The sequence below is a fragment of the Oxynema mangrovii CENA135 genome, from assembly GCF_016632315.1.
GTDB lineage: Bacteria > Cyanobacteriota > Cyanobacteriia > Cyanobacteriales > Laspinemataceae > Oxynema > Oxynema aestuarii.
Genome location: NZ_JAEOXH010000002.1, coordinates 592,895 through 650,565, shown reverse-complemented (window position 1 = coordinate 650,565; position 57,671 = coordinate 592,895). Strand labels below are relative to the sequence as shown.

50 protein-coding genes and 2 riboswitches are annotated in these 57,671 nt (G+C 52.1%); of the genes, 23 read left to right on the top strand and 27 right to left on the bottom strand.

The genetic code is table 11. The features are described 5' to 3' along the window. The first annotated feature begins 235 nt into the window (after window positions 1-235). From JJD41_RS16490 to JJD41_RS16480, 3 genes are all read left to right on the top strand, one after another. Window positions 236-1,240, top strand: coding sequence for a phosphoribulokinase (locus JJD41_RS16490; protein ID WP_200668478.1), 1,005 nt, complete (start codon window positions 236-238; stop codon window positions 1,238-1,240). Between the two features lie 256 nt (window positions 1,241-1,496). Next, a complete protein-coding gene (locus JJD41_RS16485; RefSeq protein ID WP_200668476.1) occupies window positions 1,497-4,232 on the top strand; it encodes a valine--tRNA ligase in 2,736 nt (911 codons plus the stop codon). Window positions 4,233-4,312: 80 nt separating this feature from the next. Further along, window positions 4,313-4,771 carry a hypothetical protein gene (locus JJD41_RS16480; RefSeq protein WP_200668467.1) on the top strand — a complete coding sequence of 153 codons (459 nt, stop codon included), beginning with the start codon at window positions 4,313-4,315 and terminating at the stop codon, window positions 4,769-4,771. Window positions 4,772-5,237: 466 nt separating this feature from the next. On the opposite strand, the gene JJD41_RS16475 is transcribed toward JJD41_RS16480, so the two are convergent. Both JJD41_RS16475 and JJD41_RS16470 read right to left on the bottom strand, forming a co-directional pair. Continuing rightward, window positions 5,238-7,922 carry a sensor histidine kinase gene (locus JJD41_RS16475; protein WP_234488874.1) on the bottom strand — a complete coding sequence of 895 codons (2,685 nt, stop codon included), beginning with the start codon at window positions 7,920-7,922 and terminating at the stop codon, window positions 5,238-5,240. A 106-nt stretch (window positions 7,923-8,028) separates the two neighbouring features. Beyond that, entirely contained in the window at window positions 8,029-9,150 is a 1,122-nt protein-coding gene (locus JJD41_RS16470) for an acyltransferase family protein (protein WP_200668465.1), read from the bottom strand. 1,024 nt (window positions 9,151-10,174) lie between these two features. Between JJD41_RS16470 and rpsU the strand changes: the two genes are divergently transcribed. Next, on the top strand, window positions 10,175-10,357 hold the full coding sequence (gene rpsU, locus JJD41_RS16460) for a 30S ribosomal protein S21 (protein WP_168571063.1): 183 nt from the start codon (window positions 10,175-10,177) through the stop codon (window positions 10,355-10,357). Window positions 10,358-10,481: 124 nt separating this feature from the next. On the opposite strand, the gene smpB is transcribed toward rpsU, so the two are convergent. Genes smpB through JJD41_RS16450 form a run of 3 tightly spaced genes read right to left on the bottom strand, consistent with a single transcriptional unit; the run spans window position 10,482 to window position 11,893 of the window. Next, window positions 10,482-10,949 (bottom strand): SsrA-binding protein SmpB, encoded by a 468-nt coding sequence (gene smpB, locus JJD41_RS16455; RefSeq protein WP_168571062.1) that lies wholly within the window; start codon window positions 10,947-10,949, stop codon window positions 10,482-10,484. A 54-nt stretch (window positions 10,950-11,003) separates the two neighbouring features. Continuing rightward, window positions 11,004-11,129, bottom strand: a complete 126-nt coding sequence (locus tag JJD41_RS25405) for a hypothetical protein (RefSeq protein WP_255547345.1) — start codon at window positions 11,127-11,129, stop codon at window positions 11,004-11,006. After that, complete coding sequence (locus JJD41_RS16450) at window positions 11,126-11,893, bottom strand: hypothetical protein (RefSeq protein ID WP_200668452.1); 768 nt, start codon at window positions 11,891-11,893, stop codon at window positions 11,126-11,128. Before JJD41_RS16450 ends, JJD41_RS25405 begins: the two co-directional genes overlap by 4 nt. 355 nt (window positions 11,894-12,248) lie before the next feature. Next, window positions 12,249-12,344: riboswitch (Glutamine riboswitch) on the top strand. A 39-nt stretch (window positions 12,345-12,383) separates the two neighbouring features. Here JJD41_RS16450 and JJD41_RS16445 point away from each other — a divergent pair. From JJD41_RS16445 to JJD41_RS16415, 7 genes are all read left to right on the top strand, one after another. Next, complete coding sequence (locus tag JJD41_RS16445; protein ID WP_200668442.1) at window positions 12,384-12,698, top strand: DUF4278 domain-containing protein; 315 nt, start codon at window positions 12,384-12,386, stop codon at window positions 12,696-12,698. 343 nt (window positions 12,699-13,041) lie between these two features. Further along, window positions 13,042-14,778: a tetratricopeptide repeat protein gene (locus tag JJD41_RS16440; RefSeq protein ID WP_200668440.1), complete on the top strand. Its 1,737-nt coding sequence runs from the start codon at window positions 13,042-13,044 to the stop codon at window positions 14,776-14,778. 94 nt (window positions 14,779-14,872) lie between these two features. Continuing rightward, window positions 14,873-15,292, top strand: a complete 420-nt coding sequence (locus tag JJD41_RS16435) for a pentapeptide repeat-containing protein (RefSeq protein WP_200668429.1) — start codon at window positions 14,873-14,875, stop codon at window positions 15,290-15,292. Between the two features lie 159 nt (window positions 15,293-15,451). After that, window positions 15,452-16,693, top strand: coding sequence for a cytosine deaminase (gene codA / locus JJD41_RS16430; RefSeq protein ID WP_200668427.1), 1,242 nt, complete (start codon window positions 15,452-15,454; stop codon window positions 16,691-16,693). A gap of 166 nt (window positions 16,694-16,859) precedes the next feature. Further along, window positions 16,860-17,444 (top strand): thioredoxin family protein, encoded by a 585-nt coding sequence (locus JJD41_RS16425; RefSeq protein WP_200668425.1) that lies wholly within the window; start codon window positions 16,860-16,862, stop codon window positions 17,442-17,444. A gap of 248 nt (window positions 17,445-17,692) precedes the next feature. Continuing rightward, window positions 17,693-18,556, top strand: a complete 864-nt coding sequence (locus JJD41_RS16420; protein WP_200668423.1) for an NAD(P)-dependent oxidoreductase — start codon at window positions 17,693-17,695, stop codon at window positions 18,554-18,556. A 1-nt stretch (window position 18,557) separates the two neighbouring features. After that, the gene (locus JJD41_RS16415) at window positions 18,558-19,286 is read left to right on the top strand and encodes a cofactor assembly of complex C subunit B (protein WP_234488873.1); all 729 of its coding nucleotides are present in this window, start codon (window positions 18,558-18,560) and stop codon (window positions 19,284-19,286) included. A 156-nt stretch (window positions 19,287-19,442) separates the two neighbouring features. Here JJD41_RS16415 and JJD41_RS16410 read toward each other — a convergent pair whose 3' ends face one another. Continuing rightward, complete coding sequence (locus JJD41_RS16410) at window positions 19,443-19,763, bottom strand: DUF3155 domain-containing protein (protein ID WP_168571053.1); 321 nt, start codon at window positions 19,761-19,763, stop codon at window positions 19,443-19,445. Window positions 19,764-20,291: 528 nt separating this feature from the next. On the opposite strand from JJD41_RS16410, the gene JJD41_RS16400 reads away from it, so the two are divergent. After that, the gene (locus tag JJD41_RS16400; RefSeq protein ID WP_200668419.1) at window positions 20,292-21,746 is read left to right on the top strand and encodes a sensor histidine kinase; all 1,455 of its coding nucleotides are present in this window, start codon (window positions 20,292-20,294) and stop codon (window positions 21,744-21,746) included. 167 nt (window positions 21,747-21,913) lie between these two features. Here the strand turns inward: JJD41_RS16400 and JJD41_RS16395 are convergent, their stop codons facing one another. From JJD41_RS16395 to recQ, 8 genes are all read right to left on the bottom strand, one after another. Then, window positions 21,914-22,456 carry a cyclic nucleotide-binding domain-containing protein gene (locus JJD41_RS16395; protein ID WP_200668417.1) on the bottom strand — a complete coding sequence of 181 codons (543 nt, stop codon included), beginning with the start codon at window positions 22,454-22,456 and terminating at the stop codon, window positions 21,914-21,916. A 271-nt stretch (window positions 22,457-22,727) separates the two neighbouring features. Beyond that, window positions 22,728-23,990 (bottom strand): cation:proton antiporter domain-containing protein, encoded by a 1,263-nt coding sequence (locus JJD41_RS16390; RefSeq protein ID WP_200668415.1) that lies wholly within the window; start codon window positions 23,988-23,990, stop codon window positions 22,728-22,730. Window positions 23,991-24,269: 279 nt separating this feature from the next. Further along, window positions 24,270-24,482: a hypothetical protein gene (locus JJD41_RS16385; RefSeq protein WP_200668413.1), complete on the bottom strand. Its 213-nt coding sequence runs from the start codon at window positions 24,480-24,482 to the stop codon at window positions 24,270-24,272. 520 nt (window positions 24,483-25,002) lie between these two features. After that, on the bottom strand, window positions 25,003-25,710 hold the full coding sequence (locus tag JJD41_RS16380; RefSeq protein ID WP_200668411.1) for an ROK family protein: 708 nt from the start codon (window positions 25,708-25,710) through the stop codon (window positions 25,003-25,005). 161 nt (window positions 25,711-25,871) lie between these two features. After that, window positions 25,872-27,182, bottom strand: a complete 1,311-nt coding sequence (locus JJD41_RS16375) for a dihydrolipoamide acetyltransferase family protein (protein WP_200668409.1) — start codon at window positions 27,180-27,182, stop codon at window positions 25,872-25,874. Window positions 27,183-27,365: 183 nt separating this feature from the next. Then, window positions 27,366-27,815 carry a YlqD family protein gene (locus JJD41_RS16370; RefSeq protein WP_168571045.1) on the bottom strand — a complete coding sequence of 150 codons (450 nt, stop codon included), beginning with the start codon at window positions 27,813-27,815 and terminating at the stop codon, window positions 27,366-27,368. Window positions 27,816-27,907: 92 nt separating this feature from the next. After that, complete coding sequence (locus JJD41_RS16365) at window positions 27,908-29,908, bottom strand: AMP-dependent synthetase/ligase (protein ID WP_200668407.1); 2,001 nt, start codon at window positions 29,906-29,908, stop codon at window positions 27,908-27,910. 184 nt (window positions 29,909-30,092) lie between these two features. Beyond that, complete coding sequence (gene recQ / locus JJD41_RS16360) at window positions 30,093-32,543, bottom strand: DNA helicase RecQ (protein WP_200668405.1); 2,451 nt, start codon at window positions 32,541-32,543, stop codon at window positions 30,093-30,095. A 372-nt stretch (window positions 32,544-32,915) separates the two neighbouring features. On the opposite strand from recQ, the gene JJD41_RS16355 reads away from it, so the two are divergent. Beyond that, a complete protein-coding gene (locus tag JJD41_RS16355) occupies window positions 32,916-33,128 on the top strand; it encodes a hypothetical protein (protein WP_200668403.1) in 213 nt (70 codons plus the stop codon). A 144-nt stretch (window positions 33,129-33,272) separates the two neighbouring features. Here JJD41_RS16355 and rpe read toward each other — a convergent pair whose 3' ends face one another. After that, window positions 33,273-33,986, bottom strand: a complete 714-nt coding sequence (rpe, locus tag JJD41_RS16350) for a ribulose-phosphate 3-epimerase (RefSeq protein WP_168571042.1) — start codon at window positions 33,984-33,986, stop codon at window positions 33,273-33,275. A gap of 92 nt (window positions 33,987-34,078) precedes the next feature. Here rpe and JJD41_RS16345 point away from each other — a divergent pair, with 92 nt between their 5' ends. The 3 genes from JJD41_RS16345 to JJD41_RS16335 all read left to right on the top strand — a co-directional run bounded on the left by JJD41_RS16345 (window position 34,079) and on the right by JJD41_RS16335 (window position 38,062). Then, window positions 34,079-35,704, top strand: a complete 1,626-nt coding sequence (locus JJD41_RS16345) for a S8 family serine peptidase (protein ID WP_200668401.1) — start codon at window positions 34,079-34,081, stop codon at window positions 35,702-35,704. Window positions 35,705-35,712: 8 nt separating this feature from the next. Further along, window positions 35,713-36,219 carry a hypothetical protein gene (locus tag JJD41_RS16340; protein WP_370583863.1) on the top strand — a complete coding sequence of 169 codons (507 nt, stop codon included), beginning with the start codon at window positions 35,713-35,715 and terminating at the stop codon, window positions 36,217-36,219. A gap of 283 nt (window positions 36,220-36,502) precedes the next feature. Next, the gene (locus tag JJD41_RS16335; protein ID WP_200669238.1) at window positions 36,503-38,062 is read left to right on the top strand and encodes an LCP family protein; all 1,560 of its coding nucleotides are present in this window, start codon (window positions 36,503-36,505) and stop codon (window positions 38,060-38,062) included. An 88-nt stretch (window positions 38,063-38,150) separates the two neighbouring features. Here JJD41_RS16335 and JJD41_RS16330 read toward each other — a convergent pair whose 3' ends face one another. From JJD41_RS16330 to lipB, 7 genes are all read right to left on the bottom strand, one after another. Next, window positions 38,151-38,915, bottom strand: a complete 765-nt coding sequence (locus JJD41_RS16330) for a COP23 domain-containing protein (protein ID WP_200668399.1) — start codon at window positions 38,913-38,915, stop codon at window positions 38,151-38,153. Window positions 38,916-39,355: 440 nt separating this feature from the next. Further along, window positions 39,356-40,945, bottom strand: a complete 1,590-nt coding sequence (locus JJD41_RS16325; RefSeq protein WP_200668397.1) for a B12-binding domain-containing radical SAM protein — start codon at window positions 40,943-40,945, stop codon at window positions 39,356-39,358. Window positions 40,946-41,112: 167 nt separating this feature from the next. Further along, window positions 41,113-41,883, bottom strand: a complete 771-nt coding sequence (locus tag JJD41_RS16320) for an ABC transporter ATP-binding protein (protein ID WP_200668396.1) — start codon at window positions 41,881-41,883, stop codon at window positions 41,113-41,115. Between the two features lie 199 nt (window positions 41,884-42,082). Further along, window positions 42,083-43,030 carry an RNA-guided endonuclease InsQ/TnpB family protein gene (locus tag JJD41_RS16315; RefSeq protein ID WP_200668395.1) on the bottom strand — a complete coding sequence of 316 codons (948 nt, stop codon included), beginning with the start codon at window positions 43,028-43,030 and terminating at the stop codon, window positions 42,083-42,085. Between the two features lie 207 nt (window positions 43,031-43,237). Then, on the bottom strand, window positions 43,238-44,419 hold the full coding sequence (locus JJD41_RS16310; protein ID WP_200668389.1) for an FtsX-like permease family protein: 1,182 nt from the start codon (window positions 44,417-44,419) through the stop codon (window positions 43,238-43,240). Window positions 44,420-44,614: 195 nt separating this feature from the next. Further along, a complete protein-coding gene (locus JJD41_RS16305) occupies window positions 44,615-44,980 on the bottom strand; it encodes a hypothetical protein (RefSeq protein WP_200668387.1) in 366 nt (121 codons plus the stop codon). 404 nt (window positions 44,981-45,384) lie between these two features. Further along, window positions 45,385-46,062, bottom strand: coding sequence for a lipoyl(octanoyl) transferase LipB (gene lipB, locus JJD41_RS16300; RefSeq protein ID WP_200668385.1), 678 nt, complete (start codon window positions 46,060-46,062; stop codon window positions 45,385-45,387). Between the two features lie 941 nt (window positions 46,063-47,003). Here lipB and hpf point away from each other — a divergent pair. Then, window positions 47,004-47,648, top strand: a complete 645-nt coding sequence (gene hpf / locus JJD41_RS16295; RefSeq protein ID WP_200668383.1) for a ribosome hibernation-promoting factor, HPF/YfiA family — start codon at window positions 47,004-47,006, stop codon at window positions 47,646-47,648. Between the two features lie 112 nt (window positions 47,649-47,760). Here the strand turns inward: hpf and JJD41_RS16290 are convergent, their stop codons facing one another. The 4 genes from JJD41_RS16290 to JJD41_RS16275 all read right to left on the bottom strand — a co-directional run bounded on the left by JJD41_RS16290 (window position 47,761) and on the right by JJD41_RS16275 (window position 52,726). After that, window positions 47,761-48,675: a vitamin K epoxide reductase family protein gene (locus JJD41_RS16290; RefSeq protein ID WP_200668371.1), complete on the bottom strand. Its 915-nt coding sequence runs from the start codon at window positions 48,673-48,675 to the stop codon at window positions 47,761-47,763. 143 nt (window positions 48,676-48,818) lie between these two features. Beyond that, complete coding sequence (locus JJD41_RS16285; protein WP_200668369.1) at window positions 48,819-50,765, bottom strand: heavy metal translocating P-type ATPase; 1,947 nt, start codon at window positions 50,763-50,765, stop codon at window positions 48,819-48,821. 192 nt (window positions 50,766-50,957) lie between these two features. After that, complete coding sequence (locus JJD41_RS16280) at window positions 50,958-51,845, bottom strand: metal ABC transporter permease (protein WP_200668367.1); 888 nt, start codon at window positions 51,843-51,845, stop codon at window positions 50,958-50,960. Window positions 51,846-51,919: 74 nt separating this feature from the next. Then, the gene (locus tag JJD41_RS16275) at window positions 51,920-52,726 is read right to left on the bottom strand and encodes a metal ABC transporter ATP-binding protein (protein ID WP_200668365.1); all 807 of its coding nucleotides are present in this window, start codon (window positions 52,724-52,726) and stop codon (window positions 51,920-51,922) included. Window positions 52,727-52,841: 115 nt separating this feature from the next. Between JJD41_RS16275 and JJD41_RS16270 the strand changes: the two genes are divergently transcribed. The 3 genes from JJD41_RS16270 to JJD41_RS16260 all read left to right on the top strand — a co-directional run bounded on the left by JJD41_RS16270 (window position 52,842) and on the right by JJD41_RS16260 (window position 54,623). Then, on the top strand, window positions 52,842-53,822 hold the full coding sequence (locus JJD41_RS16270; RefSeq protein WP_200668363.1) for a metal ABC transporter substrate-binding protein: 981 nt from the start codon (window positions 52,842-52,844) through the stop codon (window positions 53,820-53,822). 11 nt (window positions 53,823-53,833) lie between these two features. Next, window positions 53,834-54,016: a hypothetical protein gene (locus tag JJD41_RS16265; RefSeq protein ID WP_200668361.1), complete on the top strand. Its 183-nt coding sequence runs from the start codon at window positions 53,834-53,836 to the stop codon at window positions 54,014-54,016. 352 nt (window positions 54,017-54,368) lie between these two features. Continuing rightward, window positions 54,369-54,623: a DUF7219 family protein gene (locus JJD41_RS16260; protein WP_168571029.1), complete on the top strand. Its 255-nt coding sequence runs from the start codon at window positions 54,369-54,371 to the stop codon at window positions 54,621-54,623. Window positions 54,624-55,068: 445 nt separating this feature from the next. Beyond that, a riboswitch (cobalamin riboswitch) is annotated at window positions 55,069-55,211 on the top strand. 211 nt (window positions 55,212-55,422) lie between these two features. On the opposite strand, the gene JJD41_RS16255 is transcribed toward JJD41_RS16260, so the two are convergent. Then, the gene (locus JJD41_RS16255) at window positions 55,423-55,578 is read right to left on the bottom strand and encodes a hypothetical protein (protein ID WP_200668359.1); all 156 of its coding nucleotides are present in this window, start codon (window positions 55,576-55,578) and stop codon (window positions 55,423-55,425) included. A gap of 18 nt (window positions 55,579-55,596) precedes the next feature. Here JJD41_RS16255 and JJD41_RS16250 point away from each other — a divergent pair, with 18 nt between their 5' ends. The 3 genes from JJD41_RS16250 to JJD41_RS16240 all read left to right on the top strand — a co-directional run. After that, the gene (locus JJD41_RS16250) at window positions 55,597-56,259 is read left to right on the top strand and encodes a HupE/UreJ family protein (RefSeq protein WP_200668357.1); all 663 of its coding nucleotides are present in this window, start codon (window positions 55,597-55,599) and stop codon (window positions 56,257-56,259) included. A 27-nt stretch (window positions 56,260-56,286) separates the two neighbouring features. Next, complete coding sequence (gene cobW / locus JJD41_RS16245) at window positions 56,287-57,351, top strand: cobalamin biosynthesis protein CobW (protein ID WP_200668355.1); 1,065 nt, start codon at window positions 56,287-56,289, stop codon at window positions 57,349-57,351. 173 nt (window positions 57,352-57,524) lie between these two features. Further along, window positions 57,525-57,671 (top strand): helix-turn-helix domain-containing protein (locus JJD41_RS16240; protein WP_200669237.1); only part of this gene is annotated, 147 nt, incomplete at its 3' end.

Here is a 57,671-nt window from a genome sequence, read left to right as displayed (position 1 = left end):
AGGCGCCTGTCCGAGCGGATTGTAGCGCGACAACCAAGCGCCCCAGACAAACTTACCCCTTGGGAAGCCGGGGGTCTGCCTGTGGAGGCTGAGTCAAACCAAACTAGGCTTGCCTAGCAAGGCATCGGCTGTTGAAGCAGGAAGCTGCTTGTCCGTTGCACAACCATAACAATGACAAGCGGTACTTCACCCTGAGCTGAAGGTACTAAGACGCAATTATCGATAGAGGGAATCTATGACGAGTAAGCCGGATCGCGTGGTTTTAATTGCTGTTGCCGGGGACTCCGGATGCGGAAAATCAACTTTTTTACGCCGCTTGTCCGACCTGTTCGGCGAAGAACTGATGACCGTCATCTGCTTGGACGACTATCACAGTTTAGACCGGAAACAGCGCAAAGAGCAGAAGGTAACCGCGCTCGACCCCAGAGCCAACAACTTCGACCTGATGTACGAGCAAGTCAAAGCTCTGAAAAACGGTCAGGCGATTGACAAACCGATCTACAACCACGAAACCGGAGAGATCGACCCGCCAGAACGGATCGAACCCAATCGCATCATCGTGATTGAAGGACTTCATCCTCTCTACGACGAACGGGTACGCGAATTAGTTGATTTCAGTGTTTACCTCGATATCAGCGACGAGGTCAAAATCGCCTGGAAAATTCAACGGGATATGGCCGAACGCGGTCACCGCTATGAAGATGTCCTCGCCGCCATTAACGCCCGTCGTCCCGATTTTAGCGCCTACATCGAACCCCAACGCGGTCATGCCGATGTCGTCCTGCGGGTTCTGCCGACCCAACTGATCCCCGACGACAAAGAACGCAAAGTCCTGCGGGTTCAGATGATCCAACGCTACGGCGTTCACGGCATGGATCCCGTTTATCTGTTCGACGAAGGCTCCACCATTCACTGGACCCCGTGCGGTCGCAAATTAACCTGTCCGTATCCCGGTATCAAAATGTACTACGGTCCGGACAGCTTTGAAGGACATGAAGTCTCGATCCTCGAAGTAGACGGTCAATTCGACAACCTCGAAGAAATGATCTACATCGAGAGCCATCTGAGCAACACCAACACCAAGTTCTACGGCGAGTTGACCGAACTACTCCTGCAACACCGCGACTATCCCGGATCCATCAACGGAACGGGCTTGTTCCAAGTGTTGACCGGACTCAAAATGCGTGCGACTTACGATCGCCTGACCTCTACGGAAACGAAAGTCGAAGCCAAAGTGTAAACGGCGATCGCTTTCAGTTGAAATCAATTATCGACGCGAGAGATTTGGCTCTCGCGTTTTTTTTAGGTTTTTTTAGGCAATTGCGGGTTCACACGGGCCAAAGGTGATAGACAACAGACAAAACAGCAACCCTCTGTAGGACGCTCCTCTTCTCCCGACTCCCGACTCCCCACTCCCCACCTCCAACCGCCTATGGCAAAATGAGACAAGATTCTCAACAACCAGCCGATTCAATCACCAGCTTGACGTTTACCTGATGACCTCCACCTTTACCAACTTACCCAGTCAATACGATCCATTTACTGCCGAAGCCAAATGGCAGCAGTTCTGGGAAGAACGCCAGACCTTTAAAGCCGATCCCGATCGTCCCGGCGAACCTTACTGCGTGGTCATCCCGCCACCGAACGTCACCGGAAGCCTCCACATGGGTCACGCCTTCGAGAGTGCCTTGATCGATACCCTAGTGCGCTACCATCGCATGAAAGGATGCAATACCCTCTGGCTTCCGGGAACCGACCACGCCAGTATCGCCGTTCAAGCCTTACTCGATAAAGAACTCAAACAACAAGGCAAAACCCGCCACGAGATCGGACGGGAAAAATTTCTCGATCGCGCCTGGCAGTGGAAAGAAGAATCCGGCGGTAAAATTGTCAATCAATTGCGCCGTCTCGGCGTGTCCGTAGACTGGACTCGCGAACGCTTCACCATGGATGAAGGCTTGTGCGACGCCGTTCTCGAAGCCTTCGTCTCCCTTTACAACGAAGGACTGATCTATCGCGGTCAGTACATGGTCAACTGGTGTCCCGGAACGCAATCGGCGGTGTCCGATTTGGAGGTCGAACAAAAAGAAGTCAACGGTCACTTGTGGCATTTTCGCTATCCCCTCAGTGACGGTTCCGGGTTTTTGGAAGTCGCTACGACCCGACCGGAAACCATGCTCGGCGATACTGGGGTGGCAGTCAATCCAGAAGACGATCGCTACACCCATTTAATCGGCAAAACCCTGACCTTGCCCATTATGAATCGCGAAATCCCCATCGTGGCGGATGAATGGGTCGATCGCGAATTCGGAACCGGATGTGTCAAAGTCACCCCCGCCCACGATCCGAATGACTTTGCAATGGGTCGGCGCCATAACTTGCCCTCGATTAATATTATGAATAAGGACGGCACCCTCAACGAAAATGCCGGACCGTTCGAGGGCTTAGACCGTTTTGAGGCACGCAAAGCCGTCGTCAAGCGCTTGGAAAGCGAAGGGGTCTTAGTCAAAGTCGAAGACTACAAGCATACCGTTCCCTACAGCGATCGCGGTAAAGTCCCCGTAGAACCGCTCATCTCTACCCAGTGGTTCGTCAAAATCGAATCCCTCTCCCAACAAGCCCTGAGTGCCTTAGACGATCGCCACGAACCGCACTTTGTTCCCGAACGCTGGACGAAAGTGTATCGCGATTGGCTCGTCAGTCTCAAAGATTGGTGCATCTCCCGCCAACTGTGGTGGGGTCACCAAATCCCGGCGTGGTACGCCATCAGCGAAACCGGGGATGAAATTACCGATAATACCCCCTTCGCCGTCGCCAAAACCGAAGCCGAGGCGATCGCCCAACTCCAAGCCCAATTCGGCGAAAACGTCAAAGTCGCCCAAGACCCGGACGTTCTCGATACCTGGTTCTCCTCCGGACTGTGGCCGTTTTCCACCCTCGGCTGGCCCGACAACACCGCCGACTTCCAAACCTACTATCCCACCACCACCCTCGTCACCGGATTCGATATCATCTTCTTCTGGGTAGCGCGCATGGCGATGATGGCGGGTCACTTCACCGGAAAAATCCCCTTTAAAGATGTCTACATCCACGGGTTAGTCCGGGACGAAAACAATAAAAAAATGTCGAAATCGGCGGGAAATGGCATCGATCCGTTGATTTTAATCGACAAATACGGCACCGACGCCCTCCGTTATACCTTGATCCGGGAAGTCGCGGGCGCCGGACAAGATATCCGTCTGGAGTACAACCGCAAAACGGACGAGTCAGTTTCCGTGGAAGCGTCGCGCAACTTTACCAACAAATTGTGGAATGCGGCCCGCTTCGTGATGATGAACTTGGACGGACAGACCCCGCAACAGTTGGGAACCCCAGCAGCGTCGGCCCTGGAGTTGAGCGATCGCTGGATCCTGTCGCGCTTCAATCAAACCGTGCGGCAGTCTCGGGAACACCTCGATCGCTACGGCTTGGGAGAAGCCGCCAAAGGGCTTTACGAGTTCATTTGGGGCGACTTCTGCGACTGGTATATCGAATTAGTCAAATCCCGCCTGCAAGGGGAACCCGGCCCCTCTCGAACCGTGGCGCAGCAAACCTTAGCCCACGTTTTAGAAGGGATTCTCAAGTTACTGCATCCCTTCATGCCCCATATTACCGAGGAAATTTGGCATACCCTCACCCAAATCGGCGAGGAAGAGACGTTAGCCTTGCAACTTTATCCGGAAACGCAAGGGGAGTTCGTCGATTTAGAATTAGAATCGGATTTCGACTTGCTGATCGCAACCGTGCGCACTTTGCGGAATTTGCGCGCCGAAGCGGATATCAAGCCGAGTGCCAAAATTAAGGCGATTTTACAAAGTGAAAGCGCCAAAGAACGGGAAATTTTAGCCAAAGGCGAAGCCTACTTACACGATTTGGCCAAAGTCGAAGAATCGACGATCGCCGCCACTATAGACGGGGATCTACCGCAAACGATCGCCTCCGTGGTCGGAACCGTACAGGTGTTGGTTCCCCTGGCCGGAGTCGTCGATATCGAGGCGTTAAAGGCCAAATTGGAGAAAAATTTGGCAAAAGTCGAAGGAGAAGTCAAATCCCTCTCCGGACGGCTTGCCAATCGCAAATTTGTCGATAAAGCGCCGGAAGAGGTGGTGCGCGGCGCCCGCGAAAGTCTGGCGGAAGCGGAAAAACAGGCGGAAATTTTGCGCGATCGCCTGCGCCGCTTTAGCGAAAATTAAAACTTAGAGAAGCAACGCGCGATTATAATAGCCTCGATCGCGCATTGCTTCCCAGGGAGGGTTCTTCAGGGCCACCATCTATGCTCTATTTAGCCCAGGTTCAGAAGAAAGGTTTTTTAGGAAAAACGGGTTTGCGCCTGTTGGCGTATCGCAAATCGGCGTATACTTGGCGACTCGTCGGCGAATCTGAGAACATTGTCGCGAACGAGGCGAGTGGGTGGAGTGAAGGGGTATTACTGTTAGTCGAATTGTCGCGAGACCGTCAAGTGCGATCGGTCGAAGAAGCGACCGGATGGATTTTAGAAACGATCGATCGCTGTCTCAGTCAAGGAATCGGCCCGGAGGCGATCGAACGGGAATTAGAAGGGGTGGAAAACTGGCGCCACTCGTTGACGTTGCAAAGTCAAGAGTTATCTCGCCAACGTGTGGAATTAGAGGCGCGACGAGACCAGTTACAAGAGTTAGAAGAAAAGTTAAAAGCAGAACAACGGCGGTTGGAGGCGATCGCCAAACAATTGCGATCGCAGATGGATTCTTGAGAGACTGTCGATAAAAAAATCTAAAAAAATCTAGTAGGGGTTTGGTTACCAAACCCTCGAGAAGTTGGGGTAACCCCCCGTCGCCACGACCGATGCGGTCTCCATGGCCTGTTTGGTTACCAAACCCTCGAGAAGTTGGGGTAACCCTCCGGCGATGGCTTCCTCTCAAACCGGGTTCTTATACCATTTTTCAAAAACGATCGGAGAGATCGAGGGTTTATAAAAATGGCATTAATGCTTATAGCCTTTTCCTCTGCTATGCAAGACATTTAGATCCCCCTAAATCCCCCTCGCCAGGTAGGGGTTTGGTTACCCAACCCCTACTTTCCTCGTTCCCCCCGAAATCCCCCCAACCCCCCTTTGAAAGGGGGGCGAAGAGGGGATAGGGGACTCGACACTGTACCTCATCAGACGCCCGAGTGCTGTATTTTATAAACAGTGTCTAAAATTTTAGATTTTTAGATTTTTAGACTTTAGTCCTTGTCGTTACTTTAGTCAATTTTTGCTGTAAAGGAATCGAGATTGCAAATTCCGTTCCTTCACCCCAAGTGGAATGACAGAACAAATCGCCGCCATGTTGTTCGACGATAATTTGATAGGCAATCGACAAACCCAATCCGGTTCCTTTCCCTACGGGTTTCGTCGTAAAAAACGGATCGAACAAACGCTCTTTTGTTGCTTCTTTCATGCCGATTCCGTTGTCAGAAATATAAATGCCTACACGATTGCCCTCTAATAAGCGCGTCCGAATTTTAATTTTACCGCGATCGCCTGACTGGGTCGAAGATTGATGATTGCCGTGGGCGGATTTTGCCAAAACTAGGCGCTGTTCGATCGCGTCGATCGCGTTGGAAAGAATGTGCAGAAAGACTTGGTTGAGTTGACTGGCGTAACATTCGATTAACGGTAATTTTCCGTAATCTTCGATCAGTTCCACCCCATTTAATCCTAATTTTTGTTTGATGCGACCTTCTAAAATTGTCAGCGCACTGTCGATTCCCGAATGAATATCGATCGGTTTCATTTCCGCTTCGTCCAAACGCGAAAACGTCCGCAGGGAGATAACGATATCGCGAATGCGATCGGCGCCATTTTTCATCGATTTCAGCATTTTAGGAAAATCGGCGATCGAGTACTCTAAATCGATTTCTTCCAGAAACTCATTAATTTCCGGTTCCGCATTGGGATAACATTCCTGATACAGTTCTAACAACTCTAATAATTCTTGAAGATAAGTTTCTGCATGAACTAAGTTGGCGTAAATAAAATTAATCGGGTTATTGATTTCGTGAGCGATACCAGCGACGAGCTGACCCAAACTCGACATTTTCTCGGTTTGAATCAGTTGCGCTTGGGTTTTGCGTAGCTCGCGCAAAGTTTGTTCCATTTCTGCGGCTTGCAGCCGATATTTTTCTTCGGACTTTTGCAAAGCAAATGCCGCTTGTTTGCGTTCGGCAATTTCAGAAATTAATTCTTTATTTGCTCGCGACAGTTCTTCCGTGCGCTCTTTGACGCGATGTTCTAATTTCTCTTTAGCTTTTTGCAGTTCGGTAAATTTTTGTTCTAATGTCGCTTTCATTAATTTAAAATTTTCAATTAATGAATTGATTTCAGTGACTTCACTCGACGGCCAATAGACGGTACGATTTTCGTTGAGTTTTTCGGGTAAATTAGTCGTTACGACCGCTAACTGCGAAAGGGGTTTGACTAAAGAACGAGTTACCGGAACGGCAAAAGCGATCGCCAATACGGAAATTCCAAATAAAATCCCTAGGGTTTTAATATAGCGGCGATGGACACTTTCAATATAAGGGGCGGCTGATGTTTCTAAGATCAGTTTCCACGACAAATTACTCGAAATTTCCAATTCGAGAACGTAAAAAGAGTTGTTCCAACGCTGCATGAGTGGCATTCCCGGATCGGAGGGTTTCCACAGATAACTGTTGTCTCCTAACGTTTCTATGTTGCCCTCTTTTCGTAGGTCTAGGATTGACAAAAGTCGGCGATCGCCCTTACTGCTAATCAACACTTGATTGTTGGCATCCACCACCGTCATTCTTAAGGGAAACGGATAAGAATGAGATCTGATAATATTTTGCAGAGAACTAAAATTGACTTCGGCAATAGTATAACCGAGTTTCTTGTTATTTTCCCGAACGGGAATGCAAAAAGAAATGAGAGGGAATTTGCGATTGTTGACAGTGCGATCGTAAATTTTCGGTCGGGTGCTATCGCAAATATCTGGGAGAACTTGCACGGATTGAATCGCACCGATCGCACGATTTTCACGAGCAATTTCTAGTTGTTGGCGATCGAGAAAATAAAGCCTTTCGAGATCGGGTAAAATTTGGCTGGTGAGCGCCAAACTGCGATCGAAGTCAAAGGAAGAACTGAACTCCCATTCCGTGGCGATTTGACTTAAATCCTCAAGGGTATTCAAATGCTTTTCATGCCACAAGCGCAACTCGGCAGCAATATCTGAGGAAATCATCGATAAATTAGTTTTAATATCGAGTTGGACTTGTTTAAAGGTTTCTTGTCCGTCGAGAACGGTGAGCAGGAATAGAGGGAAGAAAACGAAGGAAATTAATAAATTAAATAAAGTGTGGTAAAAAGAAATCGTTTTACTGACCTTGAGGCGATCGACCCATTCGTAAAGGGGGGTATGGAACACGATCGCGCTGGCAATTAAAGCATTGAAAATCCCGTTAACGGCTTGTTTGAAAACAATTAAAAAAGTAGAAGCGGTTTCGACTTGCATGATACCGCCGTAAGTCATCCAAATAAGCGGTATGCCAATGCAGGACCAGTAAACTGCATCTAAAAGAACCATATTGCCCTTGCGATCGCGCAAAAACCAACTCACAAATAGGGCTTCTGCGGTAAAAATGAGCATGGCGTAGGGATGACCCCAAGCGAAAAATGTCGGGCTTGAGGTCAAAAAAGCGGCTAGGGTTGCGGAAAAACAGCCATACAACCGGGCGATAATTAAAACGGCAATACTTCCAAATAAAAAATCGACGCCGAAAAATAGGGGAAGTTTATAAATATTGCCAAAATAGGCGAGCAAGGTCAGCAATAGCAATCCAATTAATGGTTTGCGTTGCACTTGAAGGAGGGAAGGCGGAGTCAAGGGACGATTAAAATTCATTTTCTGCACGACTGAATTAGAATAACGTGGCGAGATCGCCCTAGAGGAAAGTCAATAATGAGATAACCTATAAATTGACATCGAATTGACGATCGAAATTGATGACTTATTTAATGCAGCGATTCACCCGAGGTTGCCATTTGATTTCTGTCAGGTAAGCCAGGGTAAATAAAACGATCGCATTGATGACATACATGAACCAAGTTTTGGGGGAAAATGAATTCAATCCCCACTGTACCAAAATGGGATAACTTAAGAGGTACAGACTGTATGAAATCGGCGCGATCGCCGCACATTTACCTAGTAATAAATCAAAGCCAACTAAGCGGTAACGATACCAAATAAGCCCCACACCCAGCCCCAAGAAAGCGGCAAAGAAATGACGAAACATTAAAAAAGGATAGTAACCTGGTTTGAGATCTTCAAGCCAGAATAACGGTAAGCTGGTCGCAACTACAGCCAGACCGAGACCGATAAAAATTGGTTGCAAGTTTCTGTAAGTGAAGGTGCGATCGCGCAAAAAGACTTCCGCACATTCGACACCCACCCACCATAAAATAAAATAAGATAAAATGAGAGCAATTTGATTGGGAATGGCTACGTAAATTGCGTAAAAAAGGATTGAAAAGGCAGCGATCGAATAAATTCTTTTATTATTTTTGGGTAAATATTTGTAGGCGGGGTAAAACATCAAATAAAACCACCATTCATAAGACAAAAACCACAAGGGCAAATTCCCTAAAAATGGATAAAACCACGTTCCGGGTTTGACGCTGCCGAAGTCCTGTAACAGTAATAAGTTTCCGGCTAAATCGTACCAAGAAAACTCCTCGATCGCTTTCCCTCGAAGGGCGGCGATCGCCAGGGATACCAAAAAGGTTATTACTAAAGGAAAATAGATCCGACGGAATCTCCGGACAAAAAAAGTTCTAAACAGTGTTTTCGGATGGCGTTCTAAGGATAGCCTCACGACAAAACCACTGAGAATAAAAAAAATGATGACAACTTCTTGACCTGCAGAAAATAAGAGTTTTAGATTCCCCGAAACTAATTCTTTTCCGTAGAGACCGTAAACGAAATTATGGAGTAAAATATATAGACAAGCCGCCCCCCGAATAGCATCTAATTTCTGGATGTAGAATCTCTTGGCCATATTGGGTAATGGTTTTTCGCAAGATAAAATTAGTCCGATTTGAGCGATCGCGCCGGAAATTCCAATCGGATTCAAAACCGGAGTTAACTTAAAATCGAGTCAAAAAGACCCTAATTTCGGGGTTGGGCGAGCAGTCAAGCAACAGTAAGCCCCGGTTGAAATCTAAAATTTTGGGTGACTTTTCTAGCTTAAATTAAGCTACAATTGCCAGGGTTCAAAGAACTAAAATCATCGATAATTTTTGGGGTCAATTGGCGCAATACCCTCATTTTAACGGTCAACAGAGTCATTGCAAGCACTTAAAATTAAAGATTTGAATTTTTCCTCTAAGATTTGATGAAAGCAAAACATCGCGATCGCCGGGACATGTTAACTAAATAAGGGGTTCGGAGGGTTATCGATTCCCCACCCGGCGGGCAGGGCAAAGCCCTAGAATGGGGAGGATGAGATCGGCAACCTGTAGCCATAGCTTGTGGTAAACTAGAGAATAGAGTAGCCCAGAGACTCTGGGGAAAGGAAACCGCCTGTCAAGTCGGTCTGTCTGGGGTCTATGACCTAGATAAGTGGCGTGGGGCAGGAATTGCCTAACTGCGAAGTTGGGAAGCCCGCACCAGATCCGTAGGGTCAGCGTCGGGAAAATGTCACGATCTATGTAACTCATGTTGAGGGCAATCGTTCTCTGAGCTGGAGAGCGATCGGCGGTAAACGGACAGCCGCGAGCTTCAGCGAAGCGATCGCGCCGTGTAGTCCCGGTCGAATCCCAGCGATCGAACGATCGACCCGGTCGGAGTTTTCAGTCATCATTACTATCGATTTCGACTGACTGTAAGGGCGAAACCTTCAAATTTCCTACGTCATTCGCGCCGTGGAATCTGCACGAAGCTGAGTGTACTCGGCGTTAAGTCAAAGAATTTTCGGAAATTTGAGAGGATTGCAGCCCCTTCGTGACGTTGGCGCCAAGTGGGCCAAACGCCCGTTTCGAGCTGACGTTGGAGTGCATCGGTGGGCTGAATCAGCGATTTTAGAGCCGCATCGTCGGTTAACCCGCGGTGGATGCACAGATTTGATGCAAATTGACGCAAATATTTCAGGAGGTCAAATGACACAAGTCGTAGTCGGAAAAGACGAAGCGATCGAATCCGCCTTACGCCGCTTTAAACGCCAAGTTTCGCGAGAAGGTCTGTTTGCGGATATGAAACGTCGGCGGTTTTATGAAACTCCCTTGGAAAAACGCAAGCGGAAAGAAGTGGCGCGTCGCCGCAAGAGTCGCCGCTATCGTTAACGATCGCCGACCCACGGCCACGGCGCCAATCCGCGACAATATATCCTAAAATCGGCAAGGGCTTGGTTTCTAACCAGGCCCTTGCGATCGTTTCGCCTTCGTCCCCTCACTGTTCCAGGGGATCTTAATACGACTTCAACACTCGTTCGATTTCTCGGTTTTGCTGGCGTTTCTTGAGGGTTTCGCGTTTGTCGTGCAGTTGTTTCCCTTTCGCCAAAGCCAAACCGACTTTAACCAAACCGCGCTTGAGATACATCCGCGTCGGAACTAAGGTCAATCCTTTTTGTTCGACTTTACCGATTAATTTGCGAATTTCATACCCGTGTAATAACAATTTGCGCGTCCGACGCGGTTCGTGGTTGAAAAATTCACTCGCGGTTTGATAGGGAGAAATGTGGACGTTGTGCAACCACACTTCGCCATTGCGGATTAATGCATAACCGTCGCGCAGGTTGACTTTCCCTTGACGGATCGATTTAACTTCGGTCCCTTTTAACTCGATTCCCGCTTCGTAGGTGTCGAGAATTTCGTATTGGTGGCGAACTTGCCGATTGTCGCTAACGATTTTAATGCCTTCGCTGGTTTTTGCCATAAAAATTTAGTTGTAAAGATCGATTGAAGAGCCAGACTCTTTCTATTTTAGGTTTTAGATTTTAAATTTTACAGTTTCCCGGAGCGATCGCCCGACCCGGACGAGGCAAAACCCCCGTGACGACGGCAACAGGGGGTTTTCTCTCTCGGTGGCGGCGCGATCGCCGCCACGCCGCGTCAACGGGTGATTTTTTCTTGACCGAAATTGCGAACCCCCCAGACGGCCCAGCGTCCCTCGGCTTCGTCGTCGTCGAGGTCGTATTCTAAAACGGCGAAGTTCTCTCCCGGTCCCCAACCGACGACGAACCAATCCCCCGATCGCAGGCCCACCCCTCGATAGGTCTCGTCATCGACTTCCCAGGTGACCTGGTAGGCGTCGCGATCGGGTTCGATCGTCAAACGACCGTCGTAGGAAGACTCGCTGCGTCCGGGGTCGGTACTGACCGTGCGATATTCCCCTTCCAAGCGTCCGGAACGCCCTCCCGTCGCCTTTTCCGTCCCCACATTGCCATCCGCCGTGGAGAGACTCCAGCGTCCGTCTAAGCGGTTGCCGTCATCTTCGATTTTGTAAAGGGCAACTCCGTAAATTTCCGCTTCCCGTCCGTATCCGACCAGGAGTTTGCCGTCTTCGACAAACCCCAAACCCGTATAGTCGCCTTCTGAAGTTTCCCATTGGAGTCGGTAGAGGCGATCGTCCGGATCGCCGATCGCCTCGATTTCGACGGTTCCGGTGTATTCGTTGCCGTTGGGGGCTTCGCCTTCGCGAATGTTCCAAATGCCTTCGGGATCGATATCGTCGTCGTTATTCCACCAGAAGGCGATCGCCTCCCCTTGGGGAGAGACCCGCGTCTCCATCGGGCCGAGACCTGCGGCGATCGCGCTGGCACTCCCCCCGAGTAGGGCGATCGAAAGCATCGCTAAACTGGCTGTAAGTCGCTGTTGCATGGTAATTTCTCCTCGATCCGAGGTGCGGCATCTAGTTTGCAGGGGCGATCGTCGTACCCGCCCCACCTTTGTTTATTCACAAGCCGCCTCGGACTCTCCCTATGTTTGGACGCGATCGCGAGGGCAAGGGTTGCGATCGGGTTTATTTAAGATTTGCTACGTTACAAAACAACCGATCGAAATCCGCCCGTTTTGGGTCAAAATGTAGGATTTTGCAATATTTTGAGCGAATTAACCGAAATCTCTTCTGTAGTTTTTCAATATTTATATTAGCCAATCTTATCGCTAATATTATTAACTTTTGTAAAAACCTTGACAATTCCCACTCAAACCGTAACAATAGATACAGAAACGAATCGTTCATCTCTCTGAAGCCTCAATAACTGCCGGATATGCAATCTAGAGGTCGCTGGAGAGACGGAAGTAGGGAATTTTCCCGAAGGAACGCGCCTCAAAATTGCTACAGCCAGTTATTTAGGAGGCGACCCTCATGCAATTAACTTATCGCGGAATCACCTACGAATACACTCCCCCCACCGTTCAAGAAACTGAAGGGACTCTGAGTGGTCGTTATCGTGGTTTAGATTGGCAGTTCTGCAACGTTCAAAAGCAACCCGTGCAACAAACGAATGTGGAGCTGAAATATCGCGGAGTTAGCTACAACCCGGCTGAAACGGTAGCGGTCAATGCGCCGGAAGAAAAAGCGCGCTACCGGATGATGAAACGCGATCGCCGCGTCCAAAAACGCCAACGTTCGATGTTGAGCCGCTTGGCGGGCGAAGTCGGTCTCGGATTGGCGTTCTAAGCGCACCGGATAGATAAAGATTGCCAAAATCGAATAGGCTAAACCCAATGAAGGCACGAATTTCGTGCCTTCATTGCTTCTAGAGGATTTTTTAAAATCCCCGCCCTCCTTCGCGAGGGTCTTTTTTTTTGGCCAAAAATCTTTGGGCAAAAATCTAGTGCGGCCAGCGTTCCCGACAATCGACCGATAAGATAAAACCTACATCTAGATTGGCGAAGAAGACTCCAGGGCTGCATTATAGGCGAAGAACAAAGCTCGAAAAGACCCAGTCGAAACCGCTTCGGGCGCATCTACACCGCATCAAAATCTAAAATCGTATAAACAGGTTGCAACAGGTAGGGCTATGTCCGAATTCGAGAAATCAGCAGCAACTCAGGGGTTGACCCCACCGAAGTCGCCTCCCGAGAGTTCGCCGCGACCGAGAGGGGGGTCGCCGCTTTGGTCGTGGGTGACCCGGTTACTCGGACCGTTTTCGGAAACCGATCGCGCCAATCGCCTGTACGAGGCGAAGAATTATCAAGGGGCGATCGCCTTTTACGATCGCGCCCTGGCGAAAAAGCGCAATTTACCGAAAGTTTGGCTCAAACGCGGTATGGCCCTGATGAACTTGCACCGCTACGAAGAGGCGATCGCGTCTTACGACGGGGCGATCGCTTTGCGTCCGGATGACTATTGGGCGTGGACGTTGCGGGGGCGATCGCTGTTTCACTTGCAACATTATCAAGAAGCCCTCGCCTCGTTAGATCAAGGGATCGAGATCGAACGCAAGGGATATGAAGCATGGTACTATCGGGCGCGATCGCTCGACGCCTTGCAAAAGTACACCGACGCCTGGGACGCTTACGATCGCGTGGTGCAACTCAAGCCGAATTTGCCGGGGGGTTGGTACTATCGCGGACTGCTGGCGATCGAACTGCAACGCTACGCCGAGGCGATCGCCGCTTTCGAGAACGTGGTCAAACAACAAGCGGACAACGCCGCCGCCTGGTTTTATCAGGGAATCGCCCTCGAACAGTTGCAACGCTACACCGAGGCGATCGCCGCTTACGACGAAGCCCTCAAGCTGCAACCGGACAACCCCGCCGCCTGGTTCAATCGCGGCGTCGCCCTCGATCGCCTCGGACGCCATACCGATGCGGTGTCCTGCTTCGATCGCGTCTTGCAACAAGTCACCAACAATCCGGTGGTCTGGTTTTATAAAGGGAAAGCCCTGCGTCACCAGTGGGCGCAAGCGGCGATCGCCTGTTTCGACAAGGCGATCGAACTGCGATCGCAGTGGCCCGAAGTCTGGATGAATCGCGGGATTGCCCTGTCTGACTGCGGTCAGTACGAAGACGCCCTGACCGCGTTCGATCGCGCCACGACGATCGACCCGAACTTACCCGCCGCCTGGTTGGGACGGGGGATGGCGCTTTACGGATTGCAGCGTTACAGCGAGGCGATTCTCGCTTACAGCAATGCGTTGCAAATCGAGCCGAATTTGACCGAAGCCTGGTATCACCGGGGGATGGCGTTGGAGAAAATGGAGCAGCATGAGGACGCCCTCGCCGCTTACGAGAAGGTCATCGCCGTGAGTCAGGATGCTACCTTTGTCTATCGCGGTTGGGTGAAATGTAGTGACGTGTTGGAGAAGTTGGGGCGCTACGAAGCGTCCCTCGAAGCCTTCGATCGCGTCATCGAACTCAAACCGAACGACGGGGAAGCGTGGATGAAACGGGGGGATCTACTCTATCAGTTGGAGCGATTTATCGAGGCGATCGCCGCTTACGACCGGGCGATTCAAATTTGGCCGAAATATCTCGAATGCTGGATGAAACGGGGGAAAGCGCTGACCCGCTTATCTCAGTATGCCGCCGCGATCGCCGCTTACGATAACGCGATCGGGATTAAGCCGACCCATGCTTTAGCGTGGATCAAACGGGGTGAAGTGTTCGAGAAACTGCACCGCTATCCCGAAGCGTTGAAATCTTACGGCGTGGCGATCGAAGTCCAACCCGACTCCGCCGAGGCGATCGACAAACGCAATCGCCTCCTCGAAAAAATCCAAGAATCCCCCCTCGATTTACCCGAAACCGAGTGACGGCGCGATCGCCCCTAGAACCCCTCATTCTCGCGCCAGCAAGAGTCTACCCTCTATCTCACATCATTCCCTCAATCTCAACTCTCAACTCCCCATGAACAAAATCCTCGGGGTCACTACCGCCCTTCTTTCCCCACTTTGCCTCGCCGTCGATGCGGGATATGCCGTCAATCCCAACCACCTGCAACAACTCCTCGCTACCAACGAATGCCGCTACTGCGACTTAAGCGGCGCCGACCTCACCGGGGCCGACCTGCGCGAAGCCGACCTCATCGGCGCCAACTTGCGAAAGGCGATCCTCGATGAAGCCGACTTGACCGATGCCAATCTCACGGGCGCCGACCTACAAAGTGCGTCTGCCGTCGCCGCCAATCTGTTTAGCGCTAAACTCATCAACACTAATCTCACGGCGGTCAATTTCCATCAAGCGATTTTAGTCAGTACGGATTTAACCGGGGCGGATTTAACCGGGGCGATTCTGACCGAGGTCACCGGATTGGAAGAATCCCGTTAATCTTGGCAGAGTTCCCGTTGGATTCGAGATGATTTAACGATCCTTTGAAAAACATTATTGGCTTAGATCGTTCAGTTTCAAGATCTAATAGCTTACAATATTTACCGAATTTGCCGATAACAACAATAACGCTTCTAGACCCAAAATAGATAATTTTAAATGCAATATCAATTAATTTTACGACAGGGAAAACAACTCGACGGCGATCGCGCGGATATCGGTATTGTTGACGGTAAAATTGCAACGATCGCGGCGCAAATCGACGGGACGGGCGATCGTGAAATCGACCTCGACGGACGCCTCGTCAGCCCGCCATTTGTCGAGTCCCACATTCATCTCGATTCCGCTTTAACCGCCGGACAACCCCGCCCCAATCAAAGCGGCACCCTTTTTGAAGGCATTGAAATTTGGGGCGATCGCAAAACCGATTTAACCGTCGAAGATGTTAAAAATCGTGCCATTTCCACCCTCAAACAACAAGCCGCCCAAGGCATCCTGTTCGTGCGATCGCACGTCGATGTCAGCGCCCCAGATTTAACCGCCTTACACGCCTTACTCGACGTTCGCGAAACCGTCAAAGATTGGATAACTTTACAAATTGTTGCCTTTCCTCAAGATGGCATCTACTCCCATCCAGACAACGAACAATTAATCGAAAAAGCATTAACTTTAGGCGCCGATGTCGTCGGGGGCATTCCCCACTATGAATTCACCCGAGAAGATGGGGTCAACTCCGTTCGTCGCATCTTTGAATTAGCGCAAAAATACGATCGCCTCATCGATATTCACTGCGATGAAATTGACGACGACCACTCCCGTTTTTTAGAAGTCGTCGCCGCTTGCGCCATTCGCACCGGATGGCATTCTAAAGTCACTGCCAGTCACACCACGGCGTTCGCTGCTTATAATAATGCCTATGCCACCAAATTAATGGGCTTATTGGGGCGATCGCGCATCAACTTTGTCGCCAATCCCTTAATTAATATTACCCTACAAGGTCGCAGCGATACCTATCCCAAACGGCGCGGAATTACCCGAGTTAAAGAACTGTGGCAAAATGGCTTAAATGTTTCCCTCGGACACGATTGTATTCAAGATCCGTGGTACGCCTTGGGAACGGGAAATATGCTCGATGTCGCTTATATGGCCGTTCACGTTTGCCAAATGACCGGATTAGCTGAAATTGACGCTTGTTATGACATGATAACCGCCGGGGGTGCCAAAACCCTGAATTTAAAAAATTATGGAATCAAAGTCGGCAACGATGCCAATTTAATTGTTTTAGACGCAAAAAATCGCTTTGATGCCTTGCGCCGTCGCCCTACCGTTTCTCATGTTATCTCCCGGGGACGGCTAATTTTTGAAACGCGATCGGCGGCAACTTGTTGTTATTTAGAATAAGAAGAATACAGCAATTTTTGCTGTATAAGAATCATCACTGCTCAATTTCGATCGTTCTTACCCGGCGACTCGTAAGGTTGCCCCGCGAACCGTTACCATGAAAACGAGGTGGAACCGTCAAATCGGGTCAACTCACTGCACAATAGAGCGTTCAGGAGGAAATCTCATGGCTTTAACCCCTTCGACGATGTTAGATCTCGGTACGACTGCACCGGATTTTCAACTTCCCGATACGATCTCCGGTCAAATGATTTCCCTCAAGACTTTCAGCGATTGCAAAGGGTTACTGGTGATGTTTATTTGTCGTCACTGTCCCTTTGTCAAACACGTGCAAGAAGAACTCGCCAATCTCGGTAAAGATTATCGAGATAAAAATATCGGGATGGTGGCGATTAGTGCGAATAATGTCGGCACTCATCCCGACGATGCACCGGAAAAGCTCAAGGAAATGGCCCAGGAACTCGGGTTTAATTTTCCATTTTGCTATGACGAAACTCAGGAGGTTGCTAAAGCGTATACGGCAGCTTGTACGCCGGATTTCTTTTTATTTGACGGCGATCGCGCGTTGGTTTATCGCGGTCAACTCGACGATTCCCGTCCCGGTAATAATATCCCAGTCAGTGGGAAAGATTTACGGGCGGCCCTCGATGCGATCGTTGCAGGAAATCCCGTTCCTTCAGAGCAGAAACCGAGTATCGGTTGTAATATTAAGTGGAAACCGGGCAGCGAACCGCCTTATTTTGGGGCTTAAATCGATGAAAGCTCAATCGATGTTTTGAATCATTGCAGGGATTGAAAATTGAGTTATAGCACTTCTGACTTCCATGACGGAGGATCTCCCTAAATCTTGCCGATTCAGGAAGACTTCAGAAGAGGTTTCGTCCCCGATCGGGTTGCAAATTTTGTCATTGTTGATTGAGTTGAGGACGACCCGATCGCATCTTGCCCAAGGGGGAATGAAAGATCGCGAAGATTTGCCAATGGATAAGGATAAAGATCGTGAAAGTAGCATTTCTCGGCACTGGATTAATGGGTCTACCCATGGCCCGACGTTTGTTAACCCATGGCGTCGAAACGATCGCCTACAATCGCACCCCGGAAAAACTCGACCCTTTGCGCGCGGCGGGGGCGACGGTGGTCGAGTCCAGCAGGGAAGCGCTACAAAGATGTGACTGTGCGGTGTTGATGCTGACGGACGCGCGGGCGATTCGCGAGGTGGTCTTGTCGGGGTCGGCGCGCGATACGCTGAAAGGACGGGCGATCGTCCAGATGGGAACGATCGCCCCGGATGAAAGCCGTTCTCTGGCCCGGGAGGTGAGCGATCTCGGCGGCGAATATCTCGAAGCCCCGGTACTCGGTAGCATTCCGGAAGCGAAGGCGGGCAAGTTGTTGGTCATGGTTGGCAGTACGGCGCCGCAGTTCGATCGCTGGCGTCCCCTGTTACAAAATTTTGGGGAAGACCCCCGTTATATCGGCGAGGTCGGTGCGGCGGCGGCGGTGAAATTGGCGCTCAACCAGTTAATTGCGGCGCTGACGGCGGCGTTTTCGCTCAGTTTGGGGTTCGTGCGCCGCCAGGGGGCGGATGTGGATGCTTTTATGGAGATTTTGCGCCAAAGCGCCCTCTACGCGCCGACCTTCGATAAAAAGCTATCGCGGATGAGCGATCGCGATTACGAGAACCCGAATTTTCCGACGAAGCACTTACTCAAAGATACGAAGTTGTTTCTCGGGGAAAGTCAATCCCTGGGTCTCGACGATCGCGCTTTGGACGCGGTACGCGAAATTTTAGAGGCGGCGATCGCCCGTAATTTAGCCGAAATGGATTATTCTGCTTTATTTGAAGTGGTGGATCCGCCTCACTAAAATGCTTGCAGGCTGGGAGTTGTGGCGATCTCTGGCGACGGGGCGATCGCCAAAATCGATCGGAAGTTGCCCCGGTGTCACGTTTTGGGATACACTACACTTCCTGCCACTCCAGCCGACGAGCGATCGCCTCGCTCACTGTCCTCTTATTGTCCGAATCGCGGCAAGGAGATCGATCGCGATGGATCTGCCTGTTATTTCCTCTACCTTCTTGCTGACGCTGTTGTTAGGGGTGGGTTTGTTCTTCTTCATTCGGGCGTCGGTCAAAGACCGTACCGAAGAGATGACCTTCCGGGTCGTCAACTCCGAAGAAGCAACCCTCAAGCAAGTTCAGGATTATTTCGAGCAGCGCGCCTATCGTTTGGCGAAGGTCGATCCGGAAAACAACCGGGTCACTTACGAAGGATTCGTGCGTCCGAGTTGGTTCCTCGCCAGCTTTTTAACCCTCCTGGCGGCGATCGGCTTGTTATGTTTGTCTTTAGTCTGGTGGACTGTTCTCCCGAAAGGGGGCGTCTGGTTTCTCTCCGTGCTGTTGTTGTCTCCTTTGGCGGGGTGGTTCTACTGGAAAAATGCCGCCCGTCCCGAACGAGTCGCCGTGGCGATCGCCTCGGCGCCGAGCGATCGCCACGGCGAAAGCGAGTCCGCAGCGTCGGAACTCGAAATCGTGTTAATCGGTCATCGAGACGAGTTGGCCACCTTCCGTCAGACCCTCCACTGGCCCTTAAAATAGGGCTGGAGACAGGTTCCACAGAAATAAACCCCACTCAAACACGGTTGAATGGGGTCGATATCTGAATTGGCGCAGTTATCCGGTCAAGCCAAGCGCTCGATCGAGGGACAATAGAAATTCCCAATATTCTTATAGAAAGCTTTATTCCAATCTGTCTTAGCGACTGTTAACAGCCACGTTGGCAACCGTTTCCGGACTACCTTCGACAATCTTCAAACTTGGGAACAGGAAGTGATTTTCTTCCACATACTGAGCGCCGAACAACCCTTTTTCGGCCCAAAAGTACCGATCGGTGGTATGCTCGTTACGTTTGACTAACAGCAAAGCGGGCGGGACGATCCCTTCAGCCTTGATGTATTTTCGAGCGGCTGTAACTGGCTTATCTTCACCACTTTCGATACTATACTGAGGCACGTGCTCTAGAATTCTGCGCCCTTCTTGGCGGCGACGGCTCTTGCGCTTACGTCTCCTTGCCAAATTCCTTACCTCCTCTTTCAGCCGACGGTTGTAGTGATAGTTACAAAAGCCGTCGTGATTATATCGTCTTCACTGCAAAAGATCAATGGGGCTTAATTTTTCTGATAGGACGGACGCGATCGCCTCAAAATCAATAAACACGGGGGTTCTTGCCCGACTATACAAAACGAACCCCGATCGCCTGCTTCACAAAAATTAAAAAATTGTAAATTAGGTTTAAGAAGACCGCGATCGCGCCTTGGCGAGCGGCGATCGCGGCTCTCAGTCCGGGCGATCGCCTCGGCAAAGAACAGCTTGGGGACCGTCGGTAATGTAACGCAGTTGACCGGAAGCCCCCCGGAGAAAGTGAAGCGAAATTGTATCCTAGCATTCAATCTGGCCAACTCCCAAAGATTTTTGTAACCATGTTAGGGAAGGGGCGATCGCCACGGGGAAAACTCTTGCGATCGCCTCGAAGCGTAGCGAATCTTACTCAATGGAGTCCGACGCGCGATCGCCTTGCCGAACAGACGCTTTGCCAAGAAATTGATGAGTGCTAGTGCCGAGTTTATTGACCTGTGTAAATCCCAAGTCGCTCTACTCACGAAAGGCTTGGGCGCGTCCCTCAGTGTCGTCTATTTAACCGAAGAACGGGTCGAAGGGAGACTCGTTCCCGTCGTCGCCTATCCCGACACGGCGCTGTTTTGGGAAGAAGGGAGCGAACGCGGCGCCCTCCAACTCGCCGCCGAGTCCGAACCGACCGCCGTGCGATCGCTCGAAGCCGCCGTCGGCGACGATCGCCCCCCCGAGCCCGTCTCCCCCGACGATCGCCCCTCGATTTCGCCCGCCGTTGCCCCTCCTGGTGCCATTTCCGGCGATCGCCCCGCGACGGATCCGTGGATCGAGGCGCTGCCCTACGAGATCGACCCCGATCTCGATGGCAACCTCGCCCAACCGCGCCAAATCGTCTTACCTTTAATTCACGAAAGCGCGGTCATGGGATTGCTCGTTACCACCCGAGACGATCGCCCCTGGAACGATCGCGAACGCAGCCAGATCGAGCGGATCGCCCAGACGATGGCGATCGCCTGCATTTTAGACCGACGCCAGCGCTGGTTGGGGCAGCAACTCGACAGCTTGCAAACCCACACCCGGGAACGGCAACACCTACACGACGAACAACACGACCTGTTCGACAGCCTCTTACACCAAATTCGCAGCCCCCTCACTGCCGTCAAAACCTTCGGTAAATTACTACTCAAACGCCTGCTTCCCGAAGATCCCAACCGGACGATCGCCGAAAACCTGCTGCGGGAAAGCGATCGCGTCCGCGAACTGCTCGAACAAATGGATCGGGTCAACGATTGGGCCGACGAATCCGACAACGGCGACCGACCCCGCGATCGCGCCGCCGCCGTCCCCCGCTTGACTGCCAGCCCCGAATTACTCCTGCCCCCGTCTCGCCTCGAAATCTGCGACGTCCCCACGATTTTAAACCCCTTACTCGCCTCCGCCGAAGCGATCGCGGGCGATCGGGGTTTACACCTACAAGCCCGCTTGGCGCCGCAATTGCCGAAAATCCGCGCCTACCCCAGTGCCTTACGCGAAGTGCTGACTAATTTAATCGACAATGCCTTGAAATATACCCCCGCCGGGGGCCATATCGAGATCGCCAGCTTCTCCACCCGCGATCGCGCCGACCGCCCCGAAGTCGCGATCGCCATCAGCGACACCGGACCGGGCATCCCGCCAGAAGACCTCGAAAATCTATTTCAACGCCACTATCGCGGCGTCCAAGCCCAGGGAAACATCCCCGGAACCGGATTGGGGTTGGCGATCGCCCGCGACCTCATCCGCGACCTCCAAGGCGATATCGAGGTTTACAGTCCCGCCGAACCCGACTGGATCGCCTGCCCCGATCCCGCATTTACTCACAAAACCACTCCCGGCACCACCTTTGTTGTCAAACTCCCGGCCCTCGACGGCGACGATCTCTACGATTGAAATGACCCGACCGAACTGATGGTTTGATGCGGCGATTTCGACGGATCGGGGGAGTGAAATCGGGGGGTAAAATTGCCCCGGAGATCGCTCGATATTTATCCATCAACCCGGGCAATTGTTATCGGACGACGGGCGCCCCTTTCTACCGCCATCGACGGCGATCGCGGCTAGAGAGAACGGGAGATCGTCTCGCGATGTGCTTCCAACCGTTCGATTAAACGATCCACGGATTTTCCCGGTTGATTTCGGGGGCTAGAATTCGCCGATCGCCGATCGCTCGGGGCCTGTTCTTCGTAACCTAAATGAGAAACCGTGAGGCGCAAACGATTCGATAAAAAGACGGCGATCGCCCGATAAAACCGCGCCGCAAATGCGGTATCTCGTTCTAATTTTTGCTCCAGTGCCAATCGCGGGATGGACAAAACGATCGCATCTTCCAAGACTTTGACCGTGGCCGATGGCGGACGTGTATCGAGAAACGACATTTCCCCCAAAACTTCACCAATGCCGATTTTAGCGATTTCTTTTCCTTCTAATGCAGCAACTTCCACCACTAAGGTGCCTTGCAAGACAATATAAACACTGTGAATGGGTTTACCTTCTTCAATAATCGTCGTTCCCGCCTCTAATTCTTCGCTCGTGGCGATCGTCAACATCCATTCCAGGTCTTCTTGACTTAATTCGCTCAGAATAAAAAGTCCTTTTCTCATGAGTTCATAAATATATTTTTATGACTTATTCCCGAGGTTATAGCTTAGCGCTGGACACTCGGATAGGGTCAAGAATCGATCGTCGATCGACCCCCGACAAGTGCCAACGGCGATCGCCTTTATTTTCTATTGTAAGAGCTAAATAAAAGAAGTTATTAGTCTTTAAAATATATCCTTGCGGCGACCCAATTCGCACGCCAGTATCCCGCATCTGGCGCCCGCCAGCCTTGCGCGACCTCTTGCCACCATCAAAAGACCAATTTTTAGCCCCTTATTCTCTCGGGGGTGCCTGGGGTGAGTGGCGTTGACCGTAACGTTTGGCCCCAGGAATGGCACTGATTCCGTGAACGACAATCGACGCGCAAACCACCGCACTGACGATCGCCCAAATCGATTCGGTTTGGGTTTCGCGAATCGCCAACATCGCATAAAAGATTGCCGCCACCCCCATCGGACCGAACCATCCCATAAATAGCAAATCCCCATTGCGTTGCAGGGAGTGCGGGAAACAGGATTTGAGTAAAAATAGAACGGGAAGTCTGCGCAAGAGTAAAAGTGCGGAGATCGCGATCGCCCCGGACCAGCCGAGATCGAACCATTCCCGCCACGGTAACCCCAATCCAAACAACACAAACACGTATAAGGTGAAGAAACGGTCTACCGCTTCTTGGACTCGTTCTTCCTGCGATCGCTCGGAACCGCTTACGACTAAACTAAACGTACTCCCCGCCACGAAAACTGCCAAAATGCCATCGCCGTGCAGCAGTTTGATGCCCCCCAACACCAACAGGGATAAGGCCAGGGTGTAGGCTAAAAACGAGGGTTTATCGATCGTGTGCTGTCGTTCGGCCCGCAACAACAGCCATCCGGCGAGATAACCGCAAACGGCCCCCAAGACGACGGTGGCGCCGACTTCCCAAAGCAGGATTTCGCCAAACCACTGTCCGAGGGCTTCTCCCGGCGATCGCGTCAGGAACAAGATCGGTAAAAACACTAAGGGATAGGCTAAACCGTCATTCGCCGCCGATTCGGCGGAGAGGGTATGACGGAGGCGATCGGGTAAATTGCGTTCCGCGACTTTTCCGGTGACGATCGCCGTCGCTACCACCGGATCCGTCGGCGTGACGATCGCCCCGACCAGCAGGGCGACCCACAACGGCAATCCTAAAATGAAATAGACCAAAACCGCACTCGCCACGCAGCTTAAAGGCATTACGAGTCCGAGTAGCACGGCTTGAGCTTTCCAGTGTCGTAATAGATAACCTTTCGGCAATCGCAGGGCCACCCCCATCAATTGAATGGCGATCGCCAAGCGCGCCCCTTGTTCTAAAATCGATTGCGGATTGCCCCAATGGCTCAAATCCAATAAGTGCAATCCCGACGGACCGAGGAGAATCCCGATACAGACCGCCACCAGTGGATCGGACAAAAAGAGCCGTTCTTTGAGAAAGCCAGAGAGCAAGCCCAAAACTAAAACCAGTCCGCCCAGGGCAGTTAAAGCAATATCTAGCTCGTTTCCACTGAATTCACCCATGAGAATTTTAGATTTTAGATTGTAGATTTTAGATTTTAAACCGATCGCCTGTCGTTGCCGATCGCTGTACTGAAACTGGATTGAATATAGTCCGGCGATGGAAAAAGCAAAAAAAAGGTACTGGAGGGTTTCCGGTACCTTCGTGCTTACAAATAGGAGCGATACTAAACTTTAAAAATAATGCGCGGCGATCGTCATAACAGATTTGAGGTTAATCTCAGCTTGAACCGCTAAGAAGCCCGCACTGTACCTGAAGGGTCGGTGTCGGGAGTAGGTCACTTAATTTTTAGCGCTCAACAACTCGAAGCGATCGCACACCAACGCCAACACGCCGACCAATTGAAATTGCCAAGGGGCAAATGCCAAGGCACATAATAGTAAAACACTGGCAATCGAAATCGCCATCACCCCTACGGTTTCTTCGGCAACTCGTCGCCACGACCACCACGCAGCTAGTGCGACCATTGGGGCAATAATGTAGAGAGCAATCATAGTGGGGGCAGCTCCAAATTAGCGGGAAATAAAAGTATCGTAGGACACAAATTTTTGGATAGCTCCACTGTATCACCGAATACGGTTTTTCGGGGCGTTTCGCTATTGAGATTTGCTGACATCGATCGCGCAAAACTCAGTCAGAAAATAGTGAAAAGCACCGTATAAAAGAGGTTTCAGAGATTTTAAAACCTTAGATGACTTAAGATTATGTGTTCTATTTTACAGAAATCTTGATGAAGAGATTGAGTAAGAATGCTCAACAGGAACGAAAGCCGTCGCGATCGCGTTCGTTCCCGATTTTATCGAGCTTGTAAGCAGGGATTTCTTCAGGTTTGCTTGGATATTTTTCGGTTAAAAAAGTAGCCTATTTATCAGAAAAATAATGATTTCTTTGATAAAGAAAACCCCGTCGGACGGGGTAGAGTTGGCGAAGGCGAGAGAGGGAAGTGCAAAGACTGTGAACGTCAAGATCGAGGGGTTCCCTATAGAGGATTCCCGACGAGGGAGTCAAACTCCCTCAATCTTTCCACAAAGCAATCCCGCCCAACAACCCGGAAATATTGGGAACGATCGCCACGTTCTCGGGTAAATCGATAGAAATCTTTTTGGCTTCGCCGCCACCGATATAGAGGCGATCGTAATTGAAGAGATTTTGCAGGGCATCGATCGCCCGAGCCAAATTTTTATTCCAACGCTTGGGGCCCATTTTCTTGAGAGCGGCCCGTCCGAGTAACTGCTCGTAGGTTTTATCTTTGCGGAAAGGATGGTGTCCGCCTTCCAAATTCGGAACCAATTTGCCATCGACAAATAAAGCGGTTCCGAAACCCGTGCCCAGAGTGACCACCAGTTCGACCCCTTCCGAGGCGATCGCGCCGAGTCCCTGGATGTCCGCATCGTTCGCCACGCGCACGGGTTTATCTAACTGCTGTTGCAGGGAAGTCGCTAAATCGAAACCGACCCAATCCTCGTGCAAATTGACGGCGGTGTAGGTCACCCCGTGACGGACGACCCCGGGAAAGCCGACGGAAACGCGATCGAACGGGGATTGTTCTTTCGCCAAAGTAACGATCGCCGCGATAATCGGTTCGGGTTTGGCGGGTCTGGGAGTTTCCTGGCGGTTGCGATCGGCGATCGCCGTTCCATCTTCGTCTAAAACGAGGGTTTTAACCCCACTACCGCCAATATCCACCGCTAGAGTGCGGATGCTGCCATTGTTCTCGGTCATAACTGTGCGAGTAATCAAGAGTTGAGTCACAATCAAGAGCCTCTAAGAGAAACCGGGTTTCTGTTCGAGAGAACGGCTAGTTTCTCTAGAGAGCTTCGAGAAACCCGGTTTCTGGCTCAACTCCCGAGACGATCGGCAAAGAAACCGGGTTTCCGGTCAACCTACAGGGTTAGGGACTGGGGATCGTTCTCAATTAACGCCGCCAAATCTTGCAAGAACGCTGCCGCATGAGAGCCGTAAATCACCCGGTGGTCGCAAGTAATATTGACCTGCATCTGACGACAGACGCGGATCGAGCCATCATCGCTAGCGACCACTTGAGGACGAGCGGCGGCGATCGCCAAAATCGACCCTTGACCCGGCGGCAAGATCGCGTCAAAACTGCTGACACCGAACATTCCCAAATTCGACAGGCTAAAGGTGCCCGTACTGTACTCGTCCGGTTGCAACTGTTTGACCCGGGCGCGATTGACCAAGTCTTTCCAATTGCGCGACAGAGAATAAATATCCTGACCGTCGGCACTTTTCAACACCGGGGTAATCAACCCGCCATCGGGCATCGCCACCGCCACGGCAACATTAATCGCCGAGGGGTACTCGATCCCCTTCTCTGTATAACGGGCATTGAGAACCGGGTGTTTTTGCAAAGTGACGGCGACCGCTTTCGCCAGCAAGGCGGTCATCGTCACCCCTTTAGACTTAATTTGCTGGTAGAGCCTATCTAAATTATCCGTCGTTATCGTATAACTGACGTGGAAAACAGGCGCTTGCCACCCCGCGAGCATATTGCGAACCACGGCTTGCTGCAAGGTATTGAACGATACCACCTCGCCGAGGGGGGCGGGGGCTGGAGTGGGGGGAGCTGCCGGAGCTGGCGTCGGGGCGATCGCCGCCGGACTTGCCGGGACCGTTGCCGGAGGAGCCACCGGGGGCGCACTCGGTTGGGTCGCTTTGCCCGCCGCCGCTTCCACATCTTCGGCCACGATGCGACCGTGGGGGCCGCTTCCTTGCAAGCCACTCAAATCGACTTGATATTCTTTCGCTAACTTGCGGGCGCGAGGCGAGGCGATCGTGCGTCCGTTACGACGAGAAGGACTCGCTGTCGTCTGGGCAGGGGCTGCACCCTGACTGGCTGACGGGGCGGCAGACGGAGCCGAAGCAGCAGGGGCGGCGTTTTGAGCCGCAGACCCTTGCAGTTGGGCTGCTTTCTGCTTGGCTTGTTCGATTTCGGCTTCTGTTTCCGCCAACAGGGCGATCGCCGCCCCCACCGGAGCTACTTCTCCCGCAGGAACGACGATCTCGGCGAGAATCCCTTCGTAAAAGGATTCTACGTCCATGTCGGCTTTGTCAGACTCGACCACCACCACCGTTTCTCCCTTTTCCACCTTATCTCCCGGGGATTTCTCCCAGGAAACGATCTTTCCTTCAGTCATGGTGGAACTGAGAGCAGGCATAAAAACTTCGTGAATCATGGGGCGATTTCCGACTCGACGATCAATGAAATACGAAAATAAGGCAAGCTTGAATTGTATCGCGATACAGGGTAGCCCGGATAGCCTACGGCCCGCGCCGCTCGATCGGTTTCAACGGTCGGGGTTCGCACGCGAACGCCCGGTGAGTGCTTCCTCGGGCGATCGCCTCAAACCGTTGGGGAATTACAAATCGCCGCGAATCTCTTCGACGACCCCATCGCGTAACAAAATCTCCACCTGCATTTTCTTCACCAGATTATCGCCTCTTTCGACGGAGAAAAAGCTTTCCATCTGTCCGGTATTGACCTCTTGTTCCAGTTCCAGGGTCTGGACTTGCTGTAAATTCTGCAAAATTTGGTTTTTTTGCGCCAGCAGTTCCCGTTGTTTCTGATTGACTTGTCGTTGCACGTTCTCCCGTTGCTGTTGGGCTTGCGGGCTACCAGCTTGCGGGTTTTGTTGTTCCAAATCGGCCATCATCCGTTGTCCCTGCATTTCCAACTGCTGCATTTGGGTGTCGATTTGGTTGATCTGCGCCTGTAACTGCTGTTGGACTTCTTCTTTCCAACGGGGCGTCACGACAGCTTTGACAATAATATTGCGCTTGAGCAGTAATTTCGAGTTAGACAAGTCCATATCCATTCCGGTCGCTGATGGTGCGTAAACGACAAAGACCGGGCGACGATCGCCCCTCGGCAGCACCGGGCTACCCCGAGGCGATCCGCCCTCTAGTTATACATGGCTTCGATCGCCGAACGATAGCGCTCGACAACCACGGGCTTTTTAATTTTAAGGGTTTGCGTCATCATGCCATTTTCAATCGAAAACGGTTCGTCCAGCAGCCAAAACGTACCGATGCGATCGTCACTCCGGTAACTCGGGCGGTTTTTCACTTCCCGATTTAACTCTTGCCGGAATAACCGATGCACCACGTCGCTATTGAGGGCGATCGCCCCTTCTGCTGCCCTTTCCGACGCCATTTCCCCTGTTCCCGTCTCGGGTAAGTGCAACCGCACGTTTTCTCGACTCGCCCACTCCTCTAGGGCCTCAAAATTCGGCACCACTAACGCCCCGAGATATTTTCGATCCTGTCCGACCAACACGATCTGATCGATGTACGCACTTCGCAAACAAGCATCCTCGATCGGCTGCGGTTCGATATTCTCGCCATTGGTCAGGACGATCGTCTCTTTCGCCCGTCCCGTTAAAATTAAATCCCCTTGGGTATTTAACCAGCCCAAATCTCCCGTATCGAACCAACCGTCTCCATCGATCGCCGTCGCCGTCGCTTCAGGATTTTGATAGTACCCTTGCATGATTTGCGGCCCGCGCGCCAAGACCAGACCCCGTTCTCCGGGCTTCAACGTCCGGCGGGTCTCGGGATCGACAATGCGAATCGCCGTTTCCGGAATCGGACGTCCGGCGGAACCGCGCAAGTTATGCCAAAATCGGCGGGCCGTCAACACTGGGGAAGTTTCCGTCAGTCCGTAACCGACGAGGATATCCAAGCCGATCGCTTCAAAAAAGTTTTCTAAGTGCATCGCCAGGGAACCCCCGCCACTGATGACGTAAGCGAGTTGACCCCCGGTGGCTTCGCGGATTTTGGCGTAGACCAACTTCGAGGCGATCGCGTGGACGGGCCACAACAGCGCCAGTTTCACTCCCGCCATCAGGCGATCGCCCCCTCCCGGCGGTTCCAACTCCAAGCGCAACCCCTGCCAGGTTCGCCGCGCTTCGATATACTGCTGGCTAATCCCCATCAAGGTCTTGGCTAATTTTTGCTTGTTTTCCGGTTGCTGGCTTAACTGTTTTTGAATCGCTTCGTAAATCGACTCCCACAAACGAGGCACGCCGATGGTGTATTTGGGTTTGTATTGTTTAAAATCGGTCTTGACGTGGCGGATACTCGTGTAAATTTGCGTGCAACCGCGCGACAGGAAAAAATATTCCCCGATGCGCCCGAAACTGTGCCAGGTCGGCAGCAAGCTGAGGGTGCGATCGCCCGGATGCGCCTGCAATACCGCCCCGATTGTCGAAAGTTGGTGCAGTAAGTTGCCGTGGGTCAACATCACCCCTTTCGGTTTGCCCGTAGTTCCGGAAGTGTAGAGTAAGGTGGCCAGGGTGTCGCGATCGAGGGGGACGCGCTCTAACGGGCGATCGCTCCCTTTTGCCAACACTTCGCTAAAATTCAACCCCTGGACTCCCTCCCGTCCCGGCGCTTCCTCGTCGGAGAGCAAAATCACCCACTTTAACCGTTCGGTTTCTAAATGAGGGTCGAGTCGGTCGTAGAGGTCCCGATTTTCCACGACTAAACCGACACTGCCGCTCTGTTGGAAGATATAAACTAGTTCTTCGATATCCGCATCGCTGCCGCGCACCACGTCGGCGGCCCCGGCATACATTAAACCGCGATCGGCGATCTGCCAGCGCGGGCTGTTGTTGGCAAACAGGGCAATCCGTGGCGGCAAGCCGTTTTCGATCGGCGGCAGTCCCAAGCTTTGGATCCCGGCGGCGAATTGTTCGACCCGATCGCCCAATTGAGCGTAGGTTAATTCGACGGCGGGTTGGCTGTGAGGGTCTTTGAGGGCGACGATGCGGCTGAAGTGCGATCGCTCCATCTCCCACGCTTCGGGCAGCGATCGCGCCCGGTGGTACTCCGGTTGTTCGCTTAAATATTGCCGTTCGCGATCGGTCAGCTTGTAGGCATAATCAGCTTTTGTGAGAGTCATGACGGTCGATCTGAATAGTAGAGAGTAGAGATATCCGCAGGGGAGCCATTTGGCCCGTCCCTCCTTAGCACCCAGGCTAAGGGGATTGCAACTTATCTTAATCTCCTCGGGTTGACCGAGTGACCTGGGGGGACAGTTTGGCGAGTGTGACCCCTCAATGTGCCACTCCGACGTCCAGTTCGGCTCAGCTCTGGTGTACTCGTCGCCTGCGTCCGCGCACGAAGCGGATTTCGTCGTAACTGTAATGCTCTCCTAAATGTTCGCGGATGGTGGTTAACGAGCGATCGCCGAGCAGGTCGAGGGCCTGCCAAATTTCGACTTGTCGGTTGCGGTTGACGAGGCGATCGATTTCGACGCGATCGTCAATTTCGAGTAATTCGGCTAAATGGGTGGCGATCGTGCGGGGGCTGAGTTGGCGGTGTCGGGCGATCTCTTCGATGCTCCAGCCTTCGCAATGCAATCTCAAGGTGAGGGCTTGGGTGTTGGAGAGTGCTTCGTCTTCCGGTTCGTCTTCGGGTTCGTCTTCCGGCTCGAAGGGGGGGGTTTCGCCGCAGTAGGCTTGAATTTCTGCCAGGAAGCTAGGCCCGTATTTTTCCAGTTTTTGGGCGCCGACGCCTTTAATCTTGCGAAATGCGGCCAGGGTTTGGGGTTGGCGTCGCGCCATTTCCTGCAAGGTGCGATCGGGAAAAATCATATAGGCGGGAAGGGCTTCTTCAGCCGCGATTTTTTTGCGTAATGCCCGCAATGTTTGAAACAGATCGTCGTTTGCCCCCGGGGTCGCACTCGGGGCTGCACTCAGCCCTTGTTCCTGACAGTAGGTTTGAATGGCGCTCAAGAAGCGATCGCCGTATTTGACTAATTTATATTCGCCGACTCCGGCCAAATTGCCGAAAGCATCGGGGGTTTGGGGACGTTCGCGGGCCATCAATTTTAAGGTGGAATCGGCAAAGACCATATAAGGGGCCAGGGATTCGGCGTCGGCGATCTCTTTACGCAACGATCGCAGCAGATCGAAGAGCATCTCGACTTCGGCGGCGAGGCGATCGCGCCCGTCCAAGGGGGTGTCTTCGGCTTGGCGGGTGACGGCGAGCTGGACTTGGCGCTGTTTTCGCATTACTTCCCAACTCGCCGCATTCAATTTGAGAACGGAATAACCGTCGTCGGTTTCGTTTAATAAGCCTTGGTGGACGAGCGATCGCGCCAGCATTTTCCACTCGTCTGCGGTTTTATCGGTGCCGATTCCAAAGGTCGATAATTCTTGATGGTTGTAGCGCAAGACTTTGGCTTTTTTCGACCCGCGCAAGACGTCGATAATATGATTGGTTCCGAAACGTTCTTTCGTGCGCGCCACGCAAGAGAGAAACTTCATCGCTTCTACGGTCCAATCCTCGATCGGTTTGGGGTTGCGGCAGTTATCGCAGTTTTCGCAATTCCCGGGAAAGCGTTCGCCAAAATAGCCCAATTGAATCGTGCGGCGACAGTCGGTTCCTTCGACATAATTGAGGATTTGGCGTAATTGTTGGCGGGCGATTAATTGTTCTTGCGGTTCGGGTTTTTGGTCGATTAAATATTCGATCGTTTTTAAATCGCCGTAACTGTAAAAAAGGGCGCAATGGGCGGGTTCGCCGTCCCGTCCCGATCGCCCGGATTCTTGATAGTAACTTTCGAGATTGCGCGGTAAGTCGTAGTGAACCACAAAGCGAACGTCGGGTTTGTTGATGCCCATCCCGAAGGCGATCGTCGCGACAATAACTTGCACGTCATCGCGAATAAATCGCCGTTGGGAGCTCGCCCGCTCTTCGTCGCCCAATCCGGCATGATAGGCTAAAGCTTTGATTTTATCGTTTTGAAGTCGGGCGGCCAGCTCTTCAACCCGGCGGCGACTGAGACAGTAGATAATCCCAGAACCGCCTATTTCGCGAATAATCTGCAATAAATCGCCATAGGACTGCCTGCGTTTTTGACGGACTTCGTAATAGAGATTGGGACGGTTGAAACTGGCAAGGTGGACGCGGGGATTTTGGAGGGCCAGTTGGGAGACGATATCGTGGCGGACGCGATCGGTCGCCGTCGCCGTCAGACCCATGACCGGGACTTGGGGATAGCGATCTCGCAACAGGCGCAGTTGGCGGTATTCCGGGCGAAAATCGTGACCCCATTCGGAAACGCAGTGGGCTTCGTCAATGGCAAAACTACTCAGCCCCACTCGGGCGCGCACCACTTCTAAAAAGGCGAGAAAGCGATCGCCGACCAAGCGTTCCGGAGAGACGTAGAGCAGTTTGACACGACCCGTGACGATCGCCATTTCCCGCGATCGCTGTTCTTCCCAATTGAGGGTACTGTTGAGAAACGTCGCCCCGATCCCATTATTTTGCAGCGCTTCGACTTGATCTTGCATCAGGGCGATCAACGGCGAGACCACCACGGTGACCCCCGCTTTGAGTAAGGCGGGAAGTTGAAAGCACAAGGATTTTCCGCCTCCGGTCGGCATCACGATCAGTTGATCGCGATCGGCTAAGGCGGCTTCGATAATCTCTCGTTGTCCGGGGCGAAAACTGTCGTATCCAAAAAACTGTTTGAGGGACCGTTCTAAGTTTCCCGGGGGTGTCACGGGTCGAGGGCTGCTTAATGACACGATCGGCTCGGTTTCGTCTACACTGCTCTCCCTATTCTAGGGGCTATCGGTCCCCCGGACGCCGTCGGACGATCGCCGCCGTACTTTGGCCCGAGATCGGGTCAATTACCGGAAGCTTTATCGATTCTTCATCATTTTTCGTCGTTTTTTTAACTCGATTTCGTCCGGTCGCTCCTTTATTTCTCTCGAAGGAAATAGTTAGGTGAGCAGCTCAGTGTTGCGTGCGATCGAGCGCCGAGAGCCTCTTTTGCAATTTTGATTAATTTTATTACTGTGAGGACGATTATGGGTACGCCCGTTTTGCGGCATCCCCGTAGCAGCCATCGGCGGTCTTTTATGCGAGTGATTCCAATTCGGAAAACAATTGATTCAGTGGGTAATTCAGTGGGATCGAAGCGGGCTTGTTTGGCGCTCGACGGGATGAAAGTGATTGTTCTACACCGGAAAAGCGAACCGGAAAAGCGCGACCGCGATCGGTTTATCTGTCCGATCGCCGCCGAACGATGGACCGATTCCGCCTGCGCGCGATCGGCGACTAAATTGAGCGATTGTTGTGCTTGGTGTCCCGGCGCCCAGTTCGATTGATGTGGCGATCGACCCCCGGGCTGCGGTCGAATTGTCCGGCGATCCGACCGAGAAAATCGCGACAGTAAAAACCTGTAGAAGTCGAGCGATCGCCTCGATTTCTACAGGCTATTTCGACGAGCTAAATTAACGAAAAGAAAAAACTCAGACGCGCGCCAATTCTTGTTCGGTCGCAGGGCGCTTGCTATTGCGAATCCCTTCAATCGCCTTGGCATAATCGTCAGCTTTAAACACTGCCGAACCCGCAACAATCGCGTTGGCTCCAGCTTCGAGGACTTGCCAGGTATTATTCCCTTTCAAGCCGCCATCGACTTCGATCCACGGATCGAGACCGCGTTCGTCGCACAGTTGGCGCAGCTTCCGGATTTTCGGCACGACCCCGGGGATAAAGCTTTGACCGCCAAAGCCCGGGTTGACGCTCATGATCAAGATTAAATCGCACACGTCCACAACGTATTCGATCAATTCTAACGGCGTGGACGGATTGAGGACGACCCCCGCTTGTTTGCCCAGTTCTTTAATTTGACACAGGGTTCGATGCAGGTGAGGAGAGGCATTGTGTTCCGCGTGAACGGAAATAATATCAGCTCCCGCGTTGGCAAAGTCGGCAACGTATTTTTCCGGTTCGACGATCATCAAGTGAACGTCGAGGGGTTTTTCCGTCACCGGACGGAGGGCTTCCACGATTAACGGTCCGATGGTGATATTCGGTACGAAACGACCGTCCATTACATCGACGTGAATCCAATCGGCTCCCGCTTTATCGACCGCGCGCACTTCGTCGCCCAGACGGCTGAAATCGGCTGATAAGATAGAGGGAGCAATAACAATGGGTTTTTGAGATTGGGTTTGGGTCATCGGTAACGATACTCTCCTGCGTCCTTAAGTATTAAGTTTAACAAAATCTCAAGAAAGTCCCTAAGTCAAGTTGTTGGGGAGCGATTCCAAAATTGAGCGAGCAAAAGCAGATTAATAAACTGGGTTGGACGATCGGTAGTGCGACGGTGGTGTTGTTGGGTTTTCCGGCGATCGCCCTCCAAAGTTCGGTTGGCGAAAACGGGATCGACGCCCGACGACTCCACGAGCCTCCTTATAATCTGATCGGTCGCAAAATCGCGATCGCTCAGGTCGATATCGGTCGTCCGCGACAGTTCGGACTGGATAAATCCGTAGAACGCCATCGCGAAATCCCGGTCAGTCGGGTTTTTTTTCGCGACTCTCCCGCCAAGACCCACACCAGTAACGAACCCCACGAAAAACAAGCCCAACAACACGCGGAAAATGTCGCCGCCGTGATGATTTCTTCGGATAAAGCGCTCCAGGGGGTCGCTCCGGGGGCGAAGTTATATGCGGCGGCGATCGGCTTTTTACAGCGAAGCGGTCAGCCCGAAGAATGTCTCGCGGCCCAACATCTCGCCCAGCAAAATGGGTCTGATGTGAGAGCCATTAATTATAGCTTTGGGGAATCGTTGCGCCAAGATCCGCGACCGAACGCGGTTTTAGACGGCAATGCATTGCTCACTTTGTGTGTCGATTGGCTGGCGAACGTCCAGAATGTGCTGCACGTCGTCGCCGGAAATCAGGGACGCGGCGGCATACCCATTCCCACGGATAATTACAACGGCTTGAACGTGGCGTTTACCACCCGTCAAGACAATGGGGTGTTTTCTAAAGTGGACTTTGCCAATATCGGCAGTTCCTTTACCGGAATCCGCGATCGCCTGCGGGGGTTGGAAGGGAATATCGACGATCGCCGGGCGATCGGCTTGGTCGCCCCCGGGAGCGATCTGGAATTACTCAACTTAGAAGGGGAAGTGGTGCGGACCAGTGGCACCAGTTTCGCGGCGCCCCACGCGACCGCTACCGTCGCCCTCCTGCAAGAGTACGGCGATCGCCAACTGAGCGGACAACAGCCCGGGTGGAGTTTGGACGCGCGCCGTCACGAAGTGATGAAAGCGGTACTGCTCAACTCCGCCGAAAAAATTGCCGATACCGGAGACGGCAAACATTTAAACATGAGCCGGACGATCGTCATCGAAGACAATCGCACCTGGCTCGACTCCGACGCCTACCGCAATCGGGAGATTCCCTTAGATGGGAATATGGGAACGGGACAGCTCAATGCGTTTCGCGCTTACCAGCAGTTTAGCGGCGGACAGTGGAGTCCCGAGGCGCCCGTTCCGGCGATCGGATGGGATTACCGCCGTCTCGAAGCGGATTCCTATCGCGATTACGTGTTAAGTCAGCCCCTCGCGGCCAACAGTTACGTTTCCCTGAGTCTGGTGTGGAACCGACAGGTGGAACTTGAAGATCGCAACGGCAACGAACTTTACGACATTGGCGAGAGTTTCCGCGATCGCGGCTTGAACCAACTCGACCTTTACTTGATGCGCGCCGACGAAACCGATCCCGCCAACAGCATTCAAGCGTCGGTCAGCCTCGTTGACAGCACCGAACATATTTTCTTCCCCGTTCCCGAAAGCGGACGTTATAAAATTCGCGTCCACTTCCGCGATCGTGTCAACACCGACGAGCAAGCTTACGCCCTCGCCTGGTGGACCGTTCCCACTCCCTAATTCAACCGATGGTCAACCCTCCCCGCCCTCCCCAACCGCCGCGCGATCGCGCCACCGCCCGCCAGCGCCAGAAAGCCCTCGAATTACTGCGCGAATTCGAGCAACCCTCGGATAGCAAGGCGCCCGAACCCGCCGCGATCGCCGAAGAAGAAATCGACACGGGCGATCTCGATCGCCCCCCCGCATCCACCTTTTTCTATCTCATTCCCGTTTTCGGGACGATTCCGGCCTTGTGGACCTTGTATCGGCGGGGAGGCACTGCCGAACAACGGCGCATCAGCCGTTTGGCCGTAACCCTTGCTCTTCTGTGGCTGGGGGGGTACATTTTACTAGAAACCGGAGCCAATCATGCGGAATCCCTGCATTTACCCTTGTTATTAACCAGTAGTTTGTTGAGTTCGGGGTACTTTGTGGTAAATATTTGGCTGATGGTTCGCCTGTGGAGGCGGCGGCGAATCGACCTGCCGGGAATCGGTCGGATTGCCGACGGCGCGATCGGCAAACCTCCCGTCTGAACCGTTCATCCCCCCATCCCCTTCTCAACGTCCAGCGCTACGAAGAAGGCGCGCTTCCCTCCAACCAACCTCCCCGGGTCTGGCCTCGCGGGTTGCGCGCAGTGCCATCTAAACCGACGAGTGTCCGGAGTCGATCGCGCCTTCAACTCAACCCCTGCCCCGATCTCGATGGCCGACCGACTGGCCCGTGCGATCGACCAACTGAACAACTCCATTTGTGTGTGTGAGGAAGCCCGTGCCAACGCAGAATCTATCGAACCAAAAATCCCTGACTTCCAAGAAAATGCCATCGGTTCCCAAAGAACCTCCAAAAGGGAATCGCGGGGGGTGGTTGTGGCTGTGTTTTGGCTTGAGTGGCGTGGCGATGCTCTCCGCAACGGCAGGGGCATTGCTCGCCGTGTCCCTGTCGAGTACGCCCTTAATGCAAAGTCAGCTCAGCGCCGAAGATGCGGCGATCTTTTCCCAAAGCGAACTCGCTAAAACCAATCTTCGCCTTCCCGAGTTGACCCGCCCGGTCAATATCCTCGTCCTGGGAACCAGCGTTCTCAGTTCCGATCTCGACGAAGAAGCCGAAACCGATCGCCAATTGGGTTATCACGCCCCAGTCAATTCCCTCGAAGGGCTTTCCGACGTGATGCTCTTGGTCCGCTTCAATCCGGAAACGAACAAACTGGCGATCCTCTCCATTCCCCGCGATACCCGCACCACGGTCGAAGGGTATGGCGTTCGTAAAATCAACGATGCCAACCGTTATGGCGGTCCGGCGTTGAGCGCTAAAGCCGTCAGCGAACTCCTCGGCGGCGTTCGCATCGATCGCTACATCCGCGTCAACGTTCAAGGGGTCGAAAAGTTAGTCGATGCCCTCGGTGGGGTCAATGTCTACGTCCCCATCGATATGAAATATCAAGACGACAGCCAACACCTCTACATCGACCTCAAACAAGGGGAACAACACCTCAACGGCGCCCAAGCGCTACAGTTCTTGCGCTTCCGTTACGACAATTTAGGCGATATCGGTCGCATCCAACGCCAGCAAATCATGATGCGGGCGTTGATGGATCAAACCCTCAATCTCAATACCATCGGTCGTCTGCCTAAAATTCTCTCGGTGATTCAAGACCACATCGATACCAACTTGACCCTCGAAGAAATTGCCGCTTTAGGTGGATTTGCAGCCAAGGTAGACCGTTCGGCGGTGCAGATGTTGATGGTTCCCGGGGATTTCAGCGATCCGGAAGAATATAAAGCCAGCTACTGGATGCCGAATTACGAGCGACTCGATGCGATGGTCGCCGATCATTTCGATTTCGATCTGCACGCCCGGGGGTATCGGTCCGTGGATCCGGCTTACGTGAAAGTGGCGATCCAAGATAGTATCGAGGACTGGGAAGCAGTCGAACGATTGCGCGGGATTCTCGGCGATCGCGGTTATTGGAATGTGTACGCTTCCAACCCCTGGCACGAACCCCTCGCAACGACCCGGATCGTGGCACAAAACGGCGATCTCGACAGCGCCCGTTCGATTCAAGAAGCCCTCGGATTCGGTGAAGTCTTTGTCGAAAGTACCGGAAGTTTGCGATCGGATATTACGATTCAGTTGGGACGCGATTGGTACACGCGCCGCAAAAACACCGCCGCCACGAACGAGGAGGCGATCCCAGAAGAAGACTTCAGCTTCGATCGCGCTTTACCGTCCGAGTCGTCGCAGGTCGAGGATTTCCGTTTTCAGGAGATCCCCGCCGAATCGAGTGCGCCCCTACCGGACTACAGTTGGGACAATGCCTATCCGTCGAGTTACGGATCGGATTACGGCGAAAATGACGGGGCGCAATCGCAGTATTAAACGGCGATTCGCCATGAAGATGTTTCAAAATAAAACAAAAGCTGAGGATTTTTTCCTCAGCTTTTGTTTTAGCTCGATCGCCCAGGGTTTAGCGGAAATTGTCCGGATTCAATTGAGCGTCGGAACTTCCACGATTGAGGCTGTCGAGACGATCGCCCGTCCCGCCATCGGCGCGATCGAGGAACGGTCGCAAATCGATTCCATTGGCGCGTACCGCCGAACCGCCGCCGCTACCGGGTAAAGGAACCCCTAAAACCCCTTCGACTTCGCGCAGGATGCGACCGTCGTCGCCGACAATCGCGTTCACTGCATCGGTTTGTTGACCGCTATCGGCCACCGTGAGATTCTCGAAGATGCGATCGCGGGTCAATTCCGGGTCTTGTCCCGGCGGAACCGTCAGCACGATCCGACAATCCGGGTTGTTCGCCGTGGTCACGCAAATCGTATTGTAATTATTCTCGACCGCCGTTTGCAGTCGTTCCAAACCGTCCGGGCGATAGGCTTCCAGACGGCGCGCGATTTCCTGACAGCGCATTTCCGGCGTCCAACCGCCCCCCATAGCACTCGGTTGGGCCCATTCGTAGGAACCACCCGGTTGACTTTGGGGATGGTACATCACCGTATATTCTCCCTCGACGACCTCGCAGGTGAAACGGGGTTGAGTCGCCGTCGGATTGCCTTCTGCGTCCGCATCCCCGGTTTCCGTCGGCGCATTCTCCGAATCGGGGGGAACTCTAACATTAGACGGACGCGGCGGGTCGAGGGCCATCACCGCAGCACTCGAACTGAAGACGAGCGCCAAACTCGCCGCCATTCCCAAACGCAAAGGATTTTTCAAATTAAGTCGCGACATAGAATAAGTCTCCCTATTGTTTACGATCTCCAACTCCTGAGACGATCGCTCCACACACCCGAGCAATTTCTGGCTACTGTTGCTTGAGTTTTTGCAAAAATTTCCCCGTCCGAGCGTACTTTGGGAGATGGCGATCGCCCCCAAACTCGCCCGGGACAACTGAAATCGGGATATTTTACCCAAATCCCGAATCTCGCGTTGCACCCGAGGGGACTCTATAGAAACAAGACGAAAGTTGTGGCAAAAAGATTCTCAACCCGCGCGATCTATTTTAATCCTTAGATCGGGAAAACTTCAATTGGGCGATCGCCATCGATCGAAAAAGCGAAAAAAGCCAAAAAAAAGCTCAAAAAAAGCTCAAAAAAGCGATCGCCCCCGGAAAGGAGCGATCGCCTCAGTTCGTTCTTGGCTTGATTGCAAGATCTGAATTCTCAGAACTATTAAGCCACTGCCGATTCGTTGTTTTCCGCTTCCCGTTCTAAGGCTTCGATCGCCGCTTCATTAGCTAAAAATTCATTCAATTGCGCTTGAATGCGATCGCGCACCAACTGCCGATATTCGTAGAAATGCTCGAAATAGGCGCAAATCGTCAAATAATGGTCCCAAACCCCGGGATTGTAGCGCAAAATATTCAACAAATTAATCCAGAACTTCCAGCGCGTCTCGCGAACGACTCCCTGACGCCACGCCAAAATCAACAGCGCCCGAATCGCAATCCAATCGACCTTACGCCGCCGCACGGGATTTTTGGGGGCGCCCAAAATCAAGAAATGTCGGTAGACGCGATCGAGAAACTTCTTCGGGTCGTACAATTCCCAAAACGCCTCGATATACTCGCGGGCGATGTCTTCCACAGGTCGGGTGGGAACGAAATTCATCAACGTGGTTTGATTGCCATTGACGAGGGTTTTACTGCGCATCCGCCCTTCTTTCTTCAACCGTTGGGACAGGCCCGTATTTGGCAGCGCTTGCAGCATACTCAACATCGGCATCGGAATCGCCGTTTCTTCGACGAAGCGCACGATGCGATCGCCCGCCCCCGGTTTTTCGCCGTCGAAGCCGATAATAAATCCTGCCATCACCCGCAATCCGGAACGAGTAATTTTTTCTACCGCCGCCGACAGAGGATCGCGGGTATTTTGAAACTTTTTCGTCACGGTCAAACTGGCTTCGTCGGGGGTTTCAATGCCTAAAAAGACCGCATAAAAATTGCAGTCGGCCATCAATTCCATCAGTTCCGGATCTTCGGCCAAATCGACGGAAGCTTCCGTAGTAAATTTAAACGGATAACCCCGTTCTTTCTGCCATTCTTTCAGGGCTCTTAACAACAGTTTGACATTGCGTTTGTTGCCGATAAAATTATCGTCCACCAGGAAAATACTTTGCTGGAAGCCGAGTTCTAAGAGGCGATCGAGTTCGGCGAGCAGTTGTTCCGGGGTTTTGGTGCGGGGTTTGCGACCGTAGAGGATGATAATGTCGCAAAATTCGCACTGGAAGGGGCAACCGCGCGAAAATTGAATCGGTAAGGTATCGTAGGCGTCGCGGTCGAGCAGATCGAACCGGGGAATCGGAGTTTGGGTCACGTCGGGCTTTTCGTGGGCGCGAAAGACCCCGTGGGTGTCGCCGCGTTCGAGGGCTTCGACGAACATCGGCAGGGTAATTTCCCCTTCATCTAGAATCAGGTAATCGGCCCCGGTTTCCTTCGCTTCTTCGGGAACCGAGGTCGGGTACGGACCGCCGACGGCGACGGGTTTACCCCGTCGTTTGGCTTCCCGAATTTGGTCGCAAAAATCTTCTTTCTGGACGATCATGGCCGAAACGACGACCAGATCGGCCCATTCCCAATCTTCCTCGGTCGCATCGCGCACGTTGCGGTCTACCAGTCTAAAGTCCCATTCTTGAGGCAAAATGGCCGCTACGGTAATCAATCCCAGGGGAGGCAGTAAGGCTTTGCGATTGACTAAGGCTAAGGTTTTCTCAAAAGACCAGAAACTTTTAGGAAAAAGGGGGTATAAAAGCAATACTCGCATTCGTTTTACCTAAATGCTGGGAAGTTCTCCCAATATACACGTCAATTCAAGCGTGAATTACATTCACGCTTGCGGATATTCTAATGAAAAAATAAAAAAATACAGATGTGTTCGGACACATCTGTGGAGAATGATGCCAGAAAAAGGCGATCGCGACGGCGCGGTTTCTAAAAACTTTTTTCCGGTTTGAGCATTCCGTCTTCGAGATATAAAACGCGATCGGCCACGTCTAAGATTCGGGGGTCGTGGGTGACCATCAAGACGGTGGAACCGCCTTCTTTGGCGAGTTTGCGTAACAGTTCGATCACGGCGTGTCCGCTATGGGAGTCGAGGGCGGCGGTGGGTTCGTCGGCCATAATGAGTTTGGGATGTCCCGCCAGGGCCCGGGCGATCGCCACGCGCTGTTTTTGACCTCCGGACAGGTTACGGGGTAACTGCTGGGCTTTGTCGTGCAAGCCGACTTCCCCGAGGAGGTGGACCGCTTCTTGGTGGGCTTGTCGTCCTTTAATTCCTTTGAGGTTGAGGGCGACTTCGATGTTTTCGGCGGCGGTCAGAGCCGGGAATAAGTTAAAGCCTTGGAAGATAAAGCCGATATGTTGCTGGCGGAAACGGGAGAGTTGCGATCGCGACATCCAGGTAATTTCTTCGCCCAATAACTGAACCGTTCCCGAAGTCGGCGTCAGCATTCCTGCCAAAATTGAGAGTAAGGTGGTTTTCCCGGACCCGGAAGGCCCCATCAACAGTTGGATATCTCCGGGATTGACGGTCAGGTTGATGCCTTGGAGCGCTTCAAAAAAGCCCGTTCCCGAGGGAAATCTCATTTTAATCCGTCTTGCTTCGATCGCCCCGCGATCGGTCGTGGCCCTGGGGACGGCGCGATCGGCCACGTCGGTAAAGTTGTCGCGGATTGACTCTTGATATTCTATGGAAGCAGTCATTCGTTTCGATAAATTACTTCGATAAGCGATGGGCAATTGACGGTGAGAGCGAAGCAAAGCGTTTTCTAACCGAACATCCCTGGAAAATGGCCTAATCTAGCCCTCGATCGCCATTGTGACCCATATTTTCCAGATCGTCATCGCCCAATAGGGCTGAGTAATTATGCTGAGTGACATCCTCCCGACGCTGAATCAAAGATTACAGCGCGGGCTTCCCAACCTCGCGATTGGGTATTCCTGCCCCGCGCCACTGATCTAGGTCATCGACCCCCGACAGACCGACTTGACAGGCGGTTTCCGTTCCCCAGAGTCCCTGGGATACTACGTTTTCTTGTCCACGATGCAAAACCATCTCTGCTGCGGCACGTTCGCGTAGCGACGCCGAAGGCGTATCGCGATGAGTCCGATACCCACACTCAGGACAATGATGCTCTCTGACTTCCAACCCTTTGCTCACTGTAGCAAGGCAGGATGGACAGGTTTGACTGGTACCGTTGGGGTTGACTTTAGCAAAGTAGACTCCCCGCTTCCAGCACACCCATTCCGTCAGAGACAGGAATTTTCCGAAGGCAGCATCTACACAATCTTTTCGCAACATCCCTCGCGTCAAGCCTTTGACGTTGAGGTCTTCTGCAAAGATGGTTTGTGCCTGGTCACAAAGCTGATGAGCCGTCTTCAGATGGAAGTCTTGACGACGGTTCCCAATTCGATGGTGCATTCTAGCCACTTCGATTTGTGCTTTCTCCCAGTTTTGAGAACCCTTCTGTTTTCGTGCTGCTCTGCGTTGCAGCAATTTCAGCTTGCCTTGCATCGACTTGAAAAACTGGGGTCGTTTTTGGAAAGAGCCATCGGAAGCGGTCAAGAATCGCTCCAATCCCAGGTCAATCCCAATTGCCCGACTGTGAACCGGGGTATCGGGAACCGATACGCTCGACTCAATCGTGATGACGACATACCATTGCGTACCCCGCACCCTCGACAATACCCTCGAACATCGGTCTACCTGACACTTACGAGAAGCAATCCAGTCTTTGAGTTCGCGCAAAGCGTAGTTATATACGCCTCTGCACGTCTCTATCCACTCCAACAGTTCAGCCTGCTGAGTGGCGTCTGGATCGATTCGGTAAGTGTAGTTCATGGTCAGCATGACTATAATTTACTACAGGCTATAGCTGCTGGTAAATGCTGTTCTCATCTCCATCGTAGGGCTTGGCCCTTCCCGTAGGGTGGGGATGAGACCAGCTCGGGGAGTCCATGGATCCCGACGCTGATGCTTCGCATACAGCGCGGGACTTATAGCTCCCCGAATCCCTCAAAAGTTAATTTCTAAAATGGCAAGGGTTCGCCCCGAGATTTAGGCTTTGAAGACGATCGCCGGATCCACCCGATTGACTTTCTGAATGGCAAAAATCGCCGATCCGACACACATGACCACGGTCAAGCCGAACACCCCCACCGCCGTCATCGGATTAATGGCGATCGTCAATCCCTGGGCGGTCATCACCCAAGCTCTCACCCCAAAACAGAGCGCCATTCCCGGCAAATAGCCCAAAACAGCCATCCACAGCGCCTGTTCGATAATCACGCTGTAAATCGTCCAATCTGACGCCCCCATCGCTTTGAGCGTCCCGAACTCTTTGAGGTGATCGGAAACGGAAGAATACAAAATCTGACCGACGACCACCATCCCCACGACGATGCCGACGACCGCCCCCAAGCCGAGAATAAAGCCGATTCCGGTTCGTTCTTCCCAATAGGTGCGGGTTTTTACCGTCATTTCTTCGCGGGTGTAGGCGATCGTATTCGGTAAGGCGTCTTGCAACCGTTGCTTGAGCACGTCTAGATCTTCTCCCGTTGCCGCTTCAATTAATACAAAGCTAATTTTGTCGTCCTCGCCGAGGGCTTCCGGGTCGTCGGGGGATAAATCTGGCGCCCCTTCTCCCGGACGCGAGGTGACGTAAGCGTTCGCATTTTCCAACGAGGTCAGCACTAAGGGACTGTTGATCGAATTTTGCAGCCCTTCGATAAAACCGACAACCCGGGTGCGAAAGGCTCCCACTTCTACTACATCATTCACCCAAGCCACGTTTAAATCTGTAGCGCTTGCTTCGTCTACGAAAACTGCATAGGGGTCGTTTAATTCGTCGATGCGTCCTTTGACGATCTCCCCGGGACTGAATAACTCCCCTTGCGGATCGAAGCCGACAATGCGAACGTGGTTTAAGTTGCCACTGCGATCGCGCCACAAGGTTCCGTTGACGATCAACGCTTCCGCACGGCTGACCCCTTCTACAGTTTGCGCTTCTTCGAGTCGCTCGAAGGGAATTTGTAAGGTCATTTCGACGTTGGCGAGATTTTCCGAACCCAACCAGATATCGGCTTTAGACCGCTCGACCATCAAAGCGGTCGAACGGATGACGCCTTGAAAAATACCCGTCTGAATGGTCACCAGGCTGACGGCAAACATAATTCCCGCTTGAGCGACGAGGAAGCGAGGCAGGTCTTCAAACAGGTTTTTACGAGCAATTGAAGGCATGATAAGTGCGGCAGAAAAGAATAATGTCGTTAATGTCGTGGGAGGGTTTGAGTTGGATCCGGTTCCGTTAGTAAGTGTAGCTAGTGTAGCTTCATATAGATGTTGTAGATGCTGGGCAAGCCAGTCAGGAGCAAAAAGCCCTCGTATTGCCTTCCCCTGTTCTCCCTCTTGCCTCTTGCCTTCTCCCGATCGCTTTCAAATATATCCCGCCAAAAATTCAAAAGTTTCTTCATCCCAACAGGGTTCTGGATACAGGAAGCTCAAATAAAGATCGACGTCGGTTTCGATTTCTGCTAAGTCGTCGCGATCGAATAAGGCAGCTAAGGCGGTGTTATCTCTGGCTTTCAGTGGCGATAAGGGGTCGGCAAAGATAAACTGGGGACCTTCGAGGACGATCGCCACGGGTTCGGCAATTTCTTTATCTTTTTTTAAAACTTGTTGGCGAGATTTGGCACTGAGTAACCGTCGCAGCCGTCTTGGCGGGTTGGAGGCGGCAACTTTCGAGCTAAAACGAATGAGTTCGGCGAGGGCCAGATCCCCGGGATGACTAGATATACTCATGAACGGTACGCACCCTTTTGCAAGGAATGACGGCAAGAGCGTGGGTTCTCCGATCGCCCGTCGGTTGAGAAGTGGGTGCAACGGAGGGCTACCGGGTGTTGAGATCGAGAAACGAGCGAATCGCAATCGCCACGGTCAACACCTGCGATCGTCTTCGCGCTTGAATCTGAAATTCGCGTAAAATTGACAACGGACCCGCGTCCGCTTGCGGGGGTCGCGGGGTAGAGGAAGCTAGAAAACGAATCGAATTGAAAATGGTGGAGGGAGAATGAAGACGATCGCGCCGGGATGGCGATCGATCGGATTCGATCAGTTTTGGGAAAGATCGTTAAAAATCCCTAGAAAAGATGCACCGACTCCCTACCCAATTTGGCGATCGCGATGGCGGAGGATCGCCGGAAACACTAACCATTCGCGAGCTTTTGAGGCCATTCTAACTCAATCACTCGCACTCCAAAGGTATCGGCAAAGGCGGCGATCGTCCTTTGGCGGACGCGATCGCACGAGACGTCCCCGACGAATTGAGCCAAACTGCCTACAGGGCGATCGGCAATCCCACACGGGACGATCGCCTCGAACCCTTTGAGGTCGGGGGACACATTCAAGGCAAAGCCGTGCATGGTAATCCAGCGACTGACTTTAATCCCGACCGCCGCCACTTTGCGTCCTTCGACCCAGACCCCGGTCAATCCCGCGAGGCGATCGCCGCGCAACCCGTAATCGCGCAAAACTCGGATGACCACTTCTTCGAGTTGGCGCAAGTACCAGTGCAAATCTTGGCGATAGTGCTGCAAGTTTAAAATCGGATAGGCGACCAGTTGACCGGGACAGTGGTAGGTCACTTCGCCGCCGCGTTCCACCCGGTAAACCTCGATCTCGCTCGCGTTCGGATCGAACTTGAGAAAGTCCGAGGTCGCCCCTTTTCCGAGGGTGTAGACGGGGGGATGTTCGAGTAAGAGCAAAACGTCGCTTAACTCCGGGTTTTCCCGGCGCGCGCGCACGAGGTCTTGTTGCCACTGCCACGCTTGAGCGTAAGCCAGGCGATCGAATTGGTAGAGACAGACCGGACGCAAAGGGGACATCAATCACACCGGGGCGATCGCCCCGTAGCGGCAAAATAGATTTGCTATTTTAGCGTCCCAACGGCGATCGCCGCGAACCGCGATCGCCCCGTCACCGTCGATCCCCTCGATATGCAACAAATTTTGAAGACAACGAGCAGGTCGCGACTATTTAAAATATACCCATGGTAGGGTGTAAATAAGACTACAAACACGAAGGGGAAAGCTAACGGTGTTAGAACCACCACCAAGCAGAAGCAAAAGGGTCAGCCGACCGTTCCGAAGGGAGACCTCAGCATTAAGATTTTCTGCCAATCCGGTTAAACAAAACTAGGGTTCGTGCTAGAATAAATCCATAAAACCCAGTAATCGACAAAAGCCGTTATAGGGTTGAAATTCAGAGGCAAATTCTCTGAAACCTTCTTTCCACAAGCAACTTGCGGACGATTCAAACTGAAAAGAAAGAGTGAGTAAGTAAACTTATCGCTCGAAAAAAAAAAGATAGATTTCCTTGAAGAAGTCCACCATGAAATCGAGGAAATCCGTAGTCGGATCGGAACGCCGCATCGCTTGGGGAATGCATGTCACCCACCACACACCGGGGACATGAAACCCTCACCCTATAAAGGAACAGACGAATGGGAAATCAAGGAGCGGAAAGAGAGAGTCAGCGTAAGTCCGTCAATGGGAGCGGGTGAATCCATAGCATCAGGAAGCCATCCTCGATTAGAATTGGAAAACACTTCCTGCAAGTTTAGGCACCGTTCTTGACCAAACTATCCCTTCAAAACGGGCAAATAGCCATTATTTCAGGAAAGCGGCAATACCCGCCCCGGTTTCCCCACCTTCAAGAAAGTACGCAACACGCAAACCGTCAGAAAAACTACCGTTTTCAGTCTGACGCTTGAGTGTTTGCCTTTTGTCTTTCTGACTGATGGATATTGTTAGCGGGAAGAGTTCATATGAAGCTTGTTATCCAAGGCAAAAATATTGAAATCACTGACGCGATCCGCGATTACGTCAATCAAAAGATCGAGAAAGCCGTCAATCACTTTCAGAATTTAACGATGGAAGTAGACGTGCATCTGTCGGTGGCGCGCAATCCCCGAATCAACCCGAAGCAGACGGCTGAAGTCACCATTTACGCCAATGGGACGATCATCCGCGCCGAGGAGAGCAGCGAAAATCTGTATGCCAGTATCGATCTGGTCGCCGACAAAATCGCGCGTCAGCTTCGCAAATATAAAGAAAAACGCAATCAGAAGAAAAATCACGGCAAACCGAAAGAGATCGAAGCCGAGGTTCTCAACGAACCGCCTGTGGTGGAGGATCTAATCGGCGATCGCACTCCCGAACTGCCTGCCGAAGTCGTGCGGACGAAATACTTCGCCATGCCGCCGATGACCATTGAAGAAGCCTTGGAACAACTCCAGTTAGTCGATCACGATTTCTACATGTTTTGCAACAGCGAAACGGGAGAAATCAACGTGATTTACGAACGCAACCACGGCGGTTATGGGGTGCTGCAACCGCGCAAGACCAACGGGAATAATGGCAATGGTGCCAGTCGCGAAAGTGGGACTAAATCTCAAGCTGCCAACGCTTAAATCCCCAGGCTACCCCTCTCCTTTTTAATCATTTTTAGCCATCTCAAACCACCGTCATCCTCTATCGGGGGGTGACGGTGGTTTTTTGGCGATCGCCTCCCTCGTGGCGGACTTATTGGCCGATCGTATTTTGAAAGTTGCGCGGCCCCGAGTAATCCGACAGCTTCGCCAGTTCTTCTAGCGATCGCCGACCCGGATATAATTTATCCTTAATTTCCCACGTCGGATAACCAGTAATTCCGACTTGCTGGCACAATTCAACTTGAGGATCGGGCGCGCGATAATCGCATTCAATATATTCGAGTTTCTCCGTCGCTTCTTTCCCAAACAGTTCTTTTTGTTCGTGGCAATGGGGACATAAGAAACCGCCGTACATTTTGGCATCAATTTCGCTCAAATGCTCGGCTAAAGCGATTTCAGCCGGACCGGAACTGTTGACAATATTAAAGGGACTGCTGCTATTGGCATTGGGAGAATTAATACTCGCATACATCCCCAAGGTGCCGACAATGGTCACCATTCCCACGGCCAGACTGGTAAATATTGCTTGGCCGATATCTTCCCAATCTTTACCCATCCAGGCGAGGACGAACAAAGTCAACGAAAATAAAGCCGAAGCCAAACAATAAATGCAAAGCGCTTGAATTTTATAGGCAAGAAGATACATCAAATAGCCGCTAAAAATAGCCATTGACGTACCGCCGACTAAAATCAGCCACCAAGTCCAGTCTTCCAAGCGCGATCGCAATTCTTTATTCTCTGCGGGATTGATGGCGAACGGTCCGACGGCAAAACCCGTCATTCCCACGTAAGCTAGTAGTCCGAATAAGGTCAGGGGAAGACCAAAAACGGTGGCGTAGGGACTGTTGAGAACGTCATCACAACCACTGGTCGGACAAGTGGCAGAATCCCCCATTAATTTAATTACAGTTAAATAGGCCGTCACCACTGCCCCCATCGTCGCGATCGCAGCAATGAGGAAGCGAGACTTCCGATGAATCCAGGGAGTAGAACGTCGGCGTATCATAAGGGTTTTTGACTCTCATTAGCGCAAAAAGGCAAACCGAGAAAAAATTCTCTATAGCAATCGTACATGATTCACGAGAAGGGGCGTTGACCGTCCGGGTCAACCCCTGTTTTTCTCGTGGGATTTCCAGAATAGACCGACGTCTATCGCAACACCCGAGTTGCATTTAAAATTGCGAGTAAGGCGACGCCGACATCGGCAAAAACTGCCGCCCACATACTGGCGAAACCGAAAGCCCCCAAGGCAATAAATACGCCTTTAATCCCTAACGCAAACCCAATATTTTGCCAGACGATCTGTTGCGTTTTCTTACCGACGGCGATCGCTTCGGCCACTTTAGAGGGGGCATCGGTCATAATCACAATATCGGCAGTTTCGATCGCCGCTTCCGAACCTAACGCCCCCATTGCAATGCCCAAATCGGCCCGGGCGATCGCCGGAGAATCGTTAATTCCATCCCCGACAAACGCCACTTTTTCGCCGTCGGGCGATCGCGCCAAAATTTTCTCTAAAATGGTTACTTTATCTTCGGGAAGTAACTCGGCGTAATATTCATCGACCTGTAAAGCCAGGGCAACTTTAGCCGCTACATTTTCTCGATCCCCCGTCAAGACGATCGCCCGTTCGATTTGCTGTTGTTTGAGCAATTCGATCGCCGCGATCGCGTCACTTTTCAATTCGTCGGCGATCGTAATATATCCCGCATAAACCCCGTCAACGGCAAAATGCACCGCCGTCTCCTCAATTTCTTCTACACTGTCGTCAATTCCTTCACGAATTAAAAACCGTTCGTTTCCGGCGATCGCGTCGCGTCCGTCGATCGTCGCTTTGACTCCAAATCCAGCAATTTCTCGATAGTCCGCAATCGTTTCCCGGGCGATCGCACCCGAATATGCCTCGCGAATGGCAACGGCGATCGGATGGTTGGAATAGGATTCTAAATGGGCTGCTAATTTTAATAATCCCTCTCGATTCCACTCTCCGTTCGGGTGAACTTCTCTCACCTCAAACGTTCCTTGCGTCAAAGTTCCCGTTTTATCAAAAATAACGGTTTTAATTTCCGTTAACGCATCTAAAAACATCGAACCTTTTACCAAAATTCCTCGTTTCGCCGCACCACCGACGCCCCCAAAATAACCGAGGGGAATACTGACCACCAAACCGCAAGGACAGGAAATGACCAAGACCACCAACGCCCGATAGACCCATTCTTCTACCGTCGTACTCGGAAATAACAAGGGCGGCAATAAGGCAACTAAAAGAGAGGCTAAAACGACGATCGGCGTGTAAATCCTAGCAAATCTAGTAATAAACTTTTCAGTTTTTGCCTTTTTCGTCCTCGCATTTTCAACTAATTCTAAAATACGGGCGATGGAAGACTCTTCAAATCGTTTCGTGACGCGAATTGAAAGCACCCCCGTTTGATTGATAGTCCCCGCTAAAACTGTTTTACCTGCTTGGATGGTACGCGGAACCGATTCCCCGGTGAGTGGGGAGGTATCCACTTGCGAAATCCCCTCGATCGCCTCTCCATCTAAGGGAATCTTTTCCCCGGGTTTAACCACAATCAGATCGCCAACTTCTACGGTTTCCGGATCGACGGTTTCGAGTTGTCCGTTCCTTTGTAAATGAGCAATTTCTGGGCGTATTTCTAATAAACTTTGAATCGATCGCCGCGATCGTGTAACTGCTTTTTCTTGGAAGAATTCGCCAATTTGATAAAACAGCATGACCCCGACGGCTTCGGGTAAATGATGGATGGCGATCGCCCCCAAAGTCGCGACGGTCATTAAAAAGTTTTCATCAAAAATTCGCCCTCGGGTAATATTTTTCCCCGCATTCGTTAACACTCCCCAACCGCTAATCAGATAAGCGGGGATAAATACGGCATATTCGCCGATCGCGTAAGGGGTTGAATGCAAGGTTTCTTGAAAAATCAATCCCGAAATAAAGAGGGCGATCGCGATGGCGATCGGGATTATTTTTTGGGCGATCGCGGTGGAATCTTCGGTAGAATTATGCTCATTTTTAGAATTGGCTTCTTGAGAACAACTGCAACAGCCTGTAGCGGAAGAATGTAGTTCGCTCATGAAACAAAACTAATATATCAATATTTGAACAGTATTTCATATATTTTAGCAAAAAAAGGGCGGTCTCGTAAACCGCCCGGGAGACCCGAGGAACCCTAAGTGGGAGAATTAGGTAAGAAGGACGCGATCGCCGCGTCAAATTCAAAACAAATTGCAAGAAAATTTTAAATAACTTCTAAAATTGCTAAAAACTTATTGAAACAGGCGTTTAATTTCCTGCCAGAGGGGGGAAGATCCGCGATCGACCTGCGGTTGAGTAAACAGACCGTAACTCGGACTGAACAGAAATGCGAGAGTAAATAAGCCAGAAGCAACTAAGACGATCGCCGGACCCGAGGGAATATTTTGATAGTAGCTCAGATACATGCCGCTAATACTGGAAAGAATACCCGCGATCGCGCCGAGAACCATCATTTGATGTAACCGGGGAACTAATAAATAAGCCGTAGCGGCGGGAGTGACGATTAACGACAACACCAACACCACGCCGACAGCTTTCATACTGGCGACTACGGTAAGTGCAATCAAAACCATCAAGCCGAAGTTGAGTAAATTAACGGGCAACCCCACGGCTTCGGCCCCGAGACTGTCAAAACTGTAAAAGAGCAATTCTTTATAAAATAAAATGACCACGGCAAGAATGACCGTAGCGATCGCGGCAGTTTCCCACACTTCTGCCCCGGTGACGCCGAGAATATTACCGAATAAAAAGTGATTGAGGTCGATTTTGTTATCTTTTTGGATAATTGTAATTAAAGTAATACCGAGGGCGAAGAAGGCGGATAAAACAATTCCCATGGCTGCATCTTCCTTGATCGGCGATCGCCTCTGAATCCAGGCGATAATGACCGTACTGAGAATACCAGCGACGAACGCCCCGACAAATAGATTGACGCCGATGACGAAGGCGATCGCCAATCCAGGTAAAACGGAATGACTGATAGCATCGGCGAGTAAAGCTAACCGTTGAACCATCAGATAACTACCGACAACGGCACAAATCAGACCGATGAGAATGGCGATCGCGAGAGACCGTTGCATGAAACTGTATTGAAGCGGTTCGACAAGCCAATCGAGCATGAGGAAAATGGGGGAATGGGGAGTGGGAAATGATGGCGGTTGGCGAATTATCGAAAATGCGATCGACATTGAGATTAAGCCGCTTCCCCGCTAAAGAAGACGACTTTACCGCCGTAGGCGCGATCGAGGTTATGTTCGTTGAGCACTTGCTGACGGGAACCGGATGCAATTAACTCGCGATTGAGCAAGATCAAATCGTCAAAATTAGTAATTGAGGCGCCGAGGTCGTGATTGACGACTAACACGGTTTTGCCTTCGTCGGCGAGTTCGTGGAAAATCTCGAAAATGATATTTTCTGTTTTTTGGTCGATTCCGACAAACGGTTCGTCAAAGCAGTAAATTTGGGCTTGTTGGGCCAGCGATCGCGCTAGAAAGACGCGCTGTTGTTGACCGCCGGACAGGTCGCCGATGCGGCGATCGCGCAGGTGACTCATTCCCACCCGTTCTAAAGCTTCGCGGGCCAAACGGCGACTGATGGCACTAAAGCGCTTAAACCAGCCCGTTTTTTCAACCCGTCCCATCATCACCACGTCCCACACCGTCGCGGGAAAGGTCCAGTCAATTTGCGATCGCTGGGGAACGTAAGCCACCTGGCGACGCTGTTCGCTGAGGGGTTGACCGTTGTAGAGAATCTGACCACTGGCGATCGGGGTCAATCCCAACATCGCTTTAATTAAGGTACTTTTACCCGCCCCATTCGGTCCGATAATCCCGGTCAGTCTTCCGGGGGCGATCGCGCAGTTGATATCGGTGAGGGCTTCGACTTTGCGATAGCTGACCCCGAGATGGGTGATGCCGATCGGGGCGCCGGGAGTCTGTTTTTGTTCTCTCCAGACTTGGATATTCGCAAGGGAACCGGAGGGAGGTGTCGGGTAATTCATCGGTGGATCTGTGGGGGGTGAGTGGCGTTCTTATTTCAGGATACTGCAAAAGTGAACGAAATATGAGACAAATATGAAATGAAAATGAAAATGCAATTCACCCCAACACAAGCCGATGACTGACGCGATCGCCTCCCAGAACTCTCCGACCCGGTGGTGTGGATGGATAGGGACTGTATTGATAGGATTGTCCCTGGTTAGCTGTACGCCGAGTCCGCCGGAAACGGGGAACGAGAAACCCCGAGTCGTCTCGACCAGTACCGCGATCGCCGACTGGACCGAGATCGTCGGCGGGGATGAAATCGACCACACCGGAATTCTCGAACCCGGCGCCGACCCGCATATTTACGAACCCGTCCCCCAAGATTCGATCGCCTTCGAGGAAGCAGATTTGATTCTCTACAACGGGTACAACTTAGAACCGGGGTTGATTAAATTGATGAATGCGGCGGGGGTCAAGGCGCGCAAACTCGCCGTAGGAGAAGTTATCGAACCGTTGGACATGGATTATGACGGTCAACAAGTCCCGGACCCTCACGTTTGGGGAAACGTCAGCAATGCGATCGTCATGGTCGAAGCGATTCGAGATGTATTGATCGAACTGTCTCCCGAAGATGAAGCGCTGTTTCGCGAAAATACTGCCGCCTTCGTCGGCACCTTAGCCGAGTTGCACGGCTGGATCGAGGCGCAAATCGCGACGATTCCGCCGGAAAATCGCCGTTTGGTGACCACTCACGATGCGTTTCAATATTTTACTCGGGCGTATGGCTTGCAGGTAACCGGGACGTTAATCGGGATGAGTACGGAAGAACAACCCAGCGCCCAAACGGTGACCCAATTGGTCGAACAGATTAAAGCGGCGAAGGTTCCGGCAATTTTTGCAGAAACTACGATTAATCCTAAGTTGATCCAAACGGTCGCCGAGGAAGCTGGGGTGCAATTGTCGCCACGAGAGTTGTATTCGGACTCCCTCGGCGCCCCGGGAAGTGAGGGGGATTCTTACGTCAAGATGATGGTCTCGAATACCCGGGCGATTGTAGAAGCGTTAGGGGGAGAGTATACACCTTTTCCGATGGAGACGGGCGATCGCCCCTAAATGAAAAAACGATGGGTGTGAGATCGGGAGGGTTCCCGACGATGCTGCTCGGGGGAGGAAAATCGCGATCGCTGACGGACACAACGCCGGAATTTCAAGGGCGATCGCGTCAAGTCTGGAACCTGCCGCGTTCGGCGATCGGTCTCACCCTCGCCAGCTTAAATATAGACTCTTTTCAAAGGATTTTAATATAAAAAATGCTATCTAACGCGATCGCCGGATGGAATAGGAGGGCGAGGCGGGCGATCGCACTACAAATCCGATTCAGCTCGCGATTGAGATTTGTATATCTCATGACAAATTATCAATACCACTTTCAGAGATTGGAAATTTTTGTTTAAACTGTAAATAGAGCAACGCAATTGTTTTCTGAAGGATGTGGCCGTCGCAGAAAATCGCAGTTATGCTTTTAAATAATGATTTCTGTCAGTTTAAGTGGGGCGATCGCCCCCTGATTTTTTCGAGCCAAGAACCTTTTAAAAATTCCGGATTTTGAGATAAATTTTTGGTAAGCAAAAAATATAACATCAACAAGGGTGAATATCAATGAATGATAAAGATAAATTTTTACATCCGCGCAGTCGCTATTACGGGCAAGTCACCCCAGAAAACCTCTTATTTAACGCTAATTTACAAGAATTCGCCCAGCGCGTGACCTTTATTAGCTGTTTGGAAACCGGGGGAAAGCTTTCTCCCGAACAAGCTTACCAGGAAATTAGAGCGCTGTGGAAACAACTCAAACGGTCTAAAAAACAACTGAAAATTGGAGAAATTTCGATTTCCGGATCGGGGGAATCCTAGAAGAGATCGCCAGTTGACGGGCGATCGCCGCTTTGTCTGTTTCCAAAGGAAATCGCGACCGTCGAGATCGATGGCGGTGTGACGGCGAGACACAGGGCGATCGCCATCATGACGAATTGGAAAAATCCGCAAGTCGATCCCTCGCGCGATCGGCGCAACTTGCCAATTGTGCTCGTGATTTGATTTTTTATATTAGCGACCGCCATTCCCCTTCACTCAAGCGGTCGTCTGGGCAGAAATAGACAGTGACGATCGCTCAGAAATCGCCGAACTGCCGAACTTAGGATCGCACGGAGCGGTCGAAAGTATCCCGGAGCGCCCCACAAAAACAAAGCTACAGCAATGCCGCAGGCTATACGCGAACGCCGCCACAACGCTGCAGCAGGATTTCCAAGGCGATCGCGCCCTTCGTGGTAGTTTCCCCCGGTCAACAGGTAGGGTAAGATACTAAAATCCAGTCGGTTTTGGCGGGAATCAGCCGTCAAACGTAAGGGGGAAAGTTCGGTGCGAGTCCGACGCTGTCCCGCAACTGTGATGGGGCGATCGCCGCCTCTAAGTCAGAATGCCCGCCGACGCTTCGACCGACCACCAATCGCATCTGCGAGGTACAGATGAAGGGGAATTTACCACTTGCTCGATTTTTCCAACCCAGTCACATCCGTTTGCATCCCCCGCGATCGCCACGCTACGGCGCGAATCGCATTCCCAGGGATGCCGAAATCGCCCTTGTGGGAGTCCCTGTCGGACCGCCAGCGAGACCCGAGGCGGCCCGTAGCCGTCTTTCCCGCTTAGCCCTTTCTTAGCCGCTATTTCGCAAGTTCATATCCCCCGTTCGAGTACGACGTCCGATCGCACCGATCCTCGGAGCCTCTGGGAGATTCGCCTCGGTAGGCGATCGCCGCCGCGACGGCTCCAACCGCGTCGCGATCGCAATTTGCACTCCATTCTTGTTCAAGATCGAAAAAAGGTAAAAATGTCCAAAGACTTGTTTTCCCATGGCTTGCACGCCCTCAAATGGGGCGCATCTGCCGCCGTTTTCGGGGCGATCGCCGTCCTGTTGAGCGCCCCCCCCGCCAGCGCCCATCATCCCTTCGGCGGGACGACCCCCTCCACCTTTTTCGAGGGTTTTCTCTCCGGACTCGGCCACCCAGTTATCGGGTTGGATCACCTGACCTTCGTGGTGGCGATCGGCCTGCTGTCGGCGTTACACGGGCGCGGACTGGTCATTCCCACCGCCTTCGTCATCGCCGCAATGGGAGGCACCGTCATTCACCTGTTCGCCGTCGATTTACCTGCGGTCGAACTAGTAATTTCCGCATCGGTCTTGGGTTTTGGCGTCCTGCTGGCGAGAAAAGCAATGCCGAACCTCGCCTGGGTCGTCGGTTTGGCGGCGATCGCCGGAATTTTCCACGGTTACGCCTACGGCGAGGCGATCGTCGGCGCTGAAATGAATCCGATCGTCGCTTACCTCGCCGGATTTACCCTGGTTCAACTCGGGATCTCCTGGGGAGCCTTCGCGATCGGCAAAATGCTGCTGCAACAGGTCGGCGAACAGCCCTCGCTGTCGTTGCGCTTCGCCGGATTCACGATTTGCGGCATCGGTGCAACCTTCCTCGCCACCTCCATCCTCGGCTAATCCTTCGTTGTTTTCTCAGGTTCCTCCATGCATAAAATTCCCGTTACCGTCGTCACCGGATTTCTCGGTGCTGGCAAAACTACCCTCATCCGCCACTTACTGCAAAATAACCGAGGTCGTCGCATCGCCGTTCTCGTCAATGAATTTGGCGAAGTCGGAATTGACGGGGAGTTTCTCAAAGCCTGTCAAGTTTGCGACGACGACGAAACCGCCGAACGAGCGGGTAATATCGTCGAACTGAATAACGGTTGTCTGTGTTGCACCGTACAAGAAGAATTTCTGCCGACCATGCAGGAATTGCTCAAACGCCGGGACGACCTCGATTTTATTTTGATCGAAACCTCCGGTTTGGCGTTGCCGAAGCCCTTAGTGCAAGCCTTTCGCTGGCCGGAAATTCGCACGGGAGCTACGGTAGACGGCGTGGTGACCGTGGTCGATTGCGAGGCGATCGCCAACGGTACCCTCGTCGGCGATCTCGATGCTTTGGAGCAAGCGCGCCAAGCGGATCCGAATTTGGATCACGAAACCCCGATCGAAGAGTTATTTGAGGATCAGCTCGCCTGTGCGGATTTGGTCCTGTTGAGTAAGGGAGACGTGTTAGACGACGCAACCCGCACCCGGGTCGAAAATTGGTTGCGCGAGCAAGTCAGTCCCGGCGTCAAAATTCTGCCGTGTGAAAACGGTCAGATCGATCCGCAGTTGCTGTTAGGATTCAATGCGGCGGTGGAAGAGAATTTAGAAAGTCGTCCGAGTCATCACGACAGCGAGGAAGATCACGACCACGACGACGAGATCGGGGCGGTTCATGTGGTGTTAAATGAAAGTTTCGAGCCGCGCCTTTTAGTCGAGCGGTTGCAAGCGTTAGTCGCCGATCGCGAAATTTACCGGATTAAAGGGTTTATTTCGGTACCCAATAAGCCGATGCGCCTGGTGTTGCAAGGGGTCGGCAAGCGGTTTGACTATTTTTACGATCGCCCCTGGGGGCCGAGTCAAAAGCGGCAGACCCGGTTGGTGTTTATCGGTCGCGAGTTAGACCGCGCCGTTATTGAAGCGGCGGTGCGATCGCCTCAACCGATCTCGACATCGGTTTAACTTTTGAGGGGTTCGGGGAGCGATAAGTCCCGCGCTGTATGCGAAGCATCAGCGTCGGGATCCATGGACTCCTCTCGAACAGTCGATTCCCCACCCTACGGGAAGGACTAAGCCCTACGATGGGGATGAGACCAGCATTTATCAGCAGCTATAGTCTGTAGTAAATTATAGTCATGCTGACCATGAACTACACTTACCGAATCTATCCAAATGTCGTACAGCAGACTGAACTGCGGTCGTGGCTTGAGACGTGCCCAGGCGTATATAACTACGCGTTGCGCGAACTCAAAGACTGGATTGCTTCTCGTAAGTGTTCGATA

Excerpts from the sequence above, each read along its gene's own strand:
- JJD41_RS16490 (WP_200668478.1), top strand. The coding sequence starts at position 236 with ATGACGAGTAAGCCGGATCGCGTGGTTTTAATTGCTGTTGCCGGGGAC.
- JJD41_RS16485 (WP_200668476.1), top strand. The coding sequence starts at position 1,497 with ATGACCTCCACCTTTACCAACTTACCCAGTCAATACGATCCATTTACT.
- JJD41_RS16480 (WP_200668467.1), top strand. The coding sequence starts at position 4,313 with ATGCTCTATTTAGCCCAGGTTCAGAAGAAAGGTTTTTTAGGAAAAACG.
- JJD41_RS16475 (WP_234488874.1), bottom strand. The coding sequence starts at position 7,922 with ATGAATTTTAATCGTCCCTTGACTCCGCCTTCCCTCCTTCAAGTGCAA.
- rpsU (WP_168571063.1), top strand. The coding sequence starts at position 10,175 with ATGACACAAGTCGTAGTCGGAAAAGACGAAGCGATCGAATCCGCCTTA.
- smpB (WP_168571062.1), bottom strand. The coding sequence starts at position 10,949 with ATGGCAAAAACCAGCGAAGGCATTAAAATCGTTAGCGACAATCGGCAA.
- JJD41_RS16450 (WP_200668452.1), bottom strand. The coding sequence starts at position 11,893 with ATGCAACAGCGACTTACAGCCAGTTTAGCGATGCTTTCGATCGCCCTA.
- JJD41_RS16445 (WP_200668442.1), top strand. The coding sequence starts at position 12,384 with ATGCAATTAACTTATCGCGGAATCACCTACGAATACACTCCCCCCACC.
- JJD41_RS16440 (WP_200668440.1), top strand. The coding sequence starts at position 13,042 with ATGTCCGAATTCGAGAAATCAGCAGCAACTCAGGGGTTGACCCCACCG.
- JJD41_RS16435 (WP_200668429.1), top strand. The coding sequence starts at position 14,873 with ATGAACAAAATCCTCGGGGTCACTACCGCCCTTCTTTCCCCACTTTGC.
- codA (WP_200668427.1), top strand. The coding sequence starts at position 15,452 with ATGCAATATCAATTAATTTTACGACAGGGAAAACAACTCGACGGCGAT.
- JJD41_RS16425 (WP_200668425.1), top strand. The coding sequence starts at position 16,860 with ATGGCTTTAACCCCTTCGACGATGTTAGATCTCGGTACGACTGCACCG.
- JJD41_RS16415 (WP_234488873.1), top strand. The coding sequence starts at position 18,558 with ATGCTTGCAGGCTGGGAGTTGTGGCGATCTCTGGCGACGGGGCGATCG.
- JJD41_RS16400 (WP_200668419.1), top strand. The coding sequence starts at position 20,292 with ATGAGTGCTAGTGCCGAGTTTATTGACCTGTGTAAATCCCAAGTCGCT.
- JJD41_RS16395 (WP_200668417.1), bottom strand. The coding sequence starts at position 22,456 with ATGAGAAAAGGACTTTTTATTCTGAGCGAATTAAGTCAAGAAGACCTG.
- JJD41_RS16390 (WP_200668415.1), bottom strand. The coding sequence starts at position 23,990 with ATGGGTGAATTCAGTGGAAACGAGCTAGATATTGCTTTAACTGCCCTG.
- JJD41_RS16385 (WP_200668413.1), bottom strand. The coding sequence starts at position 24,482 with ATGATTGCTCTCTACATTATTGCCCCAATGGTCGCACTAGCTGCGTGG.
- JJD41_RS16380 (WP_200668411.1), bottom strand. The coding sequence starts at position 25,710 with ATGACCGAGAACAATGGCAGCATCCGCACTCTAGCGGTGGATATTGGC.
- JJD41_RS16375 (WP_200668409.1), bottom strand. The coding sequence starts at position 27,182 with ATGATTCACGAAGTTTTTATGCCTGCTCTCAGTTCCACCATGACTGAA.
- JJD41_RS16370 (WP_168571045.1), bottom strand. The coding sequence starts at position 27,815 with ATGGACTTGTCTAACTCGAAATTACTGCTCAAGCGCAATATTATTGTC.
- JJD41_RS16365 (WP_200668407.1), bottom strand. The coding sequence starts at position 29,908 with ATGACTCTCACAAAAGCTGATTATGCCTACAAGCTGACCGATCGCGAA.
- rpe (WP_168571042.1), bottom strand. The coding sequence starts at position 33,986 with ATGACCCAAACCCAATCTCAAAAACCCATTGTTATTGCTCCCTCTATC.
- JJD41_RS16340 (WP_370583863.1), top strand. The coding sequence starts at position 35,713 with ATGGTCAACCCTCCCCGCCCTCCCCAACCGCCGCGCGATCGCGCCACC.
- JJD41_RS16335 (WP_200669238.1), top strand. The coding sequence starts at position 36,503 with ATGCCATCGGTTCCCAAAGAACCTCCAAAAGGGAATCGCGGGGGGTGG.
- JJD41_RS16330 (WP_200668399.1), bottom strand. The coding sequence starts at position 38,915 with ATGTCGCGACTTAATTTGAAAAATCCTTTGCGTTTGGGAATGGCGGCG.
- JJD41_RS16325 (WP_200668397.1), bottom strand. The coding sequence starts at position 40,945 with ATGCGAGTATTGCTTTTATACCCCCTTTTTCCTAAAAGTTTCTGGTCT.
- JJD41_RS16320 (WP_200668396.1), bottom strand. The coding sequence starts at position 41,883 with ATGACTGCTTCCATAGAATATCAAGAGTCAATCCGCGACAACTTTACC.
- JJD41_RS16315 (WP_200668395.1), bottom strand. The coding sequence starts at position 43,030 with ATGCTGACCATGAACTACACTTACCGAATCGATCCAGACGCCACTCAG.
- JJD41_RS16310 (WP_200668389.1), bottom strand. The coding sequence starts at position 44,419 with ATGCCTTCAATTGCTCGTAAAAACCTGTTTGAAGACCTGCCTCGCTTC.
- JJD41_RS16305 (WP_200668387.1), bottom strand. The coding sequence starts at position 44,980 with ATGAGTATATCTAGTCATCCCGGGGATCTGGCCCTCGCCGAACTCATT.
- lipB (WP_200668385.1), bottom strand. The coding sequence starts at position 46,062 with ATGTCCCCTTTGCGTCCGGTCTGTCTCTACCAATTCGATCGCCTGGCT.
- hpf (WP_200668383.1), top strand. The coding sequence starts at position 47,004 with ATGAAGCTTGTTATCCAAGGCAAAAATATTGAAATCACTGACGCGATC.
- JJD41_RS16290 (WP_200668371.1), bottom strand. The coding sequence starts at position 48,675 with ATGATACGCCGACGTTCTACTCCCTGGATTCATCGGAAGTCTCGCTTC.
- JJD41_RS16285 (WP_200668369.1), bottom strand. The coding sequence starts at position 50,765 with ATGAGCGAACTACATTCTTCCGCTACAGGCTGTTGCAGTTGTTCTCAA.
- JJD41_RS16280 (WP_200668367.1), bottom strand. The coding sequence starts at position 51,845 with ATGCTCGATTGGCTTGTCGAACCGCTTCAATACAGTTTCATGCAACGG.
- JJD41_RS16275 (WP_200668365.1), bottom strand. The coding sequence starts at position 52,726 with ATGAATTACCCGACACCTCCCTCCGGTTCCCTTGCGAATATCCAAGTC.
- JJD41_RS16270 (WP_200668363.1), top strand. The coding sequence starts at position 52,842 with ATGACTGACGCGATCGCCTCCCAGAACTCTCCGACCCGGTGGTGTGGA.
- JJD41_RS16265 (WP_200668361.1), top strand. The coding sequence starts at position 53,834 with ATGGGTGTGAGATCGGGAGGGTTCCCGACGATGCTGCTCGGGGGAGGA.
- JJD41_RS16260 (WP_168571029.1), top strand. The coding sequence starts at position 54,369 with ATGAATGATAAAGATAAATTTTTACATCCGCGCAGTCGCTATTACGGG.
- JJD41_RS16250 (WP_200668357.1), top strand. The coding sequence starts at position 55,597 with ATGTCCAAAGACTTGTTTTCCCATGGCTTGCACGCCCTCAAATGGGGC.
- cobW (WP_200668355.1), top strand. The coding sequence starts at position 56,287 with ATGCATAAAATTCCCGTTACCGTCGTCACCGGATTTCTCGGTGCTGGC.